General features: G+C 59.2%; 57 protein-coding genes (1 of these 57 running past the window's edge). 34 read left to right on the top strand and 23 right to left on the bottom strand.

The genetic code is table 11. The annotated features are described in order from the left end of the window. From GF108_RS18195 to GF108_RS18185, 3 genes are all read right to left on the bottom strand, one after another. A protein-coding gene (locus tag GF108_RS18195) for a hypothetical protein (protein WP_091950876.1) crosses the window boundary here: on the bottom strand, positions 1–244 show its 5' portion. Its footprint begins 107 nt before the window's first position; 244 of the gene's 351 nt are visible here — the first part of the coding sequence; its start codon is at positions 242–244; the stop codon falls past the left edge of the window. Positions 245–337: 93 nt separating this feature from the next. Continuing rightward, positions 338–853, bottom strand: coding sequence for an OsmC family protein (locus tag GF108_RS18190; RefSeq protein WP_153669713.1), 516 nt, complete (start codon positions 851–853; stop codon positions 338–340). 88 nt (positions 854–941) lie between these two features. Next, positions 942–2369: an FAD-binding oxidoreductase gene (locus GF108_RS18185; RefSeq protein WP_027232067.1), complete on the bottom strand. Its 1428-nt coding sequence runs from the start codon at positions 2367–2369 to the stop codon at positions 942–944. Between the two features lie 414 nt (positions 2370–2783). Between GF108_RS18185 and GF108_RS18180 the strand changes: the two genes are divergently transcribed. From GF108_RS18180 to GF108_RS18155, 6 genes are all read left to right on the top strand, one after another. Further along, complete coding sequence (locus GF108_RS18180; protein WP_081815899.1) at positions 2784–2873, top strand: K(+)-transporting ATPase subunit F; 90 nt, start codon at positions 2784–2786, stop codon at positions 2871–2873. A 19-nt stretch (positions 2874–2892) separates the two neighbouring features. Continuing rightward, positions 2893–4596 (top strand): potassium-transporting ATPase subunit KdpA, encoded by a 1704-nt coding sequence (kdpA, locus tag GF108_RS18175; RefSeq protein WP_153669711.1) that lies wholly within the window; start codon positions 2893–2895, stop codon positions 4594–4596. Positions 4597–4607: 11 nt separating this feature from the next. After that, on the top strand, positions 4608–4781 hold the full coding sequence (locus GF108_RS18170) for a hypothetical protein (RefSeq protein ID WP_153669709.1): 174 nt from the start codon (positions 4608–4610) through the stop codon (positions 4779–4781). After that, positions 4778–6880, top strand: a complete 2103-nt coding sequence (gene kdpB / locus GF108_RS18165) for a potassium-transporting ATPase subunit KdpB (protein WP_153669707.1) — start codon at positions 4778–4780, stop codon at positions 6878–6880. Before GF108_RS18170 ends, kdpB begins: the two co-directional genes overlap by 4 nt. A gap of 11 nt (positions 6881–6891) precedes the next feature. Next, positions 6892–7461 (top strand): potassium-transporting ATPase subunit KdpC, encoded by a 570-nt coding sequence (gene kdpC / locus GF108_RS18160; RefSeq protein WP_153669705.1) that lies wholly within the window; start codon positions 6892–6894, stop codon positions 7459–7461. Between the two features lie 92 nt (positions 7462–7553). Beyond that, positions 7554–7739, top strand: a complete 186-nt coding sequence (locus GF108_RS18155) for a hypothetical protein (protein WP_091923151.1) — start codon at positions 7554–7556, stop codon at positions 7737–7739. A gap of 27 nt (positions 7740–7766) precedes the next feature. On the opposite strand, the gene GF108_RS18150 is transcribed toward GF108_RS18155, so the two are convergent. The 3 genes from GF108_RS18150 to GF108_RS18140 form a co-directional block, all read right to left on the bottom strand. Next, a complete protein-coding gene (locus GF108_RS18150) occupies positions 7767–8204 on the bottom strand; it encodes a GFA family protein (protein WP_153669703.1) in 438 nt (145 codons plus the stop codon). Positions 8205–8267: 63 nt separating this feature from the next. Next, a complete protein-coding gene (locus GF108_RS18145) occupies positions 8268–9647 on the bottom strand; it encodes a DUF1214 domain-containing protein (RefSeq protein WP_370462224.1) in 1380 nt (459 codons plus the stop codon). A 212-nt stretch (positions 9648–9859) separates the two neighbouring features. Next, positions 9860–10756: a LysR substrate-binding domain-containing protein gene (locus tag GF108_RS18140; RefSeq protein WP_153669699.1), complete on the bottom strand. Its 897-nt coding sequence runs from the start codon at positions 10754–10756 to the stop codon at positions 9860–9862. 141 nt (positions 10757–10897) lie between these two features. Between GF108_RS18140 and GF108_RS18135 the strand changes: the two genes are divergently transcribed. Genes GF108_RS18135 through GF108_RS18125 form a run of 3 tightly spaced genes read left to right on the top strand, consistent with a single transcriptional unit; the run spans position 10898 to position 13864 of the window. Next, a complete protein-coding gene (locus tag GF108_RS18135; protein WP_153669697.1) occupies positions 10898–12148 on the top strand; it encodes an aromatic ring-hydroxylating dioxygenase subunit alpha in 1251 nt (416 codons plus the stop codon). 2 nt (positions 12149–12150) lie between these two features. Beyond that, entirely contained in the window at positions 12151–13230 is a 1080-nt protein-coding gene (locus tag GF108_RS18130) for a hybrid-cluster NAD(P)-dependent oxidoreductase (RefSeq protein ID WP_153669695.1), read from the top strand. 34 nt (positions 13231–13264) lie between these two features. After that, entirely contained in the window at positions 13265–13864 is a 600-nt protein-coding gene (locus tag GF108_RS18125; protein WP_153669693.1) for a dimethylsulfoniopropionate lyase, read from the top strand. A gap of 64 nt (positions 13865–13928) precedes the next feature. On the opposite strand, the gene GF108_RS18120 is transcribed toward GF108_RS18125, so the two are convergent. Further along, positions 13929–14930: an ABC transporter substrate-binding protein gene (locus GF108_RS18120; protein ID WP_153669691.1), complete on the bottom strand. Its 1002-nt coding sequence runs from the start codon at positions 14928–14930 to the stop codon at positions 13929–13931. Between the two features lie 195 nt (positions 14931–15125). After that, positions 15126–15755: a TetR/AcrR family transcriptional regulator gene (locus GF108_RS18115; protein WP_027232055.1), complete on the bottom strand. Its 630-nt coding sequence runs from the start codon at positions 15753–15755 to the stop codon at positions 15126–15128. 145 nt (positions 15756–15900) lie between these two features. Between GF108_RS18115 and GF108_RS18110 the strand changes: the two genes are divergently transcribed. From GF108_RS18110 to GF108_RS18095, 4 genes are all read left to right on the top strand, one after another. Next, a complete protein-coding gene (locus tag GF108_RS18110; RefSeq protein WP_153669689.1) occupies positions 15901–17937 on the top strand; it encodes an NADH:flavin oxidoreductase in 2037 nt (678 codons plus the stop codon). A gap of 207 nt (positions 17938–18144) precedes the next feature. Next, a complete protein-coding gene (locus tag GF108_RS18105; RefSeq protein ID WP_153669687.1) occupies positions 18145–18354 on the top strand; it encodes a dodecin in 210 nt (69 codons plus the stop codon). A gap of 151 nt (positions 18355–18505) precedes the next feature. Beyond that, positions 18506–20020, top strand: a complete 1515-nt coding sequence (locus tag GF108_RS18100; protein ID WP_153669685.1) for an FAD-dependent oxidoreductase — start codon at positions 18506–18508, stop codon at positions 20018–20020. Between the two features lie 41 nt (positions 20021–20061). Continuing rightward, the gene (locus GF108_RS18095; protein WP_153669683.1) at positions 20062–20862 is read left to right on the top strand and encodes a class I SAM-dependent methyltransferase; all 801 of its coding nucleotides are present in this window, start codon (positions 20062–20064) and stop codon (positions 20860–20862) included. Positions 20863–20871: 9 nt separating this feature from the next. Here GF108_RS18095 and GF108_RS18090 read toward each other — a convergent pair whose 3' ends face one another. The 4 genes from GF108_RS18090 to ltnD all read right to left on the bottom strand — a co-directional run bounded on the left by GF108_RS18090 (position 20872) and on the right by ltnD (position 24622). Then, positions 20872–21531, bottom strand: a complete 660-nt coding sequence (locus GF108_RS18090; protein WP_153669681.1) for a dihydrofolate reductase family protein — start codon at positions 21529–21531, stop codon at positions 20872–20874. An 82-nt stretch (positions 21532–21613) separates the two neighbouring features. Next, positions 21614–22894, bottom strand: a complete 1281-nt coding sequence (gene otnK / locus GF108_RS18085; RefSeq protein ID WP_153669678.1) for a 3-oxo-tetronate kinase — start codon at positions 22892–22894, stop codon at positions 21614–21616. Beyond that, positions 22891–23673: a 2-oxo-tetronate isomerase gene (gene otnI, locus GF108_RS18080; RefSeq protein WP_153669676.1), complete on the bottom strand. Its 783-nt coding sequence runs from the start codon at positions 23671–23673 to the stop codon at positions 22891–22893. The genes otnK and otnI overlap by 4 nt, the downstream gene beginning before the upstream one ends. A gap of 19 nt (positions 23674–23692) precedes the next feature. After that, positions 23693–24622, bottom strand: a complete 930-nt coding sequence (ltnD, locus tag GF108_RS18075) for an L-threonate dehydrogenase (RefSeq protein ID WP_153669674.1) — start codon at positions 24620–24622, stop codon at positions 23693–23695. Between the two features lie 154 nt (positions 24623–24776). On the opposite strand from ltnD, the gene GF108_RS18070 reads away from it, so the two are divergent. Together GF108_RS18070 and GF108_RS18065 are read left to right on the top strand one after the other, a co-directional pair. Then, on the top strand, positions 24777–25775 hold the full coding sequence (locus GF108_RS18070) for a LacI family DNA-binding transcriptional regulator (protein WP_153669672.1): 999 nt from the start codon (positions 24777–24779) through the stop codon (positions 25773–25775). Next, positions 25775–26458: an aldolase gene (locus tag GF108_RS18065; protein ID WP_153669670.1), complete on the top strand. Its 684-nt coding sequence runs from the start codon at positions 25775–25777 to the stop codon at positions 26456–26458. Before GF108_RS18070 ends, GF108_RS18065 begins: the two co-directional genes overlap by 1 nt. 474 nt (positions 26459–26932) lie before the next feature. Here the strand turns inward: GF108_RS18065 and GF108_RS18060 are convergent, their stop codons facing one another. Genes GF108_RS18060 through GF108_RS18050 form a run of 3 tightly spaced genes read right to left on the bottom strand, consistent with a single transcriptional unit; the run spans position 26933 to position 31010 of the window. Next, positions 26933–28426, bottom strand: coding sequence for an amidohydrolase family protein (locus GF108_RS18060; RefSeq protein ID WP_153669668.1), 1494 nt, complete (start codon positions 28424–28426; stop codon positions 26933–26935). Continuing rightward, positions 28416–29612: an amidohydrolase family protein gene (locus GF108_RS18055; protein WP_153669666.1), complete on the bottom strand. Its 1197-nt coding sequence runs from the start codon at positions 29610–29612 to the stop codon at positions 28416–28418. The genes GF108_RS18060 and GF108_RS18055 overlap by 11 nt, the downstream gene beginning before the upstream one ends. A 33-nt stretch (positions 29613–29645) precedes the next feature. Further along, positions 29646–31010, bottom strand: coding sequence for an amidohydrolase family protein (locus GF108_RS18050; RefSeq protein ID WP_153669664.1), 1365 nt, complete (start codon positions 31008–31010; stop codon positions 29646–29648). A 136-nt stretch (positions 31011–31146) separates the two neighbouring features. Between GF108_RS18050 and GF108_RS18045 the strand changes: the two genes are divergently transcribed. The 6 genes from GF108_RS18045 (at position 31147) to GF108_RS18020 (ending at position 38590) form a co-directional block, all read left to right on the top strand. Beyond that, on the top strand, positions 31147–32718 hold the full coding sequence (locus GF108_RS18045; protein WP_370462223.1) for an ABC transporter substrate-binding protein: 1572 nt from the start codon (positions 31147–31149) through the stop codon (positions 32716–32718). 133 nt (positions 32719–32851) lie between these two features. After that, a complete protein-coding gene (locus GF108_RS18040) occupies positions 32852–33817 on the top strand; it encodes an ABC transporter permease (RefSeq protein ID WP_027232039.1) in 966 nt (321 codons plus the stop codon). Further along, entirely contained in the window at positions 33817–34716 is a 900-nt protein-coding gene (locus tag GF108_RS18035) for an ABC transporter permease (RefSeq protein WP_027232038.1), read from the top strand. Before GF108_RS18040 ends, GF108_RS18035 begins: the two co-directional genes overlap by 1 nt. Positions 34717–34727: 11 nt before the next feature. After that, positions 34728–36431: an ABC transporter ATP-binding protein gene (locus tag GF108_RS18030; RefSeq protein WP_246664020.1), complete on the top strand. Its 1704-nt coding sequence runs from the start codon at positions 34728–34730 to the stop codon at positions 36429–36431. A gap of 10 nt (positions 36432–36441) precedes the next feature. Next, entirely contained in the window at positions 36442–37884 is a 1443-nt protein-coding gene (locus GF108_RS18025) for an amidohydrolase family protein (RefSeq protein WP_153669660.1), read from the top strand. A gap of 43 nt (positions 37885–37927) precedes the next feature. Further along, the gene (locus GF108_RS18020) at positions 37928–38590 is read left to right on the top strand and encodes a flavin reductase family protein (RefSeq protein WP_027232035.1); all 663 of its coding nucleotides are present in this window, start codon (positions 37928–37930) and stop codon (positions 38588–38590) included. A 33-nt stretch (positions 38591–38623) separates the two neighbouring features. On the opposite strand, the gene GF108_RS18015 is transcribed toward GF108_RS18020, so the two are convergent. Then, positions 38624–39334 carry a GntR family transcriptional regulator gene (locus GF108_RS18015; protein ID WP_081815898.1) on the bottom strand — a complete coding sequence of 237 codons (711 nt, stop codon included), beginning with the start codon at positions 39332–39334 and terminating at the stop codon, positions 38624–38626. 255 nt (positions 39335–39589) lie between these two features. On the opposite strand from GF108_RS18015, the gene GF108_RS18010 reads away from it, so the two are divergent. From GF108_RS18010 to GF108_RS17980, 7 genes are all read left to right on the top strand, one after another. After that, positions 39590–40303 (top strand): aspartate/glutamate racemase family protein, encoded by a 714-nt coding sequence (locus GF108_RS18010; protein ID WP_153669658.1) that lies wholly within the window; start codon positions 39590–39592, stop codon positions 40301–40303. Between the two features lie 111 nt (positions 40304–40414). Then, positions 40415–41446 carry an amino acid ABC transporter substrate-binding protein gene (locus GF108_RS18005; protein ID WP_153669656.1) on the top strand — a complete coding sequence of 344 codons (1032 nt, stop codon included), beginning with the start codon at positions 40415–40417 and terminating at the stop codon, positions 41444–41446. A 79-nt stretch (positions 41447–41525) separates the two neighbouring features. Further along, positions 41526–42698, top strand: coding sequence for an amino acid ABC transporter permease (locus GF108_RS18000; RefSeq protein WP_153669654.1), 1173 nt, complete (start codon positions 41526–41528; stop codon positions 42696–42698). Between the two features lies 1 nt (position 42699). Then, entirely contained in the window at positions 42700–43788 is a 1089-nt protein-coding gene (locus GF108_RS17995; RefSeq protein ID WP_210386105.1) for an amino acid ABC transporter permease, read from the top strand. Continuing rightward, the gene (locus tag GF108_RS17990; protein WP_153669652.1) at positions 43781–45211 is read left to right on the top strand and encodes an amidohydrolase family protein; all 1431 of its coding nucleotides are present in this window, start codon (positions 43781–43783) and stop codon (positions 45209–45211) included. Before GF108_RS17995 ends, GF108_RS17990 begins: the two co-directional genes overlap by 8 nt. A 163-nt stretch (positions 45212–45374) precedes the next feature. After that, positions 45375–48011 (top strand): DNA ligase D, encoded by a 2637-nt coding sequence (ligD, locus tag GF108_RS17985; RefSeq protein WP_153669650.1) that lies wholly within the window; start codon positions 45375–45377, stop codon positions 48009–48011. Between the two features lie 20 nt (positions 48012–48031). Next, positions 48032–49042 (top strand): ATP-dependent DNA ligase, encoded by a 1011-nt coding sequence (locus GF108_RS17980; protein WP_153669648.1) that lies wholly within the window; start codon positions 48032–48034, stop codon positions 49040–49042. On the opposite strand, the gene GF108_RS17975 is transcribed toward GF108_RS17980, so the two are convergent. Both GF108_RS17975 and GF108_RS17970 read right to left on the bottom strand, forming a co-directional pair. Next, positions 49039–49290, bottom strand: a complete 252-nt coding sequence (locus GF108_RS17975; protein WP_139217681.1) for a hypothetical protein — start codon at positions 49288–49290, stop codon at positions 49039–49041. The two genes, GF108_RS17980 and GF108_RS17975, sit on opposite strands and share 4 nt — an antisense overlap. Positions 49291–49485: 195 nt before the next feature. Then, complete coding sequence (locus GF108_RS17970) at positions 49486–49746, bottom strand: hypothetical protein (RefSeq protein ID WP_027232026.1); 261 nt, start codon at positions 49744–49746, stop codon at positions 49486–49488. A 100-nt stretch (positions 49747–49846) separates the two neighbouring features. Here GF108_RS17970 and GF108_RS17965 point away from each other — a divergent pair, with 100 nt between their 5' ends. From GF108_RS17965 to GF108_RS17955, 3 genes are all read left to right on the top strand, one after another. Further along, positions 49847–50566, top strand: a complete 720-nt coding sequence (locus GF108_RS17965) for a Crp/Fnr family transcriptional regulator (protein WP_153669646.1) — start codon at positions 49847–49849, stop codon at positions 50564–50566. A 30-nt stretch (positions 50567–50596) separates the two neighbouring features. Beyond that, on the top strand, positions 50597–51460 hold the full coding sequence (locus GF108_RS17960) for an alpha/beta fold hydrolase (protein WP_370462252.1): 864 nt from the start codon (positions 50597–50599) through the stop codon (positions 51458–51460). Between the two features lie 114 nt (positions 51461–51574). Beyond that, positions 51575–51799 carry a hypothetical protein gene (locus GF108_RS17955; protein WP_172982672.1) on the top strand — a complete coding sequence of 75 codons (225 nt, stop codon included), beginning with the start codon at positions 51575–51577 and terminating at the stop codon, positions 51797–51799. Between the two features lie 6 nt (positions 51800–51805). Here the strand turns inward: GF108_RS17955 and GF108_RS17950 are convergent, their stop codons facing one another. After that, positions 51806–52000: a hypothetical protein gene (locus GF108_RS17950; protein WP_153669642.1), complete on the bottom strand. Its 195-nt coding sequence runs from the start codon at positions 51998–52000 to the stop codon at positions 51806–51808. A 456-nt stretch (positions 52001–52456) separates the two neighbouring features. Here GF108_RS17950 and GF108_RS17945 point away from each other — a divergent pair, with 456 nt between their 5' ends. After that, complete coding sequence (locus tag GF108_RS17945; RefSeq protein WP_153669640.1) at positions 52457–52696, top strand: hypothetical protein; 240 nt, start codon at positions 52457–52459, stop codon at positions 52694–52696. 69 nt (positions 52697–52765) lie between these two features. Here the strand turns inward: GF108_RS17945 and GF108_RS17940 are convergent, their stop codons facing one another. After that, complete coding sequence (locus tag GF108_RS17940) at positions 52766–53056, bottom strand: DUF1236 domain-containing protein (RefSeq protein WP_153669638.1); 291 nt, start codon at positions 53054–53056, stop codon at positions 52766–52768. 427 nt (positions 53057–53483) lie between these two features. Here GF108_RS17940 and GF108_RS17935 point away from each other — a divergent pair, with 427 nt between their 5' ends. Then, positions 53484–54488, top strand: a complete 1005-nt coding sequence (locus tag GF108_RS17935; RefSeq protein ID WP_036814617.1) for a YihY/virulence factor BrkB family protein — start codon at positions 53484–53486, stop codon at positions 54486–54488. Here GF108_RS17935 and GF108_RS17930 read toward each other — a convergent pair whose 3' ends face one another. From GF108_RS17930 to GF108_RS17920, 3 genes are all read right to left on the bottom strand, one after another. Next, entirely contained in the window at positions 54489–54983 is a 495-nt protein-coding gene (locus GF108_RS17930; protein WP_153669636.1) for a DUF2380 domain-containing protein, read from the bottom strand. A 105-nt stretch (positions 54984–55088) separates the two neighbouring features. After that, positions 55089–55313: a hypothetical protein gene (locus tag GF108_RS17925; RefSeq protein ID WP_153669634.1), complete on the bottom strand. Its 225-nt coding sequence runs from the start codon at positions 55311–55313 to the stop codon at positions 55089–55091. A 43-nt stretch (positions 55314–55356) separates the two neighbouring features. Beyond that, on the bottom strand, positions 55357–55719 hold the full coding sequence (locus GF108_RS17920) for a hypothetical protein (protein ID WP_153669632.1): 363 nt from the start codon (positions 55717–55719) through the stop codon (positions 55357–55359). Positions 55720–56213: 494 nt separating this feature from the next. Between GF108_RS17920 and GF108_RS17915 the strand changes: the two genes are divergently transcribed. Further along, entirely contained in the window at positions 56214–56948 is a 735-nt protein-coding gene (locus GF108_RS17915; protein WP_153669630.1) for a Crp/Fnr family transcriptional regulator, read from the top strand. Positions 56949–57030 lie beyond the last annotated feature (82 nt).

Below are 57030 nucleotides of genomic sequence, written 5' to 3'. Positions count from 1 at the left end.
TATTGTCCTGGAAGCTCACGGAGGCGTAGCCACGTGCCGTCATTTGGCTTGCGGCTGACTTTGCGGGCTTGTTGACGAGATCGGCAAGGTCTGTGGGCGCACCACCACCTCCCACTGTCGCGGTTGCGGCCATGCCGGGCGGCAGGGTTGATGCGGGAACTGCGTTCGCATCGTCGCCAGTTGTCGACTGACATCCGGCCATTGCAAATGTCGCTAACAGAATGAGTGCACCTGCACCACGCATGTTCGTCTCTCCCCCATAGACTGCTACGCCGAGAGTTTGACATGTCTTGGTTCAAAGTGCACCAGCAGATTGTTGGCAGGCGAGGGGTGCCGCTCAACCTTGGCTATGCCGTAGCGTGATCTCAACCGGCGGTCCATTGCGAACGGTCTGGTACACCACGCAATAGCGTTCGGTGAGCTTCAGCAATTGATCCAGCTTGTCTTGCGGCGCATCGGTGTCGAGATCGAAAACGAGACGGATTTGCTTGAAGCCGACAGGCGCGTCCCTTTCGACACCGAGCGTGCCACGGAAGTCGAGGTCGCCTTCTGCCGCGACACTGCCGGATTTCAAGGGAATTTCAAGAGCCGTGGCCACGGCCTTGAGAGTTACGCCGGCGCAGGCCACGAGGGCTTCAAGCAACATGTCGCCTGAGCAAAGCTCCATGCCGCTGCCGCCAGTGGCCGTGTGCAGCCCCGCGACGGCGAGCGCCCGCCCTGTTTCCACCTTGCAGGCTATGTTCTGGTCGTCGATGCTCCCTTGCGCTTTAAGCGTGATGAAAGCGTCCTCGGGGTTTGCGCGGTAGCGATCCTTGATGGGCGCCTGGATTGCGCGCAGTTGAGCAGCATCCATGATTGGTCTCCCTGGTTCGGATGTCTCAACATAGCATAGTTGCGAAAGACGGCAGTGCGGCCGTCTTTCGCCCTTTACTACTGACAGCCTAACTCGCCTTCGGCTTCACGTTCTGGTTCATCCGGAAGAGATTTTGCGGATCGTAGCGGTGTTTGATCGCGGCGAGCCGTTTGTAGTTGCTGCCATAAGCTTCCTCGACACGGTCAACTTCATCGCCGGGCATGAAGTTGATATAGGCCGTTCCAGTCGCATGCGGCCTCATGGCGTCATAGAGGCCACGCGCCCATCCGATACACGCCTTGTCCATTTCCGGTGTTTGCCAGCGCGCATGGACGTTCATCACGAAGTGCGAGTTGCGTTGCGGAAACGCTGTTGCCTCAAGGGGGACGCGGCCAGCAGCTCCGCCAACATGGGCGGTGAAGATCTCACACTCGGGACCCGGAAGATTTCGCACGGCTTCGGTCAAGACTTTGATCGAAGCATCCGACAGTTCGGCAAGGTCGTGGCTCTTCCAATAGTTGCGCGCGCCCGGCGCAAGCAGTGGATCGAAAGCCTGTTGCCAACCGGCAAAGGGCGCCGGGCCGACGACATCGGCGATCGGCTTGCCGATCGAGCGCAGCCGCTTTGTCGCCTGTTCGCCGTCTTGCACTGCGCCGCAATAGCACATGGCGAGTATAAGCACCTCCTTGCCGTGCCATTCGGCGGAAAGAAACGGCAACGGGGGCGCCTGCCGCATGACGGTCCAGCAGGTGAGTTCATCCGGCGCCGTTTCGAGCGCGGCCCGGTATTCCTTGAGGACAGCTTCGGCATCGGCGAAAGGATGCACGACGAGTCCGGCGAGGACGTCGGGTCCGACCTTGTTCAATTGAAACTCGAAGGCGGTAACGATGCCGAAGTTTCCGCCGCCGCCGCGCAGGGCCCAGAAAAGGTCGGGGTGCTCGGCCTCGCTCGCATGCACAAGTTCGCCATCAGCCGTTACAACGTCGGCCGAAAGGAGATTGTCGATCGTCAGGCCGAATTTGCGGGTGATCCAGCCAAAACCGCCGCCGAGTGTCAGCCCGGCAATACCGGTGGTGGAGTTGATGCCGGTGGGAACAGCCAGTCCGAAGGCCTGGGTTTCTCGATCGACATCGGCCAATGTGGCGCCCGGTTCGACTCGCGCAAGCTTCGCCGCAGCATCGACCTGCACGGATTTCATCTGCGACAGGTCAATCACCACGCCGCCGTCGCAAACGGCGCTGCCGGCTATGTTGTGCCCGCCGCCGCGGACGGAAACGAGTAAACCGTCACCCCGCGCAAAACGCACCGCATTGACGACGTCGTGTGCATCGGCACAACGAATGATGAGGCCGGGCCTCCGGTCGATCATGCCATTCCAGATCGACCGTGCCTCGTCATAGGAAGCGTGCTTTTCGCCAATAAGGCTCCCGCGCATTTGTGCGGCGAGCGCTTCGACTGCACTGGCACTGATGTTCTTCTTACCGGATTCCAGGGTAGATAAGCCCAAATCGTTCATGATCAGTCCTCCGTTGGGCGGGAAGCGCATTCCTGCCCTTCAATGCGGAGTTTGATCCTTCATCGGCACTGCCGCAAGTTCTGGAACTGTACTGGTCGCCCGGTGCTGGCCCCCACTTTGTCCCCGGCGTTCCTTATAGAATCCTTATGCGTTTGCGGCTGACGCCGTCTCGAATTCCTATTTCGTAAAGAGTCATACTCCCCGCCATCAGGAGAGCTCCGGCAATAGTTGCCGGGGCCGTCACTGGTTGAGATTTTATAACCTTATCCATGGGTTGACCGCTTTGATCGGGTCCATGGATAGCAAGGAGTATCTGCGATGGATTTGATCTTTCTCGGGGTCGGCGTGGTGCTGATCGTCCTCTCGCTGGCTTATACCAAAGCCTGCGACAGTCTTTGACTTGAGGAGCGCGAGATGACCCTCGACTATATTCTCGGCGGCGCGGTGACCCTCTTCCTGCTCGCCTATCTCACCTACGCCCTCGTTCGCCCAGAGCGCTTCTGAGGCTTGGAAAGCTGAATTCATGACTATCAACGGATGGATACAGATTCTCGTCTTTTGCGGGATCATCATTGTGCTCGTCAAACCGCTCGGCGGTTACATGACGCGCGTTTTTAGCGGCGAGCGAACACTGCTTTCGCCTGTCGTGGTGCCCATCGAGCGAAGCCTTTACCGCCTCGCCGGCACGAATGAGCGCGAGGAGCAGCACTGGCTGACCTATGCGGTCGCGCTTCTGCTCTTCAATATTGCAGGCTTCGCCCTGCTTTATGCCTTGCAGCGCCTGCAAGGCGTGTTGCCGCTCAACCCCGCAGGCATGGGCGCGACGGAGCCGGGGCTCGCTTTCAACACCGCCGTCAGCTTCGTCACAAATACCAATTGGCAGAACTATGGCGGCGAAAGCACGATGTCCTATCTCGTGCAGATGGCTGGCTTTACCGTGCAGAACTTCGTTTCGGCGGCCACCGGCATCGCGATCGCCATCGCGCTTATCCGCGGTTTTGCCCGAGCGTCCGGCAAGACCGTCGGCAATTTCTGGGTCGACATGACGCGCAGCACGCTCTATGTGCTCCTGCCGATCTGCGTGGTGCTGACGCTGGTTTACGTCTATCTCGGCGTGCCCCAGACCCTTGGCAGCTATATCGACGCGACGACGCTCGAAGGCGCGAAGCAGACGATTGCGGTCGGACCGGTTGCGACGCAGCTTGCCATCAAGATGCTCGGCACCAATGGCGGCGGGTTCTTCAACGTCAATTCCGCGCACCCATTCGAAAACCCCGATGCCATCTCGAACCTCATCCAGATGGTGACGATCTTTGCCATCGGCGCGGCGCTCACCAATGTGTTCGGCCGTATGGTCGGCAATGAGCGGCAGGGCTGGGCGATCTTCGCTGCCATGGGCGTTCTTTTCCTCGCCGGCGTCGTCATTTGCTACTGGGGCGAAGCCGCCGGCAACCCGCTGGTTCACGCGCTCGGCATCGACGGCGGCAACATGGAAGGCAAGGAAGCGCGGTTCGGCATCGCCCTCTCGGCGCTCTTTGCAGTGGTCACGACGGCCGCTTCCTGCGGCGCGGTCAATGCGATGCATGATAGCTTCATGGCGATCAGCGGCATGGTGCCGCTCATCAACATGATGCTTGGCGAAGTTGTCATCGGGGGCGTCGGCGCCGGGCTCTACGGCATCCTGCTCTACGTCATAATCGCCGTCTTCATTGCCGGCCTGATGGTTGGACGCACGCCGGAATATCTCGGCAAGAAGATCGAGGCCAAGGAGGTCAAGATGGCGATGCTCGCCGTTCTGTGCCTGCCGCTCGCCATGCTCGGTTTCACCGCCGCCGCCAGCGTCCTGCCTTCGGCCGTCGCCTCGGTCGCAAATGCCGGTCCGCACGGGTTTTCCGAGATCCTCTATGCCTATACCTCGGCGGCCGCCAACAACGGCTCGGCTTTCGGCGGTCTCACCGGCAATACGCCCTGGTACAACGTCACACTTGGCATCGGCATGTGGGTCGGCCGCTTCTTTGTCATCATTCCCGCATTGGCGATCGCAGGTTCGCTCGTGACGAAGAAGACGCTTCCTGAATCCGCCGGAACGTTCCCGACGCACAGCCCGCTTTTCGTTGGGCTCCTGGTCGGAGTCATCCTGATCGTCGGAGGTCTCACCTTCTTTCCGGCACTCGCCGTTGGCCCGATCGTCGAACACCTCGCCCTCGGCCTTGGCCAGACGTTCTGATGGAGCCCGCCATGCGTCACGGTTACTTGCAATTCAACCCGCAGACCCGCGCCAAGAAACTGGCGCGGGGTGCTGCCAAGCGCGTGCGCGCCTCGGACATCATTCTCGGCATGACGCTGATGACGATGCTGATCTGGCTCGCTGCATATGCCCTCATTCATCTTCACAGCTGGAGTCTCTCATGAGCCAGTCCAAATCTCCGAGTCTCATCGACTCGTCCATCCTGCTGCCGGCCATCGGCGGCGCCTTCAAGAAGCTCGACCCGCGCAGCCTTGCCCGCAACCCGGTGATGTTCGTTGTTGCCGTCGTCTCGGCTTTGACAACGGTTCTCTTTCTTAAAGATCTTGCATCTGGCAGCGAAAGCCTCGGCTTCACCTTCCAGATCATCCTCTGGCTCTGGTTCACGGTGCTCTTTGCCAATTTTGCCGAGGCCGTCGCGGAAGGGCGCGGCAAGGCGCAGGCGGATTCGCTCCGCAAGGCCCGGACCGAAACCCAGGCCAAGCTGCTTTCGAGCGAAAAGGACACCAAGTTCAAATTGGTGCCCGGCACGAGCCTTAAAGTCGGCAATCTCGTCCTCGTCGAGGCCGGCGATATCATACCTTCCGACGGCGAAGTCATCGAGGGGGTCGCCTCGGTGAACGAATCTGCGATCACCGGCGAGTCGGCCCCGGTCATCCGCGAGTCCGGCGGCGACCGTTCCGCTGTCACCGGCGGCACGCAGGTGCTGTCGGACTGGCTGAGGGTGCGCATTACCGCTGCGGCCGGCTCGACCTTTCTCGACCGGATGATCGCGCTTGTCGAAGGCGCCGAACGCCAGAAGACCCCGAACGAGATCGCGCTCAATATCCTTCTTGCCGGCATGACGCTGATCTTTGTCCTCGCAACTGCGACCATACCGAGCTTTGCCTCCTATGCCGGCGGTGCCATTCCGGTGGTGGTGCTTGTCGCGCTGTTCGTGACGCTCATACCAACGACGATCGGCGCACTGCTGTCTGCCATCGGTATCGCCGGCATGGACCGCCTTGTCCGCTTCAACGTCCTCGCTATGTCGGGGCGTGCTGTCGAGGCGGCAGGCGACGTCGATACGCTGCTTCTGGACAAGACCGGCACCATTACCTTCGGCAACCGGCAGGCAACCGAACTGCTCCCGGTCAAGGGCGTGTCCGAAGAAGAACTTGCCGACGCCGCGCAACTCGCATCGCTTGCAGACGAGACGCCGGAAGGCCGCTCGATCGTCATCCTAGCCAAGGAGAAATACGGTATCCGTGCCCGCGACATGCAGACCTTGCACGCCGATTTCGTGCCGTTCACGGCGCAAAGCCGCATGAGCGGCGTCGATATTGACGGCTCCTCGATCCGCAAGGGTGCAGTTGATGCCGTGCTCGCCTATGTCGACCTGTCGACCGTAGCTGCAGTTGCAGCTGTCGGCGGCAATGTGGCGACGATCGTGCCGCGACTTGGCGCCGACGTCGTCCGCGACCTGCAGTCTATCGCCGACCGTATCGCCAAGGCCGGCGGGACCCCGCTTGCCGTCGCGCGCGACGGCAGGCTGCTCGGCATCGTTCACCTCAAGGATATCGTCAAGGGCGGCATCCGCGAGCGTTTTGCCGAATTGCGGCGCATGGGCATCCGTACTGTGATGATCACCGGCGACAACCCGTTGACCGCTGCTGCCATCGCTGCTGAAGCCGGCGTCGATGATTTCCTCGCGCAGGCAACCCCGGAGAACAAGCTGACCCTCATCCGTGATGAACAGGCGAAGGGCAAGCTCGTTGCCATGTGCGGCGACGGCACCAACGACGCTCCGGCTCTGGCGCAGGCGGATGTCGGCGTGGCGATGAACACTGGTACAGTCGCAGCCCGCGAGGCTGGCAACATGGTCGATCTCGACAGCGATCCGACCAAGCTCATCGAGATCGTCGGCATCGGCAAGCAGTTGCTGATGACCCGCGGCGCGCTGACGACGTTTTCGATCGCCAACGACATAGCCAAGTACTTCGCCATTATTCCGGCGATATTCCTTGCCTTCTATCCGCAACTCGGCGCGCTCAATATCATGGGCCTGCAGACGCCGCAGAGTGCGATCCTTTCGGCGATCATCTTCAATGCGCTGATCATCGTCGCGCTCATCCCGCTGTCGCTGAAGGGCGTCAAATACCGGGCGGTCGGCGCCGCCTCGCTCTTGCGGCGCAATCTTCTCATCTACGGCCTTGGCGGCGTGATCGTTCCCTTCGTTGGCATCAAGGCCATCGACGTGATCATAACCAGCCTCGGCCTTGCATAAGGATCATTCCAATGTTGAAACAACTCAAACCCGCGCTGGTCATGATCGTGGCGCTGACCGTCATCACCGGCCTCATCTACCCGCTCGGCATGACAGGTCTCGCCCAGGCGATCTTCCCGCGTCAGGCCAATGGAAGCCTGATCGAAAGGGGTGGCACTGTCGTCGGCTCCGAATTGATCGGTCAACCCTTTACAGGCGAACAATACTTCCACGGCAGGCCGTCGGCGGCCGGCGACGGCTATAACGCTGCCGCTTCCAGCGGCTCCAACCTCGGCCCGACCAATCCGAAGCTGATCGAGCGGATCAAGGCCGATGCTGCAGCGCTCAAGGAAACCAATCCTGATGTGGCAGTGCCGATGGATCTGGTGACGACCTCCGCGAGCGGGCTCGACCCTCACATCTCGCCGGAAGCCGCCTATTTCCAGGTGCCGCGTGTCGCCAAGGCACGAGGAATGGACGAGGCCAGCCTGCGCCAGCTGGTGGACCGGCAAGTCGAGGGTCGCGAACTCGGCTTTATGGGGGAACCGGTGGTGAATGTGCTGGCCCTCAACCTCGCGCTCGATGGGGTAAAGGCGCCATAATTGTGATCGTGTCGGAGACTGGCAAATGCTGGTCTCCGGTGCTGCCTCAGGGTTCTCCTCGGTCGCGAGATTGATTTCGGAGAGTTTAAGAAATGCATGACCTTACCTTGATCCTGGCGATTGCGGTGGTCGCCTTCCTGGCCTACCAGGCCGAGGTCGATGATCGGCCACCCGCCGACCAGGAACCCCCGAAACGGGCACGCACAGCCAACTGGAAATTGCGGGTCGGCGCAATTGCCATCGTTGCCCTGCTGTTCGCCGCGATGTTCCTGACTTGAATTCAGGCTCGTAGCGGTTACGGATGTTCAGAACCACACCTCCGCGACCGTGCGCCCGTCGCGTTCCAGATCCTCGAAACTATGGAGCCCATCAAAACGCTGGAGCGGGATCCGGGCAACCTCATCCGGCTCGGCAAGGCGCAGGTTGATCGCGATTCTGGTCTGGCCTTTGTCGTTGGCTTGCAGGCCGCGCCAGCTGACGAGATTGCCGCAATGTCTGCAGAAATTGAAGGTCAGTGAGCGCGTCGCACCAACATAGGCGGTGAGGGCGCCGGTTGGGTCTTCGATATGGATCGCCTCGCCATCATAGTCATAGGCCCACAATACGCCGTAGCGGCGGCATGCAGTGCAGTTGCATATGGTCGCATCGGGGATCTCGCCGCGGAATTCCCATCGGACGGCGCCGCAATGGCAGGACCCGCGCGTTACGTTCCGATCACTGTGCGACGTTGCTCCCGTGCCCATACTTTCCTCCTTCGCTGCCCGCCGCAGTCCGCGTGGACTGATAAAAACCGCCTGCTGCCTCCCTCACTTCATCTTTTCAAGATCGTTGAGTATCCATGTCTTGTCGAACACGGGTTTCTCCGGGCCATAGAAACGGAAGAGGACCTCGAACTTTCCGGTCGGGTCAGTCGGCACCCAGTTCGTGTCCTTCCCTTGCGGAGCGGTGGGGCCGAAAAACACCTCTGCCGAGCCATCCGCGTTCGCTGCCAAACCGGGGCTCAGTGATGATCGGCTAAGTATTTTCTGGTCGCGAATGAGCGCGTGAGTGGCGCGGTCGTAGGCCGTGGCGGACCAATATTGCTTGACCGGAGGATGCGCAGGGATGGTGAAACGATAGGTGCTGGAGCCGTCAAGCGGCGCGCCGTCCTTGTCCTTGATCGTCATCAGATAGAACTGTCCAACCCCCGCATGCTTGGTGCTGAAAAATGCCATCGTATAGGTGACGCCGCGGCCATCGACTGCATAGCTGTCCGGGTCTGCATACTGGGTCTGCAGACCTTGGACCGCATCGGGTGAAATCGGAAAAACCCACTGGCGTTCGTCATAGTAAGGAGGGAAGGTGGTTTCATACTGCAAGTCCAGCCATGCATGTGCTTCGACGGCCGCTGCTGCCAAGATGTCCTGTGTGGCCTGGTTCGGCTGGAAGGCCTCGCCCTTTGCGATGCCGAGCGATTTCAGCTGGTCGATCATGGCCTTGTCGCGGACGAGCCATGGCTCGCTCTGCACGAAGCGGTCGAGCGCCTGGAAGAAGCGCAGATCGTATGGAATGGTGGAATCATAGACCTTGCCAAGGGCGTCGACAAAAACTGTATCCGGCGGGTTGGACGCCTGGCTGAAAGGATAGAGCTTGATGCGCTTGCCATAGGCAACTGCAGCATCGACGTCTGGCCTATTGCCGGATTTGGGGATGGACCGCAGCAGGGCATAGCCTTGGTAATTGCCTGGTGAGAGCGGAATATAGCCTTGCGGAACGGAGGCCGTGTAGCCCGGTGGCAAGATGAGATACTTGCCTCCCGCACCCTTGTCGACGCCAGCTGGTCCCACATCCTCGAGTGCAGCCTGCCATGGATCCATGATGCTGCCATTGATGACGCCGGTATCTGCCGGCGGAATCTCTATCACCACGGGGCCGTCCTTGGTGTTGAAAAAAGCCATGAGGTAGATGACGTCGGGATTTGGCGTCAGCGTCTGGTTTTGCCAGTCGAACAGACCGGACCAATAGACGATCTGGTTTGGCTTGCCGCCCAGCTTCAGCATCTGCTGGTACATGAGATCGTAGTTGACTGCGGGCATGCCCCAAACGACCGCCTCGAAGGCGCGGCGCTCGATTACCCGGGCATTCAGGTCGTCAGCGGAGAAGTCTTTCGCCGGAGCCGATCCTCCGGAGAGTACAATGGCTAACACGGCTAACAGTGTCCGAACCATGGCGAACGCCCTTGCTTGCCCGTTGCGACTGGCTTGAACGATACTCCCATCGAAGGAAAACGTAAGTAACGCAACGGTAAAATTTGCGAACGCTACCCGAAGAAATCTCTAGCCAGAGGAGTTTGAGAAAATCGATCCGCAACCTGCATGGCACCTATACGCAGGTGCCTATTGAGAACTGAGATCCCTACTCACAGATTGCTTGCAATCCATTCAGCCGCGATCTCGCGAATTGGCATTCGCTTGGCTCGTTTCGGGACGAGCACATTGTACCGTCCTTCGGGTGTGACAACGAGATCGCCCAGGCGAACGAGCGATCCGTCTTGCAGAAAACCATTCACGAGGACGTTCCATCCAAGCATGATTCCCTGTCCAGCCCGCGCGGCCTGCAAAGCGTCCGCGTAATGATTGAATCGCAGGCTCGGTTTTGGAACATGCGCCTTGATACCAGCGCGTGAGAACCAGTCGCCCCACGAATACCAGGTTCTTTCGGAGACATCGTTTGCAATGAGGTCGGCGTTCGAATCGTAGAAGTGCCCGGGATTTTCGAGGCGCATTGCATATTCAGGCGAGCAGACAGGAAAAATCGTATCGGGCCTCGAAGCAATCACTTCCGCATCTTCGAATGGCGGAATTCCAAAGCGGATAGCCACATCGACTTCGCCAGATTCAAGTTGAATACGGGCATCCTGCGAAACCACGCGCATCTGTACCGAGGGAAACCGATGTCGAAATTCACTCAGCCGGGGCAGAAGCCAGAGTGTGGAGAAAGCAAGTGTGGCGCCGATCGTGACCGTCTCGGTGCGATTGCTTGATCTTACAAGGTCGACGCTTTCGCTGATCGCCGAGAAGCTGTTGGCGAGCGACGAAGCCAGCATGAGGCAATTCGATGTCGGCTCTATGGATCTGTGCTTGCGCACGAACAGCTTGGTTCCAAGATCCGCTTCGAGCGAGCTTATTTGCCTGCTGACCGCAGACTGCGTCACGCCGAGTTCAGCCGCTGCGAGCGTGATGCTTTTATGCCGGGACGCCGCCTCAAGGGCGACCAGTGCATTCAAAGAAGGAACGTTCTTTCGAAAGCCAGCCAAAGGGCACCTGTTGAAACGTCACGCCAATCGTCAGCCAGTGTCGGTTCTGCATGATATTTTCTCAAGCGAATTATGAATATTTCTGCCGTTGAAGGTTGTGTTGATCAAGAGGATTATTTTCAAAACCAGGAGAGATCGACCATGCTTCAGACGCGCACTGAAATTTCGACGCTGCTGGACAGCCGTCGCGCGGGATATTCGCTGCCCGCCGAGTTCTATGCCCGTCAGGATATTTTTGAAGCCGACATGGACGTCTTTTTCCGTCGCCATTGGATCTGTGTCGGGCTCGAGTGCGACGTGCCTGAACCGGGCGACGCTCAAGTCATCGATGTCGGACGGTCCAGCGTCATTCTTTTGCGCGATGACGACAACAAGATACAGGTCGTGCACAATGTCTGCAGGCACAGAGGCTCCCGCCTTCTCGACGCGGGATCGACCGTGATTTCAAAACTCGTCTGTCCCTATCACCAGTGGACTTACGAACTGACAGGCGAGCTCGTTCACGCCCCGCACATGGGTTCCGATTTTGACCGCTTATGTCACAACCTCAAGCCCGTACACTTCAAATCAATCGGCGGGCTGATTTATGTTTGTCTATCCGACAACCCGCCCGCCGATGTGCAGCGCCTCGCTGACACAATGGAAGAAAGACTGGCGCCCTACGACATCGGTAATGCCAAGGTGGCATACCAGTCAGAGGTCATCGAACGCGGCAACTGGAAACTGACGATCGAAAACAATCGCGAGTGCTACCATTGCTCGGCCAATCATCCTGAGCTTTGCGTCTCCTTCATCGACCTCGATTTCGGATTTGACCCGGCAAGTTTGAGCGAGGAGGACCGGGCCGAAGCTGAAGAACATCAGGCGCTTTATGAGGAGCGCACCCGTATCTGGGAGGAAGAGGGGCACAAATCGGCGGTCGTTGAAGGCGTTGTGAATTGCACCACGAACTTTCGAACGCAGCGCCTGATCATTGCCGGCGCCGGAGAATCCCAGACACCGGATGCAACCGCGGCTTCAAATATACTTTTAGGGTCCATGACACGGAAGGATCTGGGGGATACGCATCTATGGGGCCACAATTGCTGGCATCATTTCATGGGCGACCATGCGGTGATCTCGATGATCATTCCGTTGAGCCCCGATACCACGATGGTCAGAACAAAGTGGATCGTTCACAAGGATGCCGTCGAAGGCGTGGATTACGATATCGAGAAGCTGACCAGCGTGTGGGTCGCGACAACTGAACAGGATGCGGAACTGGTTGCCCGGGCGCATTCCGGTGTTCTCGATCCGGCCTACGAACCTGGCCCTTACTCCAGGTTCACCGAACAGCAGCTCGATAACTTTGCCACCTGGTATGTCGATCAGATGCGTGAGAACGGATACTGAATATGCTGTCTCCACTATCGTGCAGCCAGGACGACCTTTACTGGGATCCAGCGCTCAACCAAAGGATGACCTGCGCTGATATCCGCGACGAAACCCATGATGTAAAGACGTTCACCTTTGTGTGCAGCGAGAGGCGGTACTTCAATTTCAGCGCCGGGCAGTATTTCAGCTTCGAAGTCGAAACCGGCGGGATCGTTGAACGTCGTTGCTACAGCATATCGTCCTCGCCTTTGCGGCCGAGATCGATTTCAATCACCGTAAAGCGCGTCGAAGGTGGCCTTGTCTCGAATTGGCTGCACGACAATCTTGCTCCGGGAATGGAAATTCAGGCGCAAGGTCCGGTGGGCAACTTTAGGGTGCCGACTGAGTCGGAAGGCAAGTATCTGTTCCTGTCAGGCGGCTCCGGCATCACCCCTTTGATGTCGATTGTTCGGGCCTACGACGACGCGCATGTGTTTCCCGACATCGCTTTTCTGCACGCGGGAAGAACGCCGCAGGATTTCATCTTCCACGACGAGCTCGAATTCCGCGCCCGGACGATGCGGAATTTTCGATTGATGCTTCTACCGGAGAGGATGGGTAGCAAGCCCGGATTTGTAGGTGTGGTTGGAAGACTGTCGAAAGAATATCTCGGTTCCGCCGTGCCGGATCTTGCGGAGCGCTTCACCATGTGCTGCGGACCCGCGCCATTCATGGCGGCCGTCCGTGGAATATTGGGTGAACTTGGCGCCGATCCAACGCGGTACCTCGAGGAAAGCTTCGATCCCTTGTCCGATGACGTTGCAGTCGCTGCGGAAAGCGTTGGCGAGGCTATCGTCCCGAAATTCAAGGTGACATTTGCGCGGCAGGCAAAGGCAATCGAGGTTTCTGCAAGCCAATCGATATTGTCCGCGGCAAAGAAATCCGGCGTCCGTCTCCCTTCTTCCTGCGCAAGCGGAATTTGTGGAACGTGCAAGTCCAAGCTGGTCAGCGGCAAGGTCGACATGCAACATGGCGGCGGGATCCGTCAGCGCGAAATTGATGCCGGCATGTTCTTGCCATGCTGTTCAAAGCCGCTGACCGACCTTGTCGTGGACCGCTAGCTGCGGCTTGCTTCGCTTGAAGAGGGGTAATGCAATGAAGGGCCGCAACGAAGCTCTCCAGTCGTTCGTCGATGCCGCGTTCACAGCTTTCAATGAGTTTGCGCAAGGGCCGGAGTCGCGCCAATCGATCCAGAAGTTATTCTCAGCACTTGATACACCCGGGACGCCGGCGTCGCGCGCGGGAAGCAGGTTGCCCGCTTGCTCCAATCTGGACAGCGCACTTGGCGTCGATGCCGGGCACGCGTCCCTGGCCCGACTTGTCGATCGGTTCAGGCAGATCGAGCCGTCTGTCGAATGGCGTCGCCGTTCCAGCAACAAGACTGCGAGCGACAATTTTGTCGATGGCCATGCAAATGCGATGATTCTTGGTCCTGGCGGGCTCGAACAACGCACCGATATCTGGCTCGGCGCTACCTTGTTGGCGCCGAATGTGCGCTACCCGGACCATGACCATTCGCCCGAGGAGGTTTATCTCGTACTTTCGGAGGGTGAGTTCAGGCAGGGCGAGGGTGAGTGGTTTTCGCCCGGAATTGGCGGCTCGTTCTACAATGTGCCGAACATCAAGCACGCCATGCGGTCCCTCGACAAACCTCTCTTTGCATTCTGGGCCCTGTGTACGGACAAAGCAGCTTAATAGTCATATGCGTCGGCAGCAAACAAAGTGCGGTGAGCCTTGGCGCACCGCACTTCTGTAGATGTTAGAGGGAAGCTTCGATTTTCTTGGCGGCCTCCGGCGAGACCCATTTGGTCCACATGTCCTTGTTCTCCTTCAGGAAGTGCTTGGCGCCATCTTCGCCAGTCGCCTGATTGTCGGTCATCCAGGCCATGAGCTTGTTGACCGTCTCGTTGCTCCAGGAGCGCTTCGTGAGATAATCCAATACTGCCGGATCAACCTTTTCCGAGAAGGGCTTGGCCAGCAGGGTAACAATTTTGTCAATCGGCCATGCATTCGGCTTGGGGTCCGGGCAATCTGCGACCGTGTTGCAGCGCTTCCACTCCGCCGGGTCCGCCGGAGCGCCTGGCTCGAGCTTCACCATCGGGTATTTGCCGAGCAAAGCGGTCGGCGCCCAGTAGTAACCTACCCAACCCTGCTTGCGCTCATAGGCCTTGGCGATGGCGCCATCGAGACCAGCTGCCGAGCCAGTATCAACGAGCCTGAAGCCCGCTTTCTCGGCGTCAAAGGCCTTATAGAGCTGCGTTGTGACGAGTGTGCCGCCCCAACCGGACGGTCCGTTGAAGATTGCCCCCTTTGAAGCGTCCTCGGGATCGGGGAACAGTTCCGGATGTTTCAGCATGTCCGGTATTGTCTTGATATCCGGGTGGGCTTCGGCAAGGTATTTCGGAATCCACCAGCCCTGATTGCCGCCATCGGGAAGCGGCGAACCGACGGCTACTATCTTGCCCTCGTCCGTTCCCTTCTTGACGATTTCAGGGAGCAGATCGACCCATGCTTCGGGGGCGATATCCGGCTGTCCTTTTTCCGCCATGGACGTGATTGTCGGCACTGTATCACCGATGGTGATATCGGCCTGGCAACCATAGCCTTCGTTGAGGATGATCTTGTCGAGATTTGAAAGCACTTCGGCGCTCTGCCAATTCATGCTTGCGATTGTGATGCTGCCGCATTCGGCTGCGTTGGCAAAGGAGGCTCCACCCAGCAGGCCAAAAACCAGGCATGTTGATGCAAGTAGTTTTTTCATTGTCGTTCCCTTTGTGTGCGGACTTCAATTCTGAGCGGGTTGCCGCGAACTCCCGCCCGGCGACTGTCAGGGATTATCTCCCATCCTCACCGATAGCCTGATGCAGTCCAACTTGGCGGGGCGCTCATGTTTGGGATCGATCAATCGTTCGCGCCAATCCTGCCAATCCAATTATCTGCTCGCTTCGCCAAAGTGTCATGCGGGTTTATGGCCATGCCTTGCGAAAAAGCGGTCAAGCTCCCTCTGCTGCGGCACCTGGCCGGTATAAATTGCGATGTACTCGGGAATGCGCTTCATGCGGGTCCCGAGATCTTCTTCGGACTGCATCGAGATGTATCCGATCTGAACCAGGTACGTCGTTCGAGCGCGCACGTCGGCGGTTATTTCCGAATGGCCGAAACGAACGAACATTTGCTTCAGGGCCTCGAGGCGCGTCTGGTCGGCCAATTGCACCTCCGCCAGGATTTCCGGCGATTGCAATGCCCAACTGCGGACGGCGAACTCGAATTTCGCATCGAACAGGTCGAAATTGATCCAGCAGTCGAAGACGTTCAACATCGCTTCAACCAGCGACTCGGCATAGGCCTCGGACTGCTTGACCATATTGCCGGTATTTTTCTCGCGCCACTTTGCGACAAGCGCGGCAAGCAATTCCTCGCGGTCCTTGAAGAACCAGTAGAAACTGGTGCGCGAAAGGCCGAGCTTCTTGGCCAGTGGCAATATCTTCACGGAGTCGATGCCGGACTCGAGAAGTGAGGCATAGGCTGCGTCCAGCCATCCTTCCTGGGATCCTCGCCAACCGCTGTCGTTTACTGACTGCTCCATGAACTGAATCCTAGCAAAATGACAATTGTCACACAACCAAAATGTACAGCTATGTCGTAAAAATGGACGATGATGTTTCGAATATTGACACATATGTACATTGGGCATAGCGTCTGCGTTGATACATCCAGTTTGGAGACGGCTCATGTCGGACGATCCTCTTCTTCAGCCTTATCAGCTCAAGCATCTGACGCTGCGCAACCGCATCATCGTGACCTCGCACGAGCCGGCCTATCCGGAAGACGGCATGCCCAAGGAGCGGTATCTCGCCTATACGGTTGAGAGGGCAAAAGGGGGTATCGCACTTACCATGACGGCAGGCTCAGCGGCGGTGTCGCGGGACAGTCCTCCGGTGTTCAACAATCTCCTCGCCTACAAGGATGAAATCGTTCCCTGGATCAGGCGCATGAGCGACGCCGTGCATGAAGAGGGCGCAGCGATCATGATCCAGCTGACCCATCTCGGGCGCCGGACGCGCTGGGACAAAGGCGATTGGCTGCCCGTGGTCGCGCCATCGCATCACCGTGAAGCGGCTCACCGCGCCTTTCCGAAGAAATTGGAGGATTGGGACATTGAGCGCATCATAAAGGACTTTGCCGACGCCGCTGAACGCATGAAGGCCGGCGGAATGGACGGGGTGGAACTGGAGGCCTATGGCCATCTTATCGACCAGTTCACTTCGCCGCTCACTAATGAGCTGGAGGGTCCCTATGGGGGTTCGCTGGACAATCGGCTCCGCTTTTGTTTCGACGTGTTCAAGGCAATGCGCGAACGGGTTGGTGACGAGTTTATCCTTGGCGTGCGCTACACTGCAGATGAGAGTCTTCCCGGCGGGACAGGAAAGGCCGAGGGCCTCGAAATCTCCAGACGCCTTAAGGAAAGTGGCCTTGTCGACTATCTGAACGTCATACGCGGTCATATCGATACGGACGCCGGCCTGACGGACGTGATCCCTATTCAGGGCATGGCAAACGCGCCGCATCTCGATTTCGCAGGCGAGATTCGCGCTGCCACGAATTTTCCGGTGTTTCACGCGGCGAAGATTCCGGACGTCGCGACCGCCCGATACGCGATCGCGACGGGCAAGGTCGACATGGTCGGCATGACGCGAGCTCATATGACCGATCCACATATCGTGCGAAAGATCATCGAGAAGCGTGAGGACGACATTCGCCCTTGTGTGGGCGCCAACTATTGTCTCGACCGTATCTACCAAGGTGGAATGGCGTTCTGCGTCCACAACGCCGCGACGGGGCGTGAGGAGACTATGCCGCACATCGTCAAGCGAGCGGACGTCCGCAAAAAGGTCGTTATTGTCGGAGCGGGTCCTGCCGGTCTTGAAGCCGCGCGCGTGGCCGGCGAGCGTGGCCACGAGGTTGTCGTTCTCGAGGCTGCCGACGATCCGGGCGGCCAGGTCCGGCTGACCGCGCAAAGCGAGCGCCGCCGCGAAATGATAAGCATCATCGACTGGCGAATGAGCCAGTGTGAAAAGCTTGGAGTGATTTTCCGTTTCAACACCTGGGCGGAGGCCGAGACGATAGCGGCCGAAAAACCGGATGTGGTGATCATCGCAACCGGTGGCATGCCACATACGGAGGTTCTTTCCAGCGGCAATGACCTGGTCGTTTCCGCCTGGGATATCATCGCTGGCGATGCAAAGCCCGGCTCGAACGTGCTAATCTTTGACGATGCTGGCGACCACACCGGTCTCCAGGCCGCTGAGTTCCTGGCCAAGGCGGGTGCCAAAGTGGAAGTCATGACACCCGACCGCTCCTTTGCGCCGGAAGTCATGGCGATGAACCTCGTGCCTTATATGCGATCGCTTCAGAAGCTCGACGTGACGTTCACCGTGACGTATCGGCTGGAACGGGCCGAGAAGAGCGGCAACCAGATCATCGCTCATATCGGTAGCGACTACGGCGGTGTCGCCAAGCAACGCACCGTTGATCAGATCGTCATAAATCACGGGACCATTCCGCTTGACGAGCTTTATTTTGAGTTGAAGCCTGCCTCGAGTAATCTGGGGGAGGTCTCGCACGACCAGCTTCTCGCTGGCGAACCGCAGAGCGTCATGCGAAATCCGCAGGGCAATTTCCAATTGTTTCGCATCGGTGATGCAGTAGCAGCGCGAAATACCCACGCCGCGATCTACGACGCTTTGCGTATCGCAAAGGATATCTGAGCTTGTATTCGGCCAGACGCGCGCCTTGATCCAGGGGCGACGGTCTCTATCAGCATGCCATTCGGCGAGGTGATAGCGTGTCGGCTACAGGATATTGGCCTTCACTCGGAATGAACTTCACATTTGCGCCCGGTCGGCCCAGAATGTCGGTACTTTGAAATAAGAAGGTACCGAAAGCCGACACGAAAAGCGCAAGAGGAGGACCCTATGGGTGAGGATCACGTCTACAAGAAGATCGAACTCGTTGGCAGTTCAACCGATTCTGTCGATTCAGCGATCAAGAACGCCATCGCGCGTGCATCCAAGAGCGTGAGGCAACTCGACTGGTTTGAAGTCGATCAGATCCGTGGCCACATTCAGGATGGCGAGGTGGCCCGCTTTCAGGTTGTCCTCAAGGCAGGCTTCCGATTGGACTGAAGTGCGGCGTTGAGCGCGCGCCGGAATGTCACCATCATTTCGCACAGCCAGGGCGCATTTTCACCGTCGCTGAGCCGGGCGCTCAGTTGTCGAAGTGCGTCCATTGGCATTGGCTTAAAGGGGTTGATGTTCTTTAAAGAAGGAGACACCCATGGCTCAAGACCAGTCCCCGAGCGGCCCCGACCTGACGCAGGGTGTTCCCGTCATTGCCCTCGATGGAGGAAAGCTTCTCGGGCATGTCGGGGAAAAGGACATTCTCGTGGTGCGAACCGGGGATGAAATATTCGCCATTGATGCACAATGCAGCCACTATCATGGTCCGCTCGTCGATGGGCTGGTAGACGGAAGTACCGTTCGCTGCCCATGGCACCATGCCTGTTTTGACCTGCGCAGCGGGGAAGCCATCCGGGCGCCTGCGTTAAGCCCATTGTCGTGCTGGAAAGTCGAGCAACGCGACGGCAAGCTCTTTGTTCAGAGCAAACTGGAAAAGCAAGAAAAGTCCGCCGGACAGGACGTGCCTGCGAGAATTGTCATCATTGGTGGTGGCGCGGCGGGTTTTGCGGCGGCAGAAATGCTTCGGAGGCAGAATTATCAGGGCAGCATCGTCATGCTGAGCGCCGACACTGCCGGACCGGTGGATAGACCGAATCTGTCGAAGGATTATCTTGCTGGCAGCGCGCCGGAGGACTGGTTGCCGTTGCGATCGGATAAGTACTACAGCAAGGTGGGTATCGACCTTCGTCTGCAAACGGAAGCCACTGCGATCGACGTTGCCGCAAGGCAGGTAATCACCGCCCATGGCGACAAGGTGCCATATGATAGGCTGCTCCTGGCCACGGGGGCCGAGTCAGTGTGCTTGACCATACCCGGCGCCGATCAGCCCAACGTCCACACGTTGCGTACGCTCGACGATAGCCGCGCAATCATTGCAGCCACCGGGAGCGCCCGACGCGCCCTCGTTATAGGCGCCAGTTTTATCGGTCTCGAGGTTGCTGCAGCGCTCCGGGCACGCGATATCGAGGTCCATGTTGTCGCCCCTTCCAAACGGCCGATGGAACGGGTACTCGGCGCGGAGATGGGCGATTTCATCCGGGCCCTCCATGAAGAGCACGGCGTTATTTTCCACCTTGAAGATGCGGTCATTGCAATCGAGGGTTCAAAAGTCCGGCTGAAGAGCGGCGAACTGGATGAGATAGACCTTATCGTCGCCGGCATCGGGGTGCGACCCCGTCTTGCCCTCGCCGAGCGGGCCGGCCTCGCCATCGACAACGGCGTTGTGGTCGATACCTATCTCGAGACAACTGTCCCGGGGATTTATGCGGCAGGCGACATCGTGCGCTGGCCCGATCCGCATACCGGCCAAGCCATCCGTGTTGAACATTGGGTGGTAGCGGAACGTCAGGGACAGGTTGCTGCACTCAACATGCTGGGACAGCAGCAAAAGTTCGAAGCTGTGCCTTTCTTCTGGAGCCAGCATTATGACATCCCGATCAACTATGTAGGGCACGCCGAAAGCTGGGACGAGGTTTTCATCAGTGGCGACATAAGGGCGAAGGACTGCGCAGTTCAATACAAAAGCAACGGACTGGTGCTCGCCACGGTCACAATTTATCGGGACCTGGAGAGTCTGGACGCCGAAGTCCGGATGGAGCGTCAAAACGCTTGATCCGGGCCGGTATTTGCCGGTCGCATCTTGGGGAGGTTTCGATGACATCAAATTTTAACGTGCATGACGCAGCCGGCTATGAGCAGCTTATGGGCCGCTGGAGCCAGAAGCTTGCGCTTCAATTTATCGACTTTGCGGGACTGGCCGATGGGGAAAAGATTCTCGACGTTGGCTGTGGAACCGGCAGCCTGACATTCGCGCTGGCCCGGAACGCCAATCTCAGCGAGATAGCGGCGATTGATTTTTCCGAGGTCTTTGTGACGGAAGCGAACCGGCGCAATACGGATCCTCGCATCCATATCCAGCAGGCGGATGCTTGTGCCTTGCCCTTCAAGGATGCCGCGTTCGACCGTGCTATGGCGCTTCTTGTGCTGCACTTCGTGCCCGAAACCGCAAAGGCGGTGACCGAAATGCGCCGCGTGGTGCGTCCGGGGGGCGTCGTTGCGGCGACCGTCTGGGATCACCTCGGCGGCATGCCGGGCATGCGCATGATGATCGATACCGTGGCAGCGCTTAGCGACAGCGGACGCCAGTTGCGCAGCCGCTATTGCTTCCAGCCGATGATGCAGCCCGGCGAACTGAAGCAGACGTTCGTCGAACAGGGGCTTGTGGGCGTGACCGAGACCGAGCTCATGATCCGCATGGACTACCGCGACTTCGATGACTACTGGGCGCCGATTGCCGCGGGGGAGGGGCCGCTTGGCAAGTACGTCGCAGCCCTGGACAAGGCGGGCCGGGCGCGCACCGATGCCGCAGTGCGCGATGCCTACGAGGCGGGCCGGCCGGATGGCCCTCGTTCCTTTGCAAATGTTGCCTGGGCATGCCGGGGGCAGGTGGCCTGACGCGCTGATTCAGGTCAGGTTTTTGCGACGTCGAAGTTCGGCTTCCGTTGGCTGATCGAACTCGAAGGAACCGGTTCTGACCTCGCCGTCGCGAATGTATTTATTGATCGTTGTGCCGGTTCCGGACGTTATCGAACTGACGAGTTTCAGTGCAATAGGGGTGGCGCCTGATCCAAACAGCCGCTTGCCCTTGCCAAGTATGAGTGGAAATATCGAAACGTACATTTCGTCGACGAGATCATGCTTGAAGAGTGTTTGCAGGAAGTCGCTCGATCCCTGTGTTAAGAGATCCGGCCCTTCCTCGGCCTTCAGCTTTATGACCGCGGCGACAACATCCGGACCCAGACTCTGGCTGTTCTGCCACTCAAGCTTGAAATCCGCGTTACGGGTAGCCACGAATTTGGTGATGCGATCGAAGAGTGGCCCGATGGGATCGTCAGCGCCTGCATAGGGCCAATGGGCCGCAAAAATGTCGTAGGTCTTGCGGCCAAGCAGGAGATCGAAGGGCTTCGCAAACATTTCGCCCACCGCCTCGCCCATTTTCTCGTCGAAATACGGGGCAACCCATCCGCCATATTCGAACCCACCAACAGGGTCCTCCTCGGGCCCGCCCGGCGCCTGCATCACGCCATCGAGACTGACAAAAGCACCCACAATCACTTTTCGCATTCCGCTATCCTTCCTGGGAAGTTTCTATCCGCACCAAGGACGTCGGAGTGTGGGCGATGCCGACAGCGGTCGACAAATTATATCAACGCATCATGGCGAGTGCAGCTGGGAAGAAATCCTCGCCGCCGAAATTCCCCGATTTCAGGGCGAGGAGCATGTCGCCCTGTTTGTTGCCGATCGTTTTTAGGACCGGAACGCCGGGTGCGATCTCAGGGCCGATCAGGAAGGCAGGAATGGCGAGCCTGTCGACAGCCGCTCCCGATGTCTCGCCGCCGGCAATGACGAGACGGCGTACCCCGCGCGCGACAAGCTCGCCAGCAATGGTCGAGGTAGCCGCCTCGATGCCATGACCCGATGCTTCGCGCCCATAGCGTGATTGCAAGCGCGCGACCGTCTCCGGCTCGGCGCTGGCTGCGATAACAATCGGACCTGCTTGAATGCGATCGCCTGCCCAGGCAATTGCAGCCGCCACTTCTTCCGGCCCCGCAAGCAGGCGCTCCGGATCGAGGCGCAGCACCGGCATCGATTTCTCGGCCAATGCAAGTTGCTTGAGGGTCATCGCCGAGCAGCTGCCGGCGATGATTGCAGCAAGACCGCCGACCGCACCCGCCACCTCTGCTTCTGTATCCTTGCGATTCGACAACTGACCCGAGCGTGCCAAGGCGCGCGCCAGCCCCAGGCCAAGGCCAGACGCCCCGGTGGAAACACTGTTCTCCAGTGCGACTTCACCGAGAATCTCGAGATCTCGTTCGAAAACCGCATCGGCAATCGCAATAGTGACGCCCCGGCCGCGTAGTGCCATCAGCTTCTCCCGCACAGCACCCGGACCTTTTGCGACAGTTGGTAGATCGACAAGTCCAACGGTTCCGCGCGATTGCGCTTGCATGACGCGCACAAGATTGGCGTCATGCATCGGATTGAGTGGATGATCCTTGAGCGGGCTCTCGTTCAGCGGCTGGTCGCCGACAAAAAGATGACCGAGATAGACAGTGCGACGCGTCTCCGGAAAAGCCGGCGTGACCAAGACAGCCATCTGCATATCCGAGCCAATGAGCGTTTCCGTAACTGGTCCGATATTGCCGGCAGCCGTTGAATCGAACGTCGAGCAGATTTTATAGAGGACATGACACGCGCCGTGCCTGCGCAACCATATATCGGCGGCCGTCGCAGCTGCGATGGCTTCACTGGCCGGGACCGAGCGGATCTTCAATGCGACCACGACGGCATCGACATCAGGGAGATGGAGTGCTGGATCAGGGATTCCGACCGTCTGAACAGTCCGCAGGCCATTCTTCGTCAGCGTGTTGGCAAGGTCCGACGCTCCCGTATAGTCGTCTGCGATGCACCCCACCACCACCGTCATGGCAGGGTCCTTGCATAGGGCTTGAACCAGCCCAGTCCATCAAGGGTGGCGCCGCGTGGGTTGTACTCGCAGCCGACGAAACCTTGATAGCCCAACCGGTCGATTTCGTCGAACACCCAGGTGTAATTCAATTCTTCCCGCTCCGGTTCGTGGCGCGACGGGACGCTGGCGATCTGGATATGGCCGATCATCGCCATCAACTCGCGCAGTGCAACCGTTACGTCGCCATGCATGATCTGGCGGTGGTAGATGTCGAACTGCAGTTTGAGGTTTGGAAGTTCGAGCTCCTTGATGATTGCAACTGCGTTGTTGAAATCGTTGAGGAAATAACCGGGCATATTGCGCGCATTGATGGGTTCGAGCATCAGTTCGATGCCTTTTTCCGCCAGCCGTTCAGCCGTGTAAGTGACTGACTGCCCATAGCGTGATCGCGCTTCGGGCTCGGCCGGATCGGCGATGCCCGCCATCAGATGCAGTTTTTTTGCTCCCGTCGCCGCGGCGTATTCGAGTGCGCGATCGACGCCTGAACGCAACTCGTCGAACCGTCCGGGCAGCGCAGCAATGCCGCGTTCGCCCGCGGCCCAATCGCCCGGCGGCAGGTTGAACAGCGCCTGTTGCAACCTGTTGCGCTCGAGCCGCTCGGCCAGTGCTTCCGGCGCGGCGTCGTAGGGGAAAAGATATTCGACTGCACTGAAGCCTGCATCGGCTGCCGCATCGAAGCGATCGAGGAACGGCCATTCATTGAACATCATCGTCAGGTTGGCGGCAAATACGGGCATGCGTTCGATCCTGCAGAAATTACTTTGCCGCTGCCGGCAGGGTGGCGCCCGACAGCTGCGCGTAAAGGCGGGCAAGGGACGAGTCGTCGTCATGGCCCATGCCGGCACCAGAGGCGGCGAGATACATTTGTAACGCCGCCGCCGCCAACGGTACCGGATAGCGCTCCGCACGAGCCATGTCCTGGATGATACCAAGATCCTTCACGAAAATCTCGATGGCGCTGAGGGGGGTATAATCGCCGGCAAGCACATGCGGGACGCGATTTTCGAACATCCATGAATTGCCGGCAGATGCCGTGATGACCTCATAGACCTTGCCAAGGTCAAGGCCCTGCTTGGCAGCGAATGTGATGGCCTCACATGCGGCGGCAATATGAACCCCGGCGAGCAACTGGTTGATCATCTTGAATGCTGCGCCGGTTCCGGCTTCCTCGCCGAGCTCGTAGACTTTTGTGGCCATGGCATCGAGGGCAGGGCGCGCCGCTGCGAAAGCCTGTTTCGAGCCTGAGGCCATGATGGTCAGCTCACCCGACGCGGCCTTGCTTGCTCCGCCCGAGATCGGGGCGTCGAGGTAATGAAGGCCGAGCGCTTCGACCCGCTTTGCCAGACCGCGGGCAACGGCCGGATCCATTGTCGCCGACGAGACGAAAACTGCCCCTGGCCGCATTGCCTGGCCAACGCCTTCCGGCCCGAACAGAACCGACTCGGTTTGCACCGCATTCACCACGACTGAAACGACGATGTCGGCATCCTTTACCGCCTCCGCGAGGGTGCGCGCGCCAAGCCCGCCTTCGGCAATAAAACGTTCAACGGCCGTGGATTCGAGGTCGTATCCGGTGACGTCGAGGCCGGCGCGCTTCAAGGATCGCGCCATGCCAAAGCCCATCGATCCTAGGCCGATCACCGCAATCTTCGATGCTGCGTTTGCGTTGTCCGGCAGTGATACCATTGCGGTGCCTCCCTGGGCTCACGTCATAAATGCACGGTATTGCATTTTGGCAGCGCTGCCAATCGAAATTGGTAGCGCTGCCAAAATAACTTGATTAGTGCTGGAAAGACGGGAGAATGCACCAGTGCGGCGCGCGGCAATGGAACAGGGAAGCATGGAATTCAAGCAGCAGGAAGGTGTAACCCTGGCCGAAGTCGCCAAGGCGGCCGGCGTCGGCGAGAGCACAGTGTCACGTGTCCTGCGTAATCACGGCTCCTTTTCCACCAAGACAAGAGACCGTGTCCTGGCGGCGGTCCAGCACCTCGGTTATGTGCCAAATAGGATCGCCGGCACGCTGGCGTCGGCAGGCTCGCGGCTCGTGGCGTTCGTTATCCCATCGCTTTCGAACATCGTCTTCACGGATGTGCTGCGCGGCGCGAGTGCTACGCTCGAAGACTATGGCTATCAGGCAGTTTTCGCGGTGACGGACTATGATCCTGAGAAGGAGGAAGCATTGGTCGCCTCAATGCTTGCCTGGCGGCCGACAGCGGTGATGCTGGCGGGCTACGAGCATGCGGACGGCACTGTCAAGATGCTGCGCGCCGCGAAATGCCGCGTCGTCGAGGTGCTGGATATAGACGGTGTCGCCCTTGATCTCGCCGTGGGTTTATCCAATCACGCGGCCGGGCGGGAAAGCGCCAATTTCATGCTGCAGCGTGGCTATCGGCGTATCGGTTACGTCGGGCATGACCTTAACCGCGACACAAGGGCTGGCAAGCGCTTTGCGAGCTTTTGTGAGACGCTGGGCGCAGCTGGTGCTCCACTCGCCGACCGGCAGATTCATGCCGGGCCATCGTCCGTGGAAAATGGAAGGGCGGGGCTGGAACAACTGCTTGCACGAAGTCCCGACGTCGATGCTGTTTACTTTTCCAACGACGACATGGCACTCGGTGGCTACTTCCATTGTCTCTCGCACGGGATAACGGTGCCGGCCGACCTAGCGATCCTCGGCTATAATGGGCTCGATATTGGCCGTGCCACCCCGCAGCGGCTTTCGACCCTGCTCACCCCGCGCGTCACAATCGGCCAGGTGGCGGCGCAACTGGTGGTTGACGACGCACCGTCGCAGGTCATCGACCTCGGCTTTGAATTGATTGAAGGGGAAACAGCCTGATGTCCAATGCGCGCTTGCGGGAAGATATATGCCGATATGGCAGGTCGCTGTTCGAACGGGGGTTAACGCCGGGTTCCTCGGGGAACATTTCAGTGCGGCTCGATGATGGCGGTTGGCTGGTCACGCCGACCAATGCCTCGCTCGGGTTTCTCGATCCCGCGAGGCTGTCGCATCTTGACGCTGGCGGTCGACACGTTTCGGGCGATAAACCAACCAAGGAGATCCCGCTCCACAGTGCGCTCTACGAAACGCGTGGATCGGCGCGTTCTATCGTCCACCTTCATTCAACGAACGCTGTTGCACTGTCGATGCTTCCAGAGATCGACCCGCGCGCAGCATTGCCGCCGATGACGCCCTATTGTCTCATGCGCGCCGGTCAGATCGCGCTGCTACCCTATTATCGGCCGGGCGATCCGGCTGTTGCCGATGCAATACGTGGTCTTGCCGGCAAATATGCGTCGGTGCTTCTGTCTAATCATGGCCCGGTGGTTGCCGGCGACACTCTCGAGGCCGCGGTTTTCGCCACCGAGGAACTTGAGGAGGGCGCCAAGCTTTACCTCATGCTGAGGAACCTAAATCCGCGCTACCTGACCCCGGCGCAAGTTAAAGACCTCGTGCGGGAGTTCAATCTGGACTTGCCGATTGTCGACGACCACGGGCACCCGCACGATCCTGCCCATTGATTTCCAGGCACGCCGCCTGGCGGTGCGGATTGCCGCCGCCCCTAGGGATTCTCGCCCGGCAGCAAGAATCGCCCACGCACGGACTTTCCTTCAACCCTCACGGTAGCGGTTTCTCCGGGCGCGGTGCCCGCGCTCCTGGCAGCCGTACATACCTCTACGGTGATCCGATGAAAGCCGTCCCGGCCTGAAGAGATTTTGGGAAGCAGGCCACCGAGTGTGGATGACTCCGCCGCCCAACCGCACTCGTCGAATATGGAGTTGCGCAGCGAGGTGCTCGCGAGATTGGTATCCATTCCGGGGGTTGTGCACGAAGACGCGAAGACAAGCGCGGCGGTCATCACAACGTAGCAGGCAAATCTCATTTCGGCACTCCCGGAATCGAGTTGATGTTTTGCTAACTATCATCTTTATCCGTGAGTTGCGACCTCTGGTGGTAGCCTTGAGTGGCCAATCCCCAGCGGAAAAATCTGGTTGTTACTCTTTCGCAACTCCGGTTGAACGAATGGCTGGATAAGAGGGCGGAAAGATCGCCTCGACCGGTGGATGGCTCCAGGTCCGTTCCGGATAGCGCGCAACCAGACATTCAAACTGGCGTTGGGCTCGTCCATGCGACGCTTCGAAGTCGAAGCCCGGTATGATGCCATTTTGCATGACCGTCCGCCCATCGATGACGACGGTGTCGACATCGCGGCCGCTTGCCGAAGTCATGAGTCCGGCGATCGGATCCGTTATTTGACCGAGATGATCCGCCCCAAGGTTGAAGACGACAATGTCGGCCTTAGCCCCCTTGCACAAACGTCCGAGGTCGCTTCGGCCGAGCGCATCGGCGCCTCCGGTTGTCGCCGCATCGTAAAGATCCGTGGATGCGGGGCGCGTCGTATCGCCGGACATCACGCGTCCGAGCATGAGTCCGACCTGCATGTTGAGTACCATGTCGGGCGGCCAGGTATCTGTGCCCATGCCGATACGCAATCCGGCGCGGCGCAGGTCGGAAAAATTGTCGAGTGCCACCCCATGACGAGCCATCACGATCGGACAATGAACAAGCGTCGCGCCGGACGCTGCGATGAGGTCAAGGTCCGCGCGCTCGGCGTCCGTCCCATGCGGCAAGAGTACCTTCTCACCAAGGAATCCGATGCTTTGCAGCCAACGCGCCGAGGTTGTGCCGAAGCGCTCGCGCATAGTGTTGACCTCGAATTCCGACTGGCAGCAATGCAGGCGCAGGGGCACGTCGAGGTTGCGTGCAGCGACCGCCGCGCTCCGCAACAAGCCCTCCGTCCAGAACTCGATCCGGTCCGGTGCCAGCATCGTGCGAACGAGGCCGCCATGGCGCCCCTCATGTTCCTGGCAGAATGCAATAGCCTGCTGAAGACCCTCGGCCCCCCGCGTTTCATCGATCTCGACGACGATACTGCCGTCATCCTCGACAACTGAATGCCCGGCCCGGAAAGCAGGCCCGAGATAGACGCGCAATCCCAGTTCTCCGGCGCTGTTGGCTGCGGATGCAAATTCATCGGTCGTCTCGTTCCAGGCGCGATAGAACAGCGAAGCGATGGGCAATGCGGTGGTGATGCCGTTGCGGATGAGTTGCGCAAAGGCATAGCGTTTCTGGAATGCCAGTTCGTCCGGATCGAGCATCTCCACCGGCCCGGCGTTAACGTAGTCGCGCGGCCAAACCCGGCCCTTCTTCCAGCCCGGCTGGTGATCGAGGCCGAGGACGCCGGTGTCGAGGTCGGAAAGCGCATCGAGGTCGATGAAGCCAGGTCCGATGAGCGCCATGCCATAATCGATGCGCCGGCTCACGGGCCCGGCATAGTGCTGGCCCACGAAGATGATCTCGTTCCCATCATAGACGACCTCACCGTTTTCATAGAGGACGTGCCGCCCGTCAGCGTGACCGACGATCCAGCGCGCCGTCAAGAGCACCGGACCTTCTGAGCCCTGGTTCTTTTCCGGTTCAATCGACATGCGGCAGGTCCTCGCTCAATTGACCGTTGCGCACGAGGATACGACCACCGCGAATGACAGTGCGCTCATGTGGGGTGAGGGCAACAGCCTCAGCCAGCGTTTGAGCCCCCACGAGAACGAGATCGCCGTGACAACCGGGTGCGAGGCCGTAGTCGTGCAGTCCGATGCCGGTCGCGCCGCCAAACGTGCAGACGTCCACGGCTGCCTCGAGATCAGCGTCTGCGGTCATGCCGTTGCGCTGGGCAAGGAACTTGGCCCGTTCCAGCATGTCGCCGCTGCCCCAGGGTTCCCACGTCCCTTGAATGCCGTCAGATCCCGAGGCGACAATCACGCCCGACTGGCGCAGCAGCTTCAGTGGCAGTGCAGGCGCAGAGGGGCTGCCGACGGTCATGACGGCAATCTTTTCCGCAGCGAGCGCATCGATCAGCGTTCCCTGCCGCTTCGCATCGAGCGTGCCGAGACAGTAGGCGTGACTGGCCATCACCCGGCCTTGCAGGCCAAGCGCGCGCGTCCGCTCAATGATGAGTTCGAGGCAGAATGCGCCAAGCTCACCCGGCTCATGCAAGTGGATGTCGATCGGTTTGCTGTGACGATCGGCAAGCGCAAAAATTGCATCGAGATGGCGCACCGGATCGCGGTCGATCGATGCCGGATCGATGCCGCCGACGATATCGGCACCGGCCTTGAGCGCCTCTTCCATCAGCGCCAATGTGCCGGGGCGGACCAGCATGCCGCTTTGCGGAAACGCCACGATCTGTACATCGACAAGACCTGCAAAGGCCGCGCGCGTTGCTACGAGGCCCTGGACGTTGGCGATGCCGATCTCCGTGTCCACATCGACATGGGTGCGAATATGGGTAACGCCGAAGGGCAGTGTCTGCATGATCTGGCGGGCGGATTGCCGTTGTGCGTCAATGCCCAGCTCACGCTTGGCCTTGCGGTCGGCAAGGATACGGTCGTTGCGCGTCGGGCCTACCTCGTTACGATACCAGTCCATGCCGATCAGCGTCTTGTCGAGATGCGTGTGGGCTTCAACCAGTCCTGGAAGGGCGATTTGTCCGCCGGCGTCGATTGCATCCGTGCCATTGGGTGCGGTAGCCTCGAAAAAGCGACCGTCGCGGATGAAAAGGTCGGTTGGCGCACCGCCGAGCGGGCGCACGTTGCGAATGATAAGGTCAGTGGTCATCAGTAACTCCAGCTAAATCGAAGGCGGTCACGGTCAGAGCGCAGGCAAGCGCGCGATCATCCGATGAAACGCGGTTTCGGCTCGCTCCAGAATGGCATTCTCATCTTGATCGACCAGTTTGCGTCCACGCATAAGGACGCGTCCACCGACAATCGTCGTATCGACGTCAGCGCCATTGGCGAAGCGGGCAAGCCGCTGCACCGGGTTGACCGGCGGCCACAAATGCGGCTGGCGCATATTCACGAGAATGATATCGGCGCGCTTTCCGACCTCTATCGAACCAATTTCGTTTTCCATCGAGAGTGCGCGCGCGCCTTCGATCGTTGCCATTGCAAGAAGTTGCTTGGGCGGCAGCACCGCATCATCACGCAAGTGACGCGCATGGTAACGATGCGCCTGAAACATGTTGCGGAACATATCGAATGGACGGTCGGGCGCGGCGGCATCGGTGCCTAGCGAAACGGTGACGCCGTGTTCCATCAATTCCGGTGCGGGACAGCGTCCCGATACCGACATCAGCGCGCTTGGATTGTGTGCGACTTTCGCCCCGGTTTGCTTCAGGACCGCGATGTCTGCCTCGGTCAGCTCGATGCAGTGCGCGAGCAGTGAATGTCCGTCGAAGAGATCGAGGCGCGTGGCGTTGGCTGCGATTGAGCCCTCGCGGTGCCCGTCCTGAACCAGCAAAACGCCTTTTTCGCGCGCCATGTCGCGCGCATCCGCCGAAATCTTGTATACGGATTCGTCTTCAAGTTCGCTGGCAGTGAACACCGGCAGGGAAATCGCCAGGCGAAGCAAATCGCGGCGCCCGGCCCATGCGTCGATGAGGCGACCGCAGACTGCCAATTGCTCCGACGGCGATACCGCAATTTCCCGGCCAGTGCCACCCGCGTAATCGGTATACACGTGTCGGGACGTTGGTCGGTTCGGGCCAACAGCCAAGATCTCGCGCACGCCCATGTCGGCGACCGCCGCCAGATGGGCCTCCGCAGCCTCAGGGCCTTCCGTGCGCATGATATCTGGACCACCGCCAAAGAGCAGCGCTGCGGTCGTCGTGCCGCATTTTATGCGCTCCAGCGCGGAAAGGCATGCTTCTGCGGCCCAGAATTCCGTATCCACGGCGCTGGCATAGATACGGCCCGTGACGTTCATCCACTGTTCCGAATCGTCGCCAAGGCCCTTGGTCAAGGTGTGTCCGGCATGCGCGTGCGTGTCGATCAGGCCGGGCATCACGACCATTCCGCGCGCATCGATGCGTTCGGCGTCGACATCTACAACCTGTCCATTGCAAACTGATGTAATAATACCGTTCTCGATCAGAACGCTGCCGCCTTCGATGATGCGGCTACCGCCATCCATGGTGACGATGACGCCGTTCTCGATGAGCAATGCATTGGCCATTCTATTCGGCTCCCCAATGTTGAAGTGCATGTCGGTGACATCAAATCAGCGAAAAGTTAAATTGTCACCTTGAAATTGTGTACAATCAGTGTACCATAATAGCGGGAACGTGTGTATACAAAATGGGAGATACCCCGTGAAGAAATATCTCAAGACATTATTGGCCGGTCTTGCGCTTGTCGTGCCGATGACCATGCCTTCCGTGGCTCAGACACTGCGGTGGTCGTCCGCCGGCGATGTCATTTCCTACGATCCGAACGCTCAGGTCGACAGCTTTACCCAAAGCGTCCACCACATGGTTTTCGATCCGTTGGTGCGCCGTAACAAGGATCTGCAACTGGAGCCTGCCCTGGCGACATCCTGGGAAGTCGTTGCTCCTGATCGCTGGCGCTTCAAGTTGCGGCAGGGTGTGAAATTCCACGAAGGCCAGCCCTTCAACGCGGACGACGTCGTCGCGACGATCCAGCGCCAGATCGATCCAGGCGCGCGCAACCGCGAAAATCTCTCGGCCGTCATCGGTGTCGAGAAGGTCGATGACTATACGGTCGATCTCATCCTGAGCGGCCCCTATCCGCTGCTCCTCAACGATTTGGCCGCGATCTACATGATGAGCAAGCCATGGATGGAAGAGCATAACGCGCTGAAGCCCGGCAACACATCCACCGGCGTCACGACATATGCAAACAACCATGCCAATGGCACCGGTCCCTTCAAGCTCGTCACCTACGAGCCGGATTCGAAGTCCGTATTTGCGGTCAATGAAGAGTGGTGGGACAAGCCGCAACACAATCTGAAGAGCGTCGAATTCCGCCCCATCGCGTCCGACGCGACCCGCGTTGCCGCGCTGCTTTCCGGCGAACTCGACATGATCGCCCCGGTACCGCTGCAGGACATAGACCGCGTCGCCAACACGCAAGGCTTCAAGGTGGTGGAGAATCCGTCCCTTCGCGTCATTTTCCTCGGCTTCAACTGGAAAAAGGAATTGCACGCCGAACCCGGCAAGCCCAATCCGCTCCTCGACGTCAAGGTTCGCCAGGCGCTGTGGCACGCAGTCGATCTGGCAACGATCCAGAAGCGGCTCATGCGCGGCAAGTCCCGCACGACCGGCATGATGGTGGCGCCGCCCGTCACCGGGTATGACGAAGGCATCGATGCCCCGCTTGCCTACGATATCGACAAGGCCAAGTCGCTTCTTGCCGAAGCCGGATATCCCGATGGCTTCAAGGTTGGCCTGAACTGCTCCAACGACCGTTATATCGCCGACGAGCAGATCTGCCTTGCGATCGCGTCGATGTGGGCGAAGATCGGCGTTCAGGCCGATGTGGGTGTCGAGAGCAAGACCACCTATTTCCCGCGCATGGATAAGGGCGAATTCGACATGTACATGCTCGGCTGGGCTTCGCTTCCGCCGATGGATGGTTACAGCGTCCTGCAGGCCCTGCTTGCCACCACCGATGGCAAGTTCGGTGGCAGCAATTCCAACGGCCTGTCGAACCCGAAAATCGATGAACTGGCTCGCAAGGCATCGACCGAACTCGACCAGGACAAGCGCGTCGCGATGTTGAAGGAAGCCTTCACCATCACCCACGACGAGGTGCTCTATCTGCCGCTGCATCAGCAGCCGGTTGCCTGGGCGATGAGCGACAAGGTCGACATGCCGCAATTCCCGGACGAATATGTTCGCCCGTGGTTCGCACACATGAACTAAACTGGTGGCACGTGCCGCACATGCGGCACGTGCCTCGCCAATTGGAACCGCTGCGCTGGTCCCTTTAGGGCTTAGAGGCGCATCCGCGAAGGGCCGGTGAAGCTGCTTCGCGCTCCATGGAAGGCATGGTCCGATGATCAAAATTGTTTCGATGCGGCTCTTTCAGGCGATCCTCGTTATGATCGCCGTCACAGCCGTCGCCTTCATCATGTTCCGCTTCGTCGGCGATCCTGTCGCGATGATGGTGCGGGAAGGGGCAAGCCAGGCCGAAAAGGATGCGCTGCGCGCAGCGCTCGGCCTCGACAAACCCATGCTCATTCAGTTCGTCGAGTTTTTCGGCCGTGTCCTGCACGGCGATCTCGGCACCAGCTTCCGCTACCAGCAGCCCGTCGCCGAATTATTGATGAACAGGCTGCCGGCGACGCTGGAACTCGTGCTGGTCGCGACGGTGATGTCGCTGGCGCTCGGCATTCCGCTCGGCGTCGTCTGCGCATTGAAGCCCACGGGATTTCTGTCGCGCATAATCCAGTCGGCAACGCTCGTCGGCATTTCGATGCCGACTTTCGTGACGGGCTTGCTTCTCATATTGATCTTCGCCGTCAACCTGCGCTGGCTGCCTTCGTCGGGACGCGGCGAACTGGTCAATCTCGGTGGCTGGCAGACCGGCTTCCTCACCGTTTCGGGTCTGAAATCGCTGATCCTGCCCTCCATCACGCTCGCGCTGTTCCAGCTGACGCTGATCATGCGCCTCGTCCGCTCGGAAATGATCGACGTCCTTTCGTCCGACTATATCCGCTTCGCCTTTGCCCGCGGCTTGCCGCGCTCGCATATTTACGGGCGGCTCGCTCTGCGCAACGCATTGATGCCCGTCGTGACCGTTACAGGTCTCCAGATCGGGCAATTGATCGCCTTCGCCATCGTCACCGAGACAGTGTTCCAGTGGCCGGGAATGGGCCTACTCTTCACCAATGCGGTCGGCTATCCGGACGTGCCAGTTCTCGCCGCCTACCTCCTCTTCGTCGGCTTCCTGTTCGTCATGATCAACATGGTCGTCGACATTCTCTACACATTCATCGATCCGCGATTGAGGACGAAGTGATGACAACGCGCGCTTTTCTCCAGCACCGACTGCCGCCGATCTCGGTCATCATTGCCGGCCTTGTGCTCGCCACGATGATTGTACTCGTGATTTTCGCTCCGCTGATCGCGCCGATGGATCCGCGCGACGTCTCATCCTATTCGCTCATCGATATGGAAATTCCGCCCTCCTTCATGGACGGCGGCGATCCGCGCTTTCTGCTCGGCACGGACAATCAGGGCCGCGATCTTGTATCGGTTATCCTGTTCGGCCTGCGTATTTCCATCATCATCGGCATCGGGGCAGTGCTGCTCGCCGCGATTATCGGTGTCACCCTTGGATTGATCGCGGGCTATTTCGGCGGGATCATCGACACGATCCTGATGCGTGTCGGCGACGTACTCGTCAGTTTTCCGACGATCCTCGTCGCACTGCTGATCAGCGGTGTCGCCCGCGCGCAGTTGAGTGGCGCGACGGTGTCCGAGTGGGCCCCGGTCATCCTTATCTGCGCCATCGCCCTCAATGAGTGGGTCCAGTATGCCCGTACGGTACGTGCCTCGACCATGGTGGAGAACGCGCGCGATTATGTGCGTGCCGCCAAGGTGATCGGACTTCCGTCGCGCCGCATCATGCTGCGTCACATCCTCCCGAATGTGATGAGTTCGGTGATGGTGATTGCGACGATCAACCTGGCTGGCGCCATCCTCACCGAGGCGACGCTGTCGTTCCTCGGCGCCGGCATGCCCGCCACCTATCCCTCGCTCGGCACGCTGATCCGCATCGGCAACCAGTTCCTGTTCTCGGGCCTCTGGTGGATTGCGGTCATGCCCGCTGCCGTCCTCGTTGTGCTTGTACTCGCGGTCAATGTGATCGGCGATTACCTGCGCGACCGCTTCAACCCCAAACTGATGGCGCACTGATGGACACGCAAATGCCACCTGTACTCGACATCAAGAACCTCAGGGTCGAGTATCCGCTCACCAATGGCGGCACACTCGTCGCCGTCAACGATATCGATCTGACCATCCGCCCCGGCGAAATCCATGCGCTGGTCGGCGAGTCCGGCGCCGGAAAGACCACGGTCGGCAATGCGCTGATGGGTCTTCTGCAGGCGCCAGGCCGCATCGCGGGCGGGTCGATTTCCATCGCCGGCAAGCAGATCAACACGCGCACCGGTCGCACCGAAGGCATCGTTCCCGGCCGGGACGTGGGCGCGATCTTCCAGGATCCCATGACCAGCCTCAACCCGCTGTTCACGGTGGAAAGCCAGCTCTGCGAGGGCATGCTTGCCCATTTGAATATGAGCCGCAAGGAAGCCCGCGCACGGGCGCTCGATCTTCTCAAGGCAGTCGGCATTCCCGAACCGGAACGCCGCCTTGGAAGCTACCCGCATCAGCTCTCCGGCGGCCAGCGGCAGCGCGTCGTCATCGCCACGGCGCTCGCCTGCGATCCGCGATTGATCGTCGCCGACGAGCCGACGACGGCGCTCGACGTTTCGGTGCAAGCGCAAATTCTCAAGCTTATCCGTGATCTTGCCGACGAGCGGCGCGTCGGCGTGCTCCTCGTCACACACAATATGGGCGTCGTCGCGGAGATTGCCGACCGGGTGACAATCATGCAGAACGGCAGCGTCGTCGAAAGCGGTTCGGCGCGCGGCGTTCTCACGTCGCCCAAGGCACCCTATGCACGCACGCTGATCGCTGCGGTGCCGCCAATCGAACACCGGCTGGAGCGACTGCCGGTCCCGAGCGAAGAGACGCCCGCAACACTCAAGGCGCGCGAGGCGGTGCGCGGCAAGACAAGGTCGGCCGCGGAGAGCAAGGATGATGAGCCGGTGCTGGCGGTGCGCGAACTTTGCGTCGAATATGGCCAGCGTTCGTTTCTGCCAAGCCGCAGGACAGCGTTCAAGGCCGTAAAGAGCGTATCGTTCGACGTCAAGCGCGGCGAGATTTTCGGCCTCGTCGGCGAATCCGGCTGCGGCAAGACAACGGTTGCGAATACCATCGCCGGGCTCGTTGCCCCGACTTCAGGTTCCGTGCATTTCCAGGGGGTTGCCCTGGAGGCCCGCAGGACAAAATCCGTCCGCCAGTCAATGCAGATGGTGTTCCAGGACCCTTATTCAGCCCTCAACCCGCGCATGCGCATCAATGCCGCAATCGCTGAGCCCATTCTGTTCTACGAACTTGCTTCCAACGCTGCCGAGGCCCGTGAAGACGCAGCCATCCTGCTTGAGGCTGTCGGGCTGAGCGGCCAGTCGGGCGAGCGGTTCGCGCATGCATTCTCCGGCGGACAACGCCAACGCATCGCGATCGCCCGGGCCCTCGGGCCGCAGCCTTCAATGCTGATCTGCGACGAGCCGACCTCGGCACTCGATGTCTCGGTACAGGCGCAGCTTCTTAACCTGTTGAAGGACCTGCGCGATCTTGCAGGCCTTTCCATGCTGTTCATCAGCCATGACCTCGCTGTCATCCGGCAGATGTGCGACCGCGTCGCCGTCATGAAGGGCGGAGAAATCGTCGAACTTGCGGAAACCGAGACGCTGTTCTCATCCCCGCAGCACGAATATACGCGTGAGCTTTTGCGCCTCGCGCCCTCGCTCGACCGTATTCTCAAAGCCGAAAATACCGCCGCATAAGGACCAGGCAATGGCAGATATTCTCATAAAAAACGGAACCGTCATCGCCATCGATCCGGATCGGCGCATCATTGCTGACGGCGCGGTGGCGATCGAGGGCGATCGTATCGTCGCCGTCGGTCCAACCGATATTGTGGCCCGCGATCACCCTGCCCGTGAAGTCATCGACGCGCGCGGCATGGCCATCATGCCGGGACTCGTCGACAGCCATGCCCATGCCGGCCACGGCCTTATCAAGACCCTCGGCGGCGGGCGCAGCGACCTTTGGTACCGCGCCTGCCAGGGCGCCTATACGGTCGGCTCGACCCCGGAATTCTGGCATGCCGAGGCCCAGCTTGCCGCGCTGGAGCGTCTGCGCTTCGGGGTGACGACCGGCGTTTCACTGCTCGGCGGCGGTGATTCCGTCATGCGGACGGACGAAGCAGTCTATGGCGACGCACATATGGAAGGCGTCCTTGGCATCGGTACACGCTCTGTCGTCGCTGTTGGCACAACCCGACCACCTCATCCCCTGACTTACGCGCGCTGGAAGGGTTCTGAACGGACCGATCACCCCGTCTCGTTCGAGCAGCAGTTTGCTACCTGCGAGGAGTTGACCGGACGCTGGCACGATAGCCATGAAGGACGTCTTCACGTCGCCATGCTCACGCCGACCCTGCATCAGGAAAATCTGGACGTGCCAGGCGCCGATGATGCTGTTTCCCAATCGCGCGCCGTAAAGACTTTCGCCGAGGAACGCGGACTGGTCTTCATGCAGGACGGCCATACCAGGGGGAGCGTGCGGATTGCCGACGAAATCGGGATTCTTGGGCCGCGGACGCTGCTTTCGCACGCAACCGGACTTGACGACGACGAGATCGCGATCTGCGCGCGCACCGATACGCGCATCGTTCACAATCCGAGTGCGATTGCCTCGATCCTCGCCCGCTGCCCGGTGCCCGAGCTCCTGCAGGCTGGTGTGCTCGTTGCAATGGGATCCGACGCAACGGCGCCGGACCGCTCGGCGGATATGTTTCGTCACATGCAGCAATGCATGCATTACCACCGGACGCATTTCCACGACCCGAGCTGGATGCCGCCGGGCAAGGTCCTCGAAATGTGCACGATTGACGGCGCGCGGGCACTTGGTCTCGACCACGAAATCGGTTCGCTCGAGCCCGGCAAGAAGGCCGATATAATCCTCCTGGACCTGCGACGCCCGCATCTTTATCCGGCAAACATGCCGGAGTTCCGCGTCACCTATTTCGCCAATGGCAATGACGTTCACACGGTCCTCGTCGGCGGCCGCGTGTTGTTGCGGGATCGCCATCCCGTCCATGTCGATCAGGATGCCGTTCTCGATGCGGCGCAGCGTGAAACCGAGCGCATGATCGAGCGCCTCGATCTGCACGATCTCGTTCGCACGCCACCCATGTTCTGGGGCCACGCCCGCGACACCGATCTCATCGAATGAGCGGCGTGTCGTCTAACCTAATCAACCATTTGAAAGACTTCCGATGAACAGTGTTTCCTTTGATTTCAACACCCTTACGCCGCGTGAACGGTACAAGATCCTGATCGGCACAGTTGTTCCGCGCCCGATCGCACTGGTATCCACTGTCGACCGCGAGGGACGCGCCAACGCAGCGCCATTCAGCTTCTTCAATTGCCTTTCGTCGGACCCCGCCATTGTCGCGCTTGGGGTTGAGTATTCGCCGAGCGGGCACTCCAAGGACACGGTACGCAACATTAGGGATACCGGCTGCTTCACGGTCAATGTTGTATCGGGATCGATCATGGACGAGATGAACATCTGCGCGGTGCCCTTTGACGCGAGCGTCGACGAGATCGCCGAGGCAGGCCTGACGATTGCGCCAGGTAAAGCTATCGCGGCCGGCCGTATCGCCGAAGCGCCCGCGGCATTGGAATGCCGGTTGCATTCATTCCTCAATATCGGTGAAAGCCGTGAAATCGTACTTGGAGAGGTCGTCTACGCGCATTTCCACGAGAATGCCATCGACGCCGATAAGCTCTACGTAGACGCCACGGTGCTTGATGCGGTTGGCCGCATGGGCGGTCATGGCTATGCGACGACGCGCGATTATTTCGAGCTGAAGACCATGTCGGTGGCCGATTACAAGGCAAAGACCGAGACGACAATCGAGGCGAAGGCCTCCTGATAAAACCGTGCCATTCCCTTGCCGGGAATGGCATCATTTCACATAGTCGTCCAATATCGACCGGATATCACGCTGGTGATTGCTTGACGTCAGCAAAGCGCGTTCGGTGACCGCCTCAAGGTGGTGATCCATGACGGCGAAAGCCCTCTCGCTATCGCCCTTTTGCAAAGCGGCAACGATTTCAAGATGCTCGTTGACCGCGCAGTCCGAAGAGTGCGGCCGGCCATAGAGGGCGAGAATAAGCGAACAGCGCGACACGAGTTCGTTTACGTAGCGTGCCGTTACGGCATTGCCCGCCATCTCGGCGAGAAGAATGTGGAACTCGCCGGCGAGCCGGATCGAGTCGGGTGAATCCTGGGTGCGGGCGGTTTCCTCGCGCGCGACATGGTCCTTGAGGCGCTTGATCTCTGCCGGTGTGATGCGCTCGACGAGGCGGCGCACCACATCGCGTTCGAGGCTCCGCCGCGTTTCGAAGATATCGTAGGCTTCTTCGAGCGTCGGCTGAGCCACGGTCGCGCCGCGATTTGGCTTCAGGTCGATCAAACCCTCGCCGTGCAGACGCCCAAGCACGCTTCGCACGATGGTGCGACTGACACCGAAGCGATCGCCGATGACGTCCTCCGGCAATTTGTCGCCGGGGCGCAGGGCGCGCTCGATGATCGCCCGCCGCAAGGCTTCATACATTGTATTGCTGCTTGGGAGACGCTGGCGCTTTTTACCGGTGGTCAAGGTCTGTTCGTTCATGTGCAACCCATCTGTTGATCACCAACTTATATCGTATCAGACGGAATCCGTGAATTGGCAATAGTGTATGCTATTTCGATTTATTTTTGTATACTATTTTTCGCGAGCGGTATATAGTCTTCGTAAAGAGGCCCGGTGCGTTCGACCATAAGCAGCGGGAATAGGGGGAGCACACGGTCATGTTCACGGCATCGCCAGGGACAAGCGTAATCTTCATTCGGCGGGCGACGAGCGCAGCTTCCTGCAGGGCTGGCCATGCTTGAGAGCCAGAGTTCGAAACTCCTTATTGTCAATGGTAATACCAACCTGGCCTTGACCGAACGGTTGCGGGATCAGGCGCGCGCCATGCTGCCATCCGAACGCAATGTCACTGCGCTGACCGCACGGTTTGGCGCTGAGTATATCAGCGATCGCGAAAGTGCGGCGGTCGCGGCTCATGCCATCATCGATACGGTCAAGGAACATTTGGCAGAGGCCAGCGACAATATATACGATGCCTGTCTGTTGGCCTGTTTTGGTGAACCCGGCATCGGAGCCGCCAAGGAAGTCTTTGATTTCCCTGTCGTCGGCATGGCGGAAGCCTCCATTGTATCTGCCTTGCAGCTCGGTGAACGCTTTGCGATCGTAACCATCGGCGAGCGCTGGCCGGGAATGTTGCGCGAACTGATGCGCCAGCAGCGGCTGGAAGATCGCTGCTGCGGCATGTACGCCATTCCGGGAAGGGCGCTTGATCTGGCCGCGCGGCCCGACGAGGCGCGCAGTGCGGTGCGAGTGCTCGTCGACAAGGCAGTCCGCGAGCAGGGCGCTGATGTCGTCATCATTGGCGGGGCTGCGCTCGCCGGAATTGCTCAAGATCTGCAGCCGGAATGGGATATCCCGCTCGTCTGTTCATTCCATGCGGGGCTCGTCCAGGCCGAAGCCATGGCCGGCCTACGGCGACCCGCGCAATCGAGAACTCGGAGATTCTGAACACTGCTGATTTTGGCACCGGGGGAGACCATTCGCCCGGCAAAATCAGTACGTGACAGGATGCAATAAGTGTGATTATCGTATACAAAAATACAAACACGAGGGAACAAAATGAAATCAAAATGGATTAGGAGTTTTGTATTCGCGTCGCTGGCGGCTCTTGCTGCGATGGGCACCACGTCGGCCTCAGCACAACAGACACTCGACACGGTCAAGAAGCGCGGCAAGCTCATTTGCGGTGTTTCGATGAATGTCGCCGGATTTGCCTACGCCGACAGCAAGGGCGTCATGCAGGGCTTCGATGCGGATGTGTGCCGCGCTGTTGCTGCCGCAGTCTTCGGGTCGCCTGACAAGGTCGATTTCGTTCTCACCAACATCAATACGCGCTTTCAGGCACTTCAGTCGGGCGAGATCGACATCCTCTCGCGCCAGACGACGATGACCTTCTCGCGCGAAGCGTCGCTCGGCCTCGATTTCGGACCGACCGTCTTCTATGACGGACAGGGAATTATGGTTCCGGCCAAGCTTGGCGTGAAGAGCGCCAAGGAATTGAACGATGCAGCAATCTGTATTCTTCCGGGCACGACGACCCTACAGAACCTTGCCGATTTCTTCCGCACCAACAACGGCAAGTTTGAATCCGTCGTCTTCGAAAATCCCGACGAACTGCGCAACACATTCTTCTCCGGGCGTTGCGATGCGCTGAGCAGTGATCGCTCCGATCTCGCATCCATTCGCGCTGTCGCCCAGAACCCGGCCGACTACATCATCCTCCCGGATACGATCTCGAAGGAACCGCTTGCTCCGGCCGTACGGCAGGGCGACGACAATTGGCGCGATATCGTTTCCTTCACCACCTATGGCATCATTGCCGCGGAAGAGAAGGGGATTACCCAAGCCAATATCGACGAAAAGACAAAGAGCGAAGACCCTGAGATCCAGCGCATGCTTGGCGTGACCGGGGATCTTGGACCCATGCTCGGCCTCGACAACAAGTGGCTCTACAATGCCATCAAGGGCGTCGGCAATTACGGCGAAATGTTCGAGCGCAATCTTGGCGAAAAAACCGCCCTCGGCCTGACCCGCGGTCCCAATAATCAATGGACCAATGGCGGCCTGCTTTACGCGGCGCCGTTCCGCTGAGCTAACGCGAGCCGGTGCGGGATAAATCTCCGCATCGGCTCATCCATTTCAATCGGATCTTGCATGCTGGGGGGCTTCGATGCGTGTCGCGCAGGCACCGTTCCGCTTGAATTTCCGCGATAAGCGGACGCGGGGCATTCTTTATCAATGCTTGTGCGTCGCCAGCGTCGTTGCCGCGGGCCTCTATCTCTTCAATAATGTTTCGGAAAACCTTGCACGGCAAAGCATCGCCACGGGCTTTTCCTATCTCTGGCGCGAGGCTGGATTCGTCATCAGCCAATCGCCGATCGACTATCAGCCATCCGACGGCTATGCGAAGGCGCTGCTTGTCGGCATCCTCAACACGATACGCGTCTCTATCCTCGCATCGGTTGCCGCCACGATCATCGGCACTCTGGTCGGGATTGGCCGGCTCTCGTCCAACCCTTTATTCGCCCGTCTGATGCTCCTCTATGTCGAGGCCCTGCGCAACGTCCCGCTGCTGCTGTTGCTGTTTCTCTGCTATGCGGTCATCGTCACGATCCTTCCGCCGGTACGCGAGGCCTTGCAGCTTCTGCCGTTCGTCTTTCTCAGCAATAGCGGCCTCGCAGTTCCATCCATCGCCTGGAGCAACGATCACACGATCATCGCAGTGGCATTCCTGTTCGGTTGCGGATTGGCCTATCTCTATGCGCGCCACCTTCGGCTGCGGCGTATCGAAAGCGGGACGGATCAGTCCAACTGGCCGCTCGTCAGCGCAATCATTGCCGTTCCACCGGTGGTCGCCTGGCTCATCCTGCGTCCCGAACTCGATCTCAGTCTGCCGGAACTCGGCCGTTTTCGCCTCGCTGGCGGCGCGCAGCTAACGCCGGAGTTTGTCGCTCTCTTTGTCGGCCTCGCCCTCAGCGCATCGGCCAACGTCGCCGAGATCGTCCGCAGCGGCATCCTTTCGATCCGCAAGGGCCAGCGTGAAGCCGCGGCCGCGCTCGGGCTCAGACCCTCACGTATCATGCGGCTGGTCATCTTGCCCCAGGCCCTGCGCGTCATCATCCCCCCAATGACGAGCGCCTATCTCAACGTCTTCAAGAACTCGTCGCTGGCGATAGCCATCGGCTATCCCGACGTGGTAATGGTTTCCAACACCACAATGAACCAGACCGGGCAGGCAATAGAGCCGATCGCCCTGTTCATGCTGGTCTATCTCAGCCTGTCGATCACCATCTCGCTGTTCATGAACTGGTACAATGCGCGCGTCGCATTGCGGGAGAGGTGACATGACCACAGAAGACGTCTCCATCTCCGTCCAGCGCTATCGGCCCTCGCTCTCCATGAAGAGCAAGCTCAAGCCCTATTTCGGCACGCCGATCAATGGCGCTATCACCGTCGGCTGCATCCTCGTCATCGCCTGGGCACTGAAGCATGTCATCGCCTGGCTGTTGGTTGATGCTGTCTTTACGGGAGCGCCTGCTGTTTGCCAGCAGCAGGGCGGGGCATGCTGGCCATTCCTCGTTGCCAAGATTCGCTTCATGCTGTTTGGGTTCTACCCCTTTGAAGAACAGTGGCGGCCGCTTCTTGCCCTGCTGCTGTTCTTCGGCACATGCGGCATCGCCATGATCCCGATGTTCTGGGGGCGCCGGCTCCTCGTCCTCGGTGCCGCGGCGTGCATCGTCATTTTCTGGCTTATGCTCGGTGGATTTGCAGGCCTTGTCTATGTGCCGACGTCCAAATGGGGCGGCCTTCCGCTTTCGTTCATGCTGTCCGCCGTCGGTCTCGTCTGCGCCTTTCCGCTCGGCGTGCTGCTGGCGCTTGCGCGCGCGTCAAACCTGCCGGCCATCCGTGTCCTTGCCGTTGTCTTCATTGAGCTCGTCCGCGGCGTCCCGTTGATCAGCATTCTGTTCATGGCTTCAGTCATGTTGCCGCTCTTCCTGCCGACTGGCTTCAACATCGACAATCTGTTGCGGGCGCAGGTCGCAATCATTCTCTTTGCCACCGCCTATATCGCTGAAGTCGTTCGGGGCGGATTGCAGGCGCTGCCCAAGGGGCAGGTCGAGGCTGCCTCGGCAATGGGCCTGCATTACTGGCAGACGATGCGCCTTATCGTTCTCCCGCAAGCCCTGAAGATCGTCATTCCGCCGCTTGTCTCGCTGTTCATCGGCTTTTTCCAGGATACGACCCTCGTGACGATCGTCGGGCTTCTCGATTTCCTCGACACGGTACGCGCGGCGATGCGCGATCCCCAGTGGCAGGGTATTGCCGTGCTCGAAGGTTATGTGTTTGCGGCTTTTGTCTACCTCGTTTTCAGCGCCATCATGGGCGCCTACAGCCGCTTTCTTGAACGGAGATTTAGAGTTGGTCATGACTGAGAAAGTTACTGTCATCCGGGACGCTGCCTGGATTGTCGCCTGGGACGCGGAAACCGATGCTCACATCTACATGAATGACGGTGACGTAGCTTTCTCTAGCGCGGGGGTTATGCAAGTCGGCGGCCATTACGTCGGTGCGGTAAACGAGGAGATTTCCGGGACGAACCTCATGGTTATGCCCGGCCTCGTCAATATTCATTGCCATTCAGGCGACGAGCCGCTCGCCAAGGGACTGTTCGAGGATGCCGGCACGCCCGCACTCTGGGGCAATGCGCTTTACGAATTTTCGGCCTTGCTCGATGCGGATGAGGACGCACAAGCCGCGGCGCAGACTGTCATGCTTGGCGATCTGATGCGCAGCGGTGTGACGACGATGCTCGACATTGCGAGCGATCATCCGCGCTGGATTTCGACCATGGCGGAAAGCGGCTTGCGCGGATATCTGGCTCCGGGATTTCGCCAGGCGCAGTGGCGCGTCGTCGAAAGCCACCGCCTGGATTTCGACTGGGACGATGCAGCGGGGAACGATCGATTCCGGCAGGCCTTGGCGCTCGTCGACGAAATCAGTGCCCACGAGAGCGGCAGGCTTCAGGGCGTGGTCGCGCCCTCGCAGATCGAGACCTGCCGGCCGGAACTTATGGCCGAAGCCTCCGACGAGGCGCGCCGGCGAGGCGCGCCGATTACCATCCATGCGGCGCAAACCATGACCGAGCATGAGGAACTCTTGCGGCGCCACGGTCGCACCGCAATCCAGCATCTCGACGCGATCGGCGTACTCGGTCCCGATCTCATCCTCGGCCATTGCATTTTTGCCGATCACCATTCCTGGACGCGCCAGCGCACCCGCAACGACATTGTCCGCCTGGCCGAGACCGGGACAGCGGTTGCCCACTGCCCGGTAACTTTTGCACGCAGCGGCATGACGTTGGAGACGATCGGCGCCTATAAACGCGCGGGGGTGACCATCGGGATCGGCACTGACAGCTATCCGTTCAATATGCTCGAAGAGATGCGCCAGGCGCTGATCTGCGCGCGCATCGCCGGGCGCAACTTCGCGGAAATCGATACGCAAGGCGTCTTCAATGCGGCAACGATCGGCGGCGCCAAGGCGCTTGGACGCGACGATATTGGCAAGCTTAAGGTCGGAGCCAAGGCTGATCTGGTCCTGATCGACATTGCGACGCCGGGCATGCAGCCTGTGCATGATCCCCTGCGCAACCTTTTGCACTGCGCAGCCGATCGTGCGGTCCGGGATGTCTTTGTCGACGGATCTGCCGTCGTCCGCAATCAAGCCGTGGCCAATCTCGACTATGAGGGGGCCGTCCGCGAATTGCAGGACGCGCAAAAGCGGATGATTGCACGAAGCAGTTCAGGCGGGTCGGCGTTTCGCAAAGGCGCAAGGCTCTCGCTTGCCGTCAAATAACGATTTTTATGATATCGACCCGGCATCGCGTGAGCAGAAGCAACTGTGATCCCGTGGTAATGCTTATCATTTGAGAGATTGGCGCCAGAAACGTCGGGCGCCTGCATCTTTTCGCGATCCGGCGCGTTTGTCTGCCATGGTATCAAGCGCGGTCGAGGTTATCATGGCAAGCGGCAAGCTCTCCCGTTACACGTCCAAACGCGACTTCAAGCTCACACAGGAGCCAAGCGGCGTCGGCGAAGTCAATGCGTCGAACAGGCTTCGCTTCGTCGTCCAAAAGCACGATGCTTCAAGGCTGCACTACGATCTCCGGCTGGAACTCGACGGCGTATTCAAATCCTGGGCGGTGACGCGGGGGCCCTCGCTTGACCCAAAGGACAAGCGGCTCGCCGTCGAGGTCGAAGATCATCCGCTCGAATATGGCGACTTCGAAGGCACGATCCCGAAGGGCCAGTATGGCGGTGGAACCGTAATGCTGTGGGATCGGGGTTATTGGGAACCGGAGGGTACCAAATCCCCTCAGGAGGCGCTCGAGGAGGGCGATCTCAAATTCGCGTTGGATGGCAATAAACTGCACGGCAGCTTCGTGCTCGTGCGCATGAAGAATGACCGGGACGGCGGCAAGCGTAACAACTGGTTGCTGATCAAGCATCGCGACGACCACTCGGTAGATGGAAACGGTGACGCGATCCTCAAGAAAGCAGCCTCGGTGGCGTCGGGCCGTACCATGGAGGCAATAGCCTCGGGAAAAGGGCGCAAGCCAAAGCCGTTCATGACGGAGGGTTCTGACGCGGCAGCGGACGCAACTTGGGAGAGCAATCGCAACGGCTCCGCAGCGCCGACTAAACGCAAGCGGGGAACGCCTGCCGCCTCAAGTGAAGCGACGATGCCGGACTTCATCCCGCCACAGCTTTGCGAAAGCGTTGCGCGTCCTCCTTCTGACGCTGGATGGGTGCATGAGATCAAGTTCGATGGCTATCGCATCCAGGCACGGGTCAAGGACGGAGATGCGACGCTGAGGACCCGCAAGGGTCTTGACTGGACGAAGAAGTACACGGCAATCGCCAAGGCATTCTCGGCATTGCCGGATGTGATTATCGATGGAGAGATATGCGCTCTCGATGATCATGGCGCACCGGACTTTGCCGCGCTGCAGGCGGCACAGGCCGATGGCAAGACCGGCGACCTTGTCTACTTCGCCTTTGATCTGTTGTTCGAAGCCGGTCAGGATTGGCGCGATCGCCCCTTGACCGAACGAAAGGCACGGCTGCAGTCGATCCTCGACGACGCGGGCGGTGATCCGAGGCTCAGATATGTCGACCACTTCGAGACGGGCGGTGACGCGGTCCTGAAATCCGCCTGCAAGCTTTCGCTGGAGGGAATTGTGTCGAAGCGGTCCGACGCAACCTACCGTTCGGGGCGAACCGATATGTGGGTTAAAGCAAAGTGTCGCGCCGGCCACGAAGTCGTCATCGGCGGTTGGTCGAAGACCAACGGAAAATTCCGCTCGCTGCTCGTAGGTGTGTTCCGGGAGGACCATTTCATTTATGTCGGCCGCGTCGGCACAGGGTATGGAGCGGCAAAAGTGAAGTCGCTGCTGCCCCGACTCGAGGCACTTCGCGCCGAAAAGTCGCCCTTCACCGGTGGGAACATGGCCAAGAAGGTCGATCCCGATGTCGAATGGGTGAAACCCGAACTCGTTGCGGAGATCGAGTTCGAAGGCTGGACTGCCGACGGTCTCGTGCGGCAGGCTTCGTTCAAAGGTATTCGTGAAGACAAACCTGCCCTCGAAGTCGAGGCGGAGAAGCCGGCCAAACCTGAAACCACGGACGTTCCCGATCCCGAGAAACAGGCGCGGAGCATCGGCAAGCGACGCGGAGCGAAGGCCGAAATCATGGGTGTTGTTTTGTCCAATCCGGACAAACCTCTGTGGCCGGACGCCGGCGACAAGAGGCCTGTCACCAAGCTTGATCTTGCCGAGTATTACCAGGCGGTCGGTCCATGGCTGCTTGATCATATCAAGGGGAGGCCATGTTCGATCATCCGCGCCCCGGACGGCATGGGTGGAGAACAGTTCTTCCAGCGCCACGCCATGCAAGGCGCGTCGAATCTGATCGAATTGGTAACGGTTTCTGGCGATCGAAAGCCCTATCTGCAAATCGACAGGGTGGAGGGATTGATTGCCGTCGCCCAGATCGCTGCCCTCGAACTCCATCCATGGAATTGCGCACCTGGAAATCCGGACGTTCCAGGACGGCTGGTATTCGATCTGGATCCCGGCCCCGATGTGCCATTCTCAGTGGTGGTCGCGGCAGCGAAGGAAATGCGGGAACGTCTCGAAGCGCTGGACCTCGTCTGCTTCTGCAAGACCACGGGCGGCAAGGGCCTGCACGTCGTCACGCCACTTGCGACCAGCAAGAAGAGCAAGCTCACCTGGAGCGAGGCAAAGGCATTCGCCCACGATGTCTGCCAGATAATGGCCAATGATCACCCGGACCGCTATCTCGTCAAGATGGCTAAGAAACTGCGCAACGGGCGGATCTTTCTCGATTATTTGCGCAACGATCGCATGGCGACCGCGGTAGCGCCGCTCTCGCCTCGGGCTCGTCCTGGCGCAACTGTATCCATGCCCTTGGCGTGGGGGGACGTACGGGCCGATCTCGACCCCAAGCGTTTTACCGTGCGAACGGTCCCCGCATTTCTCGAAAAGACCGACGCTTGGGCGGATTATCTCGCTGGAGAACGTTCATTGGAAAAGGCCATCAAGCTTCTGGGAAAGTCCGTGAAAGCAGCAGCATGATCGAAGTGGCGAAACGGAAGATGTCACGCTCTGCGTTGGCCCTGCCTCTCGATACGCAGCCGATGGAGGCCCGATCGGCCGAGACCCTGCCTGCCGACGGCGGCTGGCAATATGAACCGAAATGGGATGGATTTCGCTGCCTGGCATTCAAGGACGGAAACCAGGTTGATTTGCGCGCCAAATCCGGGAAGCCGCTGGGGCGCTTCTTTCCAGAGATGGTCGAGTTGCTGGCGGCGCTGCCGGTTCAACGTTTTGTCATCGATGGCGAACTCGTCATCGAGAGCGGCGGCGCGCTCTCCTTTGAAGCCCTGCAAATGCGACTTCATCCTGCGGAAAGCCGTGTCAGAAAGCTCGCCGCTGAAACGCCGTCGAGGCTCGTCGTATTCGACATGCTGATGAATCCCGACGGCAAGTTAATCATGGATAGTCCGCTTACTGTTCGTAATGCGCAATTGTCCGCGTTCGTGTCGCTCGCGCGCGAAGGCGCGCTGACCCAATCGCCGCATACGAGCGAAATCGACGAAGCACATATCTGGCTCGAAAATGGTTATGCGGGAACCGATGGCGTCGTGTGCAAGCGCCTGGACGGCCTCTATCTTCCGGGCGAGCGCGCCATGATCAAGGTGAAGCGTCTTAAGTCGGCGGATTGCGTGGTTGGCGGGTTCCGCTACGAACATGACAGCAAGCAAGTCGGTTCTCTTCTTCTTGGCCTCTATAACAGTGACGGCAAGCTCGATCACGTTGGCTATACATCAACCATTACGGATAAGGAGCGCAGTGAACTGACGGAGAAGCTGGAGGCATTGGTCGGTCCTCCCGGCTTCACCGGCAAGGCTCCAGGTGGGCCGAGCCGCTGGAGCACAGAGCGGAGCGGCAAATGGCAACCGTTGAAGCCGCAACTCGTTGTCGAGGTAAGATTTGATCATGTCAGCGGTGATCGGTTTCGCCACGGCACCAAATTGTTGCGGTGGCGTCCCGACAAGAGCCCTCGTCAATGCACATACGAGCAGCTCCGGGCAGGCGTGCCTTAGGCGGGTACCTTCTTGTGGCGAAGAGAAAGCGTATCGGCAATGAAGCGCTCCTGACTTGCCGCAGTGGCGGCGATCAGGTTTTCGTCACGCAAGCCCCCATCGAAAAGGGTCATCACCCGTTTGGCAACCCTGTGGATTTCGTCCAGGCTGGTACTCGGTACATGGAGATCGCGGCACGCGATGCGGTGCGCGTGTTCCATGAGGTTCCAGTCTTCGCGGGAATATATTGCTTTCCTTGCACGTCGCATGAATGCCTCCTCATCGTCGTCAAGTGTTGAACCGAACACTGGACGCAGCGCTGGTGGGTGTCATTCAAATTGTTTAACGGAATCGTCGAAACATGCTTTTGCGAGAGTGCTCGATGATCGCCGGATTATGGGCGAACCACATCAAATCGGAACAAAAGGTTTCGCGGAGACTTGTAGCTAGATCAGCAACGCAATCTACCGAGACGGCACTGTCTTCGGATTTTCCAGCCACTCATTGGAAAACGTCAGGCTCGCGATTGAAATGGGATTCCCTTCCTCGTCTCTCACAGTCACGGTGACAATCAGACGCCCGGTGTCGCCGACTTCGTCGCGAGCAATATCAAGCAGGATGCGCGTTGCCTCCTGGGTTACGGCATTGAGCGTCGCCAATTCCACCCCGTGGTCGTCGCGCAGGGGGCCGGCGCCATTGTGCAAGTCAAAGTAATATCGGGACATTTGTGTGTACACGCTGCTGGTTTCGTAAGGATAGTAATCGTTCGTGGGCCAATCAGTTCCGTCATTCGTCACTATTCTGGAAAATTGGATGGAGGTTTCTTTGATTGAATCACTGCTTCTGAATCTTGAAAGCCGCGATATTGTTTCCGAGGAGGAGAAATCGCTTCTTCGATCAATCATCACACGCGGGCGACAATTTGAAATCGATGAAGATCTGGTGCGGGAAGGATCACGGCCGACATATAGCACCTTGATGCTGGAAGGCTTCGCCGCGCGCTATAAGGTGCTCGATGACGGAAGCCGACAGATTACGTCCCTGCATATTCCCGGCGACTTCGTCGATCTTCACGCATTCCCCCTGAAAATCATGGACCACGGTATTGTCGCCTTGTCCCCGTGCCGCGTCGCTTTCGCCGACCACAGCGCTCTCAAGACGGTCACCGAAACTGTCCCGCACCTGACGCGGTTGCTCTGGCTTTCCACCCTGATCGACGGCGCAATCCATCGCGAATGGATCGTCGCGATGGGGCGAAGATCAAAGAAGGCGCATCTTGCCCATCTGATCTGCGAGCTTTACGTCCGCCTGCAGGTCGTCCGGCTGACCACCGATCAAAGCTTCCACCTGCCGCTGTCGCAGGTCGAGCTTGCCGATGTCGTCGGTATCTCGGTGGTCCATCTCAACAAGACACTGCAATCACTGCGCCGCGAAAAGCTCGTGACCTGGATCAATCGGACAGTGACAATTGTCGACTGGGAAGCCTTGAAGGAGTTCGCGGAATTCAACCCGCTTTATCTCAATCTTTCGGTCGAGGCGCGGTAGCAATTACAGATGTCGTATCAGACAGGCGGGATATTTCCGGGATTCACTTTGGAGACGATCGTTCTCAGCGAGGCCACCTTGCGGGTTCGTCACGGGGGTAACGGACCGCCGCTGCTTTTGCTGCACGGGCATCCGCGCACGCACACCACCTGGTACCGCGTCGCTCCTCTGCTCGCGGATGAGTTTACCGTTGTCTGTCCTGACCTGCGCGGATTTGGCGGTTCGTCCAAGCCTGCGGACCATCCCGATCATGCCGGGTCGTCCAAACGAGCGAAAGCGCGTGACTGCGTCGAGCTGATGCGCGGACTGGGGTTCGAAACATTCTCGATCGCCGGCCACGATCGCGGCAGCTATACGGCTTTTCGCTGTGCGATGGATCATCCGCAGACGATCAGATCTCTCTCAATCCTCGATGGAGTTCCAATCATCGAGGCTGTCGAGCGATGCGACGCCAAATTCGGGAAAGCCTGGTGGCACTGGTTTTTCTTCGCTCAGGCAGAGAAGCCTGAACGGGCCATCCTGGCCGATCCGCTCGCATGGTACGGTGGTACGGCCGACAAAATGGGAGAAGCGAACTTCGCGGATTACAGCACAGCCATTCATGATCCGGCGACGGTCCACGGCATGATCGAGGATTACCGTGCCGGCCTTGAGATCGACTGGCGCCACGACGAGGACGACCGGAGCGCCAGACGGCGCTTGGCCTGTCCGTTGCAGGTTTTATGGTCGGGGCAGGACGATCTCGAGGACCTCTACGGCGATGTTCTTGGCGTCTGGCGGCGGTGGGCAACGGAATTGTCCGGCCACTCCCTGCCTTGCGGGCACCATATGGCGGAGGAGGTGCCCGAGACGTTGGCCAATGCACTTTCGCGTTTTCACAGCCTCTACTGGTAGCCTGAAGTGAGATGAACCTGAGTGCAGGGGTTGGAACTTTCGAACCCGCGGGCCGTTACATTTTGCTACAACTTCTGATGGTATAAGGTTCTGGTCTTGACTGGAGGCGTCATGATGACGGTGCAGATTTCTCCGCCCTCGCGTTTGGCAACCCATTCGGTTCGCGAGTCGGATTGCGTCGAAGCCATCAGGGCAAGGTTCGAGGAACTGCACGATCCGGGTGAAGATTACATCGATCTCATCAGGGAGGCGATGGCGGCAGGTTGGACCATGCGCGAAGCGCGGCTCGCTCTCAACAAGTTGCTCGGGCTCGACCTCAGGGATCAGGAGCAACACTAGCTCCGGTTAATTTCCGGCGCGGTTCAGCACATCTTCCAGTTCGGCGATCCTGCGCCGTATGACCTCTGCGGCACTGTCACCCGGTACTGAATCACCTTCCGTGGAAATGCCGAAGGTTTGGCTGCCTTCGGCAACGGCGAGATCATCCTTCAGCCGCGCCAGTTCTTCGCGCAAATCCGCTATTGTAGGCTCGTTGCTCATGACACCCTCGTCTGCTTGGCGACTACTTCCCGTGAACGATTTTCCAGACGTTGCGTTCCCGGAGTCTCTCACTCTCTAATGCGTGCCCAAAGGTGACGGAACTTCCGTTTCCTCCATGTGTTTCACTGAAACTTACGATGCCAATTGAAATTCGAGCAACAGTAGGGAGCAATCTGATGGGTGATCCTGGTCCTCGTCCAAATCCCGATCCGCCAATCCCTGAGAGGCCGCCGGTGCCAGCGCCGGGACCCGGACCGGTGCCGCCCATTGTCGAGCCGCCATCTCCCGATCAGCTGCCGGACGAAGTGCCTTTGCCCAATCCTGACGAGGTCCGTGATCCGCCCGCGCATGTTTGGACCAGGCAGAACGAGCCAACGGCGACTTTCATGGTCTCACCTAGGGAACGAATGGTGGTGCGGAGAGTTCATTCTCGACAAAGGAAGTGCGAGGTCCCACATGCCGCTGTTTCGTTTCGTTTTCGATGAAGGTGAGGGGCTTGATGCCATTACACCGATCGCATTTCCTGACCATGAAGCTGCGATCGACGCTGCGCACAAGGCAGCAAAGGAATCGCTCATCGACGCGGTCATTGAAGGCTACGATCCAACGACATGGGTCGTGCGCATCTATAATGAGCCGGGCGAACTTTTGAAGACGATTTTCGTGTCTGACCTCCTGCGCACAAAAGCCGAATAGCTCTTTAATTGCCAATCCTGGCGAAGAGGGCCCCATACGAGGCCCTCCATTCTAGCTCACAGGGCAGCGTTACTGCGATAGATAAACAACCTTGCGGTCCTTGCGCGATACGATGATCGGCTGCTTGTCGACGTAGACATAGGCGTAGTCCGGGCTATCGGGAATCGGTACCAGTTGAACCTCTTGGGGAACGACGGTTCCAACGGCAACATCGCCATCGATCACAACAGGATCCGAAGGATGGGCGATGACATAGTCGCGCGCTGGCTGTGGAACTTCCACGATGACAGCGTCCTGCGCAAAGGCATAAGTCGAGCCGGCGAGGACCAATGCGGTGGTTATTGCAACGATGCGTTTCATGAGTTTTGTCTCCTTGTGTGTCCCTGGGCAAGAAACCGGCAATAGGCCCGTTTGGTTCCAGAAGAAGTGACAACCCTCACCAACACGGGCTTAGCTGCCGCGAAAAGTCAGGCCCAGCGAACGGCGCTACAAGAGGCGGCGGCCCGCTCCGCCAGCTTAGATTTTTTTGCCGCGTCGAATGGAACCCGACTTTTACACGGCCGTTGTCACGCTAGACAGTGGTGGCCGTGTTAACCAGACGCGACGGTAGGGCGGACAGGACAGTTTTTCTGGTTTCCGGTCCTGGCCAACGAAACGGCAGGCGAGCGCATAACCCGTCCGGCCGCCACTGTCACTAAGCCTCACATCTCCATTTTTCATGGCGGTCGCCGGAACATAGCTCGCGTCTGCGAATTGCAGCATAGAGGCAAAGATATCGGTCCCGGGCATGAAGGCATCCACAAAGCGAACCAAGGAAGAAGTGCGTAACGCCCGTGCGCGGCAAAAAGCCCGCGGCCGTCGCGCCAAGAAGCCTTCGGAGATTCCGGCGCTCGGATGGAAGGACGTCCTTTACCGGGTGTGGCAGTCGCTGTCACAAGACCGCATCATGCTGATAGCGGCAGGTGCGGCGTTTTATTTGCTGCTCGCCCTTTTTCCCGCCTTGACAGCCTTTGTGTCGCTTTATGGATTTCTTGCCGATCGTGCCTCTGTCGCGGGGAATGTTTCGCTGCTTGCCGGCATCTTGCCCAATGACGCGATAGCTCTGATACGTGCTCAACTCGAGGCACTCGCCGCGCAGGATACGAAGTTGCTTAGCATCGGCTTCCTGTTCGGTTTCGTCATCGCGCTATGGAGCGCCAATAATGGCGTCAAAGGCATTTTCGAAGCGTTGAACGTCGCCTACGGGCAGAACGAGACCCGCAGCTTCGTCAAACTGAACCTCGTTTCATTCGTCGTTACTCTGGGTGGAATTTTTTTCGGAATCGTGCTGCTTCTCGCGCTGGGCATCATGCCGAAACTTCTTGACGCGATGGGGCTCGAAGGGTGGAGCGCCGGTTTGCTGAGCCTCGCCCGATGGCCGGTTATGATGGGCGTTACCGTGGCTGCGATCTCGATCGTCTATCGCTACGGCCCGGACCGGGAATATGCGAAATGGCGGTGGCTTTCGTGGGGTGCCGTATTGTCCGCCGTGATCGGCATCGCCGCCTCTGCAGCGTTCACATCGTATCTTACAAACTTTGCTGATTATAACGCCACCTATGGCGCCTTGGGCGCAGTAGCCGGCCTGATGATGTGGATGTGGATCTCATTGATCATTCTTATTCTCGGCGCAGAACTCAATGCGGAGCTTGAACACCAAACCGCAGTCGACAGTACGACAGGTCCGCCGCAGCCCATGGGCAAGCGGGGCGCAGTCGTTGCCGATACGCTGGGCGAAAGCGTGGCTGAATAATCAGCGCAGAATTTTATTGGTCATCACCCATTTCACCGACCGAGGCCACGCATAATTTGCGCCCATTCGCAGATCGGTGAAGCCCTCCGCAACGGTCTTGCCGCTTTTCGCATCAAGGATGCGAATGAATACGGCATGTTCGGTGCGGTTGACACGGGTGACGACGCCGAGGAGTGCGAGCGATGCGCCGTTCTGGCGAGCGATAGCGGCCTCGCAGCCCCCGCAATAGCGCAGCCCCTTCGCCTCTGCCTCCGCAGGCACCGTAACGCCCACCACAGTATAGCGGCCCGAGCCCGTGAGCATGTCCTTTGCCATTTGTTCTGACTCGGAAAGATAGCGCTTGTCGTGCTCATCCGGCGCAATGATGCCGGCGCCCGCACTCCTGTCTTCAAGTTCAATGGGAAACACTGCGATCGAGGCAGGCGGGTTTTGCTGGGCGCTGGCCGGCGCGCACATCATCAAGACCAATATCGTCAGTAGAAGTGATGGGCGCATGTTGACCCTCCATGCGGCATTCCTCGCTGGGTTAAGGCCGAGGCGGGCAAATCATGCCACGTTGCTGCTAATTCGCAAAGCTGGGCAGGGTTCGGCAGGAAATGATTACATGGGATAGATCAGCATCAGGACGCCGATTGCGATCAGCGCCAAGGCGGGCCAGTTGCGGGCTACGCCGAGAAATCCGAGGCCTTGCCGCCTCGGTTCCAGTGTTGGTGCATTTTGATTGTCGGGATGCCTGGGCGGAGAGCTCAGCCGGCGCGCACTGATTGCCACCCACACTGCGTACAGTATGCCAAGGCAAACAAACAACGCGCCAGCTATCTTCATGGTTGAACTCCCGGACGGCCTAAGTCCAGCCGTTGGTTGGAAACTAGTTCTTGCAGTCCTCGGCCTTGGCCATGGCGGTCGGTTCGCCCTTCTGCTGCGCCTGCACGTCCTGCGCTGAGGTGGCTAAATTCTTGTCACCTGCGCCTTCCGTGCCGGCGAGTGGCATGGTTTGGCCGTCCTTCTGAGCGGTCTGGGGGGCATTATTGGTTGTTGTACCCGTACTGGCCGCACCCTTTTGTATCGTGCTGTTGCCCGAATTTTCCAAGGGAACGTGCGTGCCATCCTGGGCGATGCCCGGCTTTGCATCGGAATTTATCGATCCCGTTGTCGTGGGGCATGCGGCAAATGCGATACCGGGGGCAAAAGCCAGTGCGGCAGCGGCGATGATCGGTGCAAGCGCTTTCATGTGATTTCCTCCCTATAGGTTCAATATCGGTAAACCGGGCTATCGCGTTATTGTTCCAGTTGCGTTGGTCGCAAAAGGGCGGTGAACTTTCGCTCACCGCCAGCTATGGGCCCCAGAAAGCTCGGTGTAACCGTTGAGCTAGGGCGCGCTGACCTGGAAAATCAGCGCACAATGAACGCCCGCGAAAAATGCTCGTTCCGGCTTGGTCCACAATCGTACCGAATTTGCTGCGCGGCAAATGAGCAAAAACGTTTATTCGCGCGGGGTGCGTGCTTCTCCTGGCGCTCTTGATCGCCGATATTGCAGGATATGTCTCGACGGTTTGAAGTGCGACTGAAAGCGGGTTGCATGAGATGCCGTCAGCAGCTCGTTTCTCCCTTCATACTCGCCCAAAATTTTATCGCGTTCCTGCAACAGATGGCAGAGTCTGTACGTTTTCGGACGTTGTTCGCAATGCTTTCGCAGGCCAATTCCGATAGAGACAGGAGTACGTGATGAGTTTGGCAGCCGGCAACTTCGCCAACCATCTCCTTGCAATGAGCAGGGCTTGCAAGGGCGACGAACTGTTTGCCCATCTCGAAACGGTCGACCTCCCGCTCGGCATGCTCCTCAACGAGCCGAACCGGACGATCCCGCATATCTATTTTCCAGAAAGTGGCATTGGATCGGTGATCACTTCCCTGTCCGATGGCCGGGATATCGAGATCGGACTGTTCGGCGCGGACGGGATGTCACATGTCGGCGCAGTGATGGGCGACGAACTGAGCCCTTACCGCACTATTGTTCAAGTGGCAGGAAAGGGCAACAGGATCGCTGCGGACCGATTTCGCAGAGCTATCGAGGGCAACAGCGACCTGATGCGATTGTTCCTGAAATATGCACGCTCCTTCTCCATCCAGACCGGATCGACCGCGCTGGCCAATGGCCGGTCGACGATCGAGGCACGTCTCGCACGATGGCTGCTCATGATGCACGACCGGATCTCAGGCGACTATCTCGGTGTGACCCATGAATTCCTTGCAACGATGCTTGGCGTCAGGCGTCCCAGTGTCACCGATGCGCTGCATATTCTTGAAGGCGAACATCTCGTGATCTCGAGACGCTCGGAAATTGTCATCCGCGACCGCCATGGCCTCGCAGCGATCGCCGATGGTGCCTACGGTCTTGCCGAGCGGGAAGCCGAAAGATTGACGGGCTGGCGCGGTAAGCCGCTTTCCCGCTCGGTCTAACCCGACGATTCCACCGTGAACAGCCGACCCTGAACGGGAATGTGAAGCCGGCAGGGAACGGGGTGAAGCGGACTTATGGGTA

Source organism: Phyllobacterium sp. SYP-B3895, assembly GCF_009647635.1.
Taxonomy (GTDB): Bacteria; Pseudomonadota; Alphaproteobacteria; order Rhizobiales; family Rhizobiaceae; genus Phyllobacterium; species Phyllobacterium pellucidum.
The sequence above is the reverse complement of the archived record's forward strand: the minus strand, read 5'-3'. Positions and strand labels throughout refer to the sequence as shown.

Coding starts and splice junctions, on each gene's coding strand:
- otnI (WP_153669676.1), bottom strand. CDS start 23,673: ATGCCCGTATTTGCCGCCAACCTGACGATGATGTTCAATGAATGGCCG.
- GF108_RS18010 (WP_153669658.1), top strand. CDS start 39,590: ATGCTTGAGAGCCAGAGTTCGAAACTCCTTATTGTCAATGGTAATACC.
- ligD (WP_153669650.1), top strand. CDS start 45,375: ATGGCAAGCGGCAAGCTCTCCCGTTACACGTCCAAACGCGACTTCAAG.
- kdpC (WP_153669705.1), top strand. CDS start 6,892: ATGTTGAAACAACTCAAACCCGCGCTGGTCATGATCGTGGCGCTGACC.
- GF108_RS18100 (WP_153669685.1), top strand. CDS start 18,506: ATGGCTCAAGACCAGTCCCCGAGCGGCCCCGACCTGACGCAGGGTGTT.
- otnK (WP_153669678.1), bottom strand. CDS start 22,894: ATGACGGTGGTGGTGGGGTGCATCGCAGACGACTATACGGGAGCGTCG.
- GF108_RS18190 (WP_153669713.1), bottom strand. CDS start 853: ATGGATGCTGCTCAACTGCGCGCAATCCAGGCGCCCATCAAGGATCGC.
- GF108_RS17915 (WP_153669630.1), top strand. CDS start 56,214: ATGAGTTTGGCAGCCGGCAACTTCGCCAACCATCTCCTTGCAATGAGC.
- GF108_RS17955 (WP_172982672.1), top strand. CDS start 51,575: ATGACGGTGCAGATTTCTCCGCCCTCGCGTTTGGCAACCCATTCGGTT.
- GF108_RS18020 (WP_027232035.1), top strand. CDS start 37,928: ATGAACAGTGTTTCCTTTGATTTCAACACCCTTACGCCGCGTGAACGG.
- GF108_RS18005 (WP_153669656.1), top strand. CDS start 40,415: ATGAAATCAAAATGGATTAGGAGTTTTGTATTCGCGTCGCTGGCGGCT.
- GF108_RS18115 (WP_027232055.1), bottom strand. CDS start 15,755: ATGGAGCAGTCAGTAAACGACAGCGGTTGGCGAGGATCCCAGGAAGGA.
- GF108_RS18155 (WP_091923151.1), top strand. CDS start 7,554: ATGCATGACCTTACCTTGATCCTGGCGATTGCGGTGGTCGCCTTCCTG.
- GF108_RS18070 (WP_153669672.1), top strand. CDS start 24,777: ATGGAATTCAAGCAGCAGGAAGGTGTAACCCTGGCCGAAGTCGCCAAG.
- GF108_RS17980 (WP_153669648.1), top strand. CDS start 48,032: ATGTCACGCTCTGCGTTGGCCCTGCCTCTCGATACGCAGCCGATGGAG.
- GF108_RS17925 (WP_153669634.1), bottom strand. CDS start 55,313: ATGAAGATAGCTGGCGCGTTGTTTGTTTGCCTTGGCATACTGTACGCA.
- kdpB (WP_153669707.1), top strand. CDS start 4,778: ATGAGCCAGTCCAAATCTCCGAGTCTCATCGACTCGTCCATCCTGCTG.
- GF108_RS17935 (WP_036814617.1), top strand. CDS start 53,484: ATGAAGGCATCCACAAAGCGAACCAAGGAAGAAGTGCGTAACGCCCGT.
- GF108_RS18180 (WP_081815899.1), top strand. CDS start 2,784: ATGACCCTCGACTATATTCTCGGCGGCGCGGTGACCCTCTTCCTGCTC.
- GF108_RS17995 (WP_210386105.1), top strand. CDS start 42,700: ATGACCACAGAAGACGTCTCCATCTCCGTCCAGCGCTATCGGCCCTCG.
- GF108_RS17940 (WP_153669638.1), bottom strand. CDS start 53,056: ATGAAACGCATCGTTGCAATAACCACCGCATTGGTCCTCGCCGGCTCG.
- GF108_RS18150 (WP_153669703.1), bottom strand. CDS start 8,204: ATGGGCACGGGAGCAACGTCGCACAGTGATCGGAACGTAACGCGCGGG.
- GF108_RS17920 (WP_153669632.1), bottom strand. CDS start 55,719: ATGAAAGCGCTTGCACCGATCATCGCCGCTGCCGCACTGGCTTTTGCC.
- GF108_RS18040 (WP_027232039.1), top strand. CDS start 32,852: ATGATCAAAATTGTTTCGATGCGGCTCTTTCAGGCGATCCTCGTTATG.
- GF108_RS18135 (WP_153669697.1), top strand. CDS start 10,898: ATGCTTCAGACGCGCACTGAAATTTCGACGCTGCTGGACAGCCGTCGC.
- GF108_RS18035 (WP_027232038.1), top strand. CDS start 33,817: ATGACAACGCGCGCTTTTCTCCAGCACCGACTGCCGCCGATCTCGGTC.
- GF108_RS18170 (WP_153669709.1), top strand. CDS start 4,608: ATGCGTCACGGTTACTTGCAATTCAACCCGCAGACCCGCGCCAAGAAA.
- GF108_RS18130 (WP_153669695.1), top strand. CDS start 12,151: ATGCTGTCTCCACTATCGTGCAGCCAGGACGACCTTTACTGGGATCCA.
- GF108_RS18185 (WP_027232067.1), bottom strand. CDS start 2,369: ATGAACGATTTGGGCTTATCTACCCTGGAATCCGGTAAGAAGAACATC.
- GF108_RS18000 (WP_153669654.1), top strand. CDS start 41,526: ATGCGTGTCGCGCAGGCACCGTTCCGCTTGAATTTCCGCGATAAGCGG.
- GF108_RS17990 (WP_153669652.1), top strand. CDS start 43,781: ATGACTGAGAAAGTTACTGTCATCCGGGACGCTGCCTGGATTGTCGCC.
- GF108_RS17945 (WP_153669640.1), top strand. CDS start 52,457: ATGCCGCTGTTTCGTTTCGTTTTCGATGAAGGTGAGGGGCTTGATGCC.
- GF108_RS18105 (WP_153669687.1), top strand. CDS start 18,145: ATGGGTGAGGATCACGTCTACAAGAAGATCGAACTCGTTGGCAGTTCA.
- GF108_RS17970 (WP_027232026.1), bottom strand. CDS start 49,746: ATGTCCCGATATTACTTTGACTTGCACAATGGCGCCGGCCCCCTGCGC.
- GF108_RS18055 (WP_153669666.1), bottom strand. CDS start 29,612: ATGACCACTGACCTTATCATTCGCAACGTGCGCCCGCTCGGCGGTGCG.
- GF108_RS18090 (WP_153669681.1), bottom strand. CDS start 21,531: ATGCGAAAAGTGATTGTGGGTGCTTTTGTCAGTCTCGATGGCGTGATG.
- GF108_RS17930 (WP_153669636.1), bottom strand. CDS start 54,983: ATGCGCCCATCACTTCTACTGACGATATTGGTCTTGATGATGTGCGCG.
- GF108_RS18110 (WP_153669689.1), top strand. CDS start 15,901: ATGTCGGACGATCCTCTTCTTCAGCCTTATCAGCTCAAGCATCTGACG.
- GF108_RS18025 (WP_153669660.1), top strand. CDS start 36,442: ATGGCAGATATTCTCATAAAAAACGGAACCGTCATCGCCATCGATCCG.
- GF108_RS18060 (WP_153669668.1), bottom strand. CDS start 28,426: ATGTCGATTGAACCGGAAAAGAACCAGGGCTCAGAAGGTCCGGTGCTC.
- GF108_RS18125 (WP_153669693.1), top strand. CDS start 13,265: ATGAAGGGCCGCAACGAAGCTCTCCAGTCGTTCGTCGATGCCGCGTTC.
- GF108_RS18095 (WP_153669683.1), top strand. CDS start 20,062: ATGACATCAAATTTTAACGTGCATGACGCAGCCGGCTATGAGCAGCTT.
- GF108_RS18050 (WP_153669664.1), bottom strand. CDS start 31,010: ATGGCCAATGCATTGCTCATCGAGAACGGCGTCATCGTCACCATGGAT.
- GF108_RS17950 (WP_153669642.1), bottom strand. CDS start 52,000: ATGAGCAACGAGCCTACAATAGCGGATTTGCGCGAAGAACTGGCGCGG.
- GF108_RS17975 (WP_139217681.1), bottom strand. CDS start 49,290: ATGCGACGTGCAAGGAAAGCAATATATTCCCGCGAAGACTGGAACCTC.
- kdpA (WP_153669711.1), top strand. CDS start 2,893: ATGACTATCAACGGATGGATACAGATTCTCGTCTTTTGCGGGATCATC.
- GF108_RS18065 (WP_153669670.1), top strand. CDS start 25,775: ATGTCCAATGCGCGCTTGCGGGAAGATATATGCCGATATGGCAGGTCG.
- GF108_RS18030 (WP_246664020.1), top strand. CDS start 34,728: ATGCCACCTGTACTCGACATCAAGAACCTCAGGGTCGAGTATCCGCTC.
- GF108_RS18015 (WP_081815898.1), bottom strand. CDS start 39,334: ATGAACGAACAGACCTTGACCACCGGTAAAAAGCGCCAGCGTCTCCCA.
- GF108_RS18120 (WP_153669691.1), bottom strand. CDS start 14,930: ATGAAAAAACTACTTGCATCAACATGCCTGGTTTTTGGCCTGCTGGGT.
- ltnD (WP_153669674.1), bottom strand. CDS start 24,622: ATGGTATCACTGCCGGACAACGCAAACGCAGCATCGAAGATTGCGGTG.